The sequence below is a fragment of the Massilia sp. LC238 genome (assembly GCF_000735635.1).
GTDB lineage: Bacteria > Pseudomonadota > Gammaproteobacteria > Burkholderiales > Burkholderiaceae_D > Telluria > Telluria varians.
Genome location: NZ_JNNN01000021.1, coordinates 1 through 56,714, shown reverse-complemented (window position 1 = coordinate 56,714; position 56,714 = coordinate 1). Strand labels below are relative to the sequence as shown.

Here is a 56,714-nt window from a genome sequence, read left to right as displayed (position 1 = left end):
GACCGCGGCCTGACCAACCCGGCGGCCCAGCATGCCTATGTCGCCGGCGACAACACGGCCTTCGGCAGGCTGCCGGCCGAGTACCTGGCTAAGCGCATGAACGGCAAGGGCAATATCGTGGTCCTGCGCGGCATGCCGAGCACCATCGACAACGAGCGCGTCAAGGCCTTCCAGGCCGAGATCGGGAAGCACCCGGGCATCAAGGTACTCGATGCCAAGTACGGCAACTGGAACCGCGACGACGCCTTCAAGGTCATGCAGGACTACCTGACCCGCTTCAAGCAGATCGACGCCGTGTGGGCGTCCGACGACGACATGGCGATCGGCGTCATCAAGGCCATCGAGCAGGCCAAGCGCAGCGACATCAAGGAAGTGTTCGGCGGCGCCGGCGCCAAGTTCGCGGTCAAGAAGGTAATGGACGGCGACAAGCTGGTGCAGGCCGACGTGTCCTATTCGCCCAAGTTCATCTACGACGCCATCAAGATGACCGCCAACGCGCGCCTGAAGGGCCAGGCCCTGCCAGGCAGGACGATCATTCCGTCGGTCCTGATCACGCGCGAGAACGCCAAGCAGTTCTATTTCCCCGATTCGCCTTATTGATACGACAGGCCACCAGCATGAAAACCATCAAGGGACCGGCGATCTTCCTCGCCCAATTCATGGGCGAGCAGGCGCCCTTCGACACCCTGGCCAACCTGGCCGCCTGGGCCAGCGGCCTGGGCTACGAGGGCATCCAGCTGCCGACCGACAAGCGCCTGTTCGACCTCGACATCGCCGCCGAGAGCCAGGACTACTGCGACGAGATCCAGGGCGTGCTCAGCGCCCACGGCCTGGCGATCACCGAGCTGTCGACCCACCTGCAGGGCCAGCTGGTGGCCGTGCACCCGGCCTACGACGCCCTGTTCGACGGCTTCGCCGCGCCGCAGGTGCGCGGCAACCCGCGGGCGCGCCAGGAATGGGCGGTCGGCCAGATGAAGAACGCGGCGCGCGCCTCGCGCCGCCTCGGCTTGAACACGCACGCGAGCTTCTCGGGGGCGCTGGCCTGGCCCTACCTGTATCCGTGGCCGCAGCGGCCCGCCGGCCTGGTCGAGGAAGCCTTCGGCGAACTGGCGCGGCGCTGGCTGCCGATCCTGGACGCTTTTGAAGATGCCGGCGTGGACGTGTGCTACGAACTGCATCCGGGCGAAGACCTGCACGACGGCGTGACTTTCGAGCGCTTCCTGGAGGGCGTTGGCGGCCACCGCCGCGCCAACATCCTGTACGACCCGAGCCACTTCGTGCTGCAGCAGCTCGATCATCTGTCCTTCATCGACATCTACCACGAGCGCATCAAGGCCTTCCACGTCAAGGACGCCGAATTCCGCCCGAACGGGCGCCAGGGCGTCTATGGCGGCTACAGCGGATGGCAGGAACGCGCCGGGCGCTTCCGCTCGCTGGGCGACGGCCAGATCGACTTTTCCGCCATCTTCTCGAAACTGGCGCAGTACGACTACGCCGGCTGGGCGGTGCTCGAGTGGGAGTGCTGCCTCAAGCATCCGGAAGACGGCGCGCGCGAAGGCGCCGATTTCATCCGCCGCCATATCATCCGGGTGGCGGAAAGGGCTTTCGACGATTTCGCAGGCGGCGGCGCCGACCGCTCTGCCGTCCGCCAGCTGATGGGGATCGAAGCATGAGTGCGATCGGACGCAATGAAACGGACAAGCAGGACGGCCTGCCCCCGCGCCGGCTGCGCCTGGGGATGGTGGGCGGCGGCGATGGCGCCTTCATCGGCGCCGTGCACCGCATCGCGGCGCGCCTGGACGACTGCTACGAGATCGTGGCCGGCGCCCTCTCCAGCGACGCCGAGCGCGCCTTGCGCAGCGGCGCGGCGATCCGGCTCGACCCGGCGCGCAGCTACAGCGACTACCGCAAGATGGCGCGGCTGGAAAGCCAACGTCCGGACGGTATCGACGTGGTGGCGATCGTCACGCCGAATCACCTGCACGCCCCGGTGGCGAGAAGCTTCCTGGAAGCCGGCATCCACGTCATCTGCGACAAGCCGCTCGGCATTTCGCTGGGCGAAGGAGAAGAACTCGCCGCCCTGGCGCGCGCCAAGGGGCGGGTGTTCGCCCTCACCCACACCTACAGCGGTTACCCGATGGTGCGCCACGCGCGCGAACTGGTCGCCTCGGGCGCGATCGGCGACCTGCGCCTGGTGCACGTGGAGTACGCCCAGGACTGGATGGCCGAAGCCGCCAACCAGTCCCCGGAATTCCAGGCCACCAACTGGCACAACGATCCGCGCCGCGCCGGCCCGACCGGCTGCACCGGCGACATCGGCACCCATGCCTTCCACCTCGCGGCTTTTGTGACCGGCATCCAGCCGAGCGAGCTGCTGGCCGAGCTGCACTCGTTCACGCCGGAGCGCATCCTGGACGACCACGTGCAGGTGATGCTGCGCTACCCGAACGGCGCGCGCGGCATGCTGTGGTCGAGCCAGATGGCGACCGGCTGCGAGAACGCGCTCAAGCTGCGGGTGTTCGGCAGCAAGGCCAGCCTCGCTTTCGACCAGGAGAACCCGAACGAGCTCGTCCTGACGCCCCAGGGCGGCTGTGCGCAGCGGCTCACGCGCGGCCGCGTGGGCGGCGTCGCGGCCGGGCATGCCACCCGCGTGCCCTGCGGTCATCCGGAAGGCTACCTGGAGGCGTTTGCCCAGCTGTACCGGGATGCGGCGGCGCAGATCCATGCGATCGAGGCCGGCCAGCCAGTGCCGGCGGCGAGCGCCAGCCTGCCCACGGTCGAGGACGGCGTGGCCGGCCTGCGCTTCATCGACGCCGTGCTGGCCAGCCACGATGCGGGTTCGCGCTGGGTGGAGCTCGGCAAAAAATAATTGGCGGCGCATGTCGAATCCGGACCTCCCCGTTCGTCGTAGTGGCAGTAGCACCCCACAACCAGAACAGGAGGTCCACATCATGTCACAAGCAACACGTCCGATTCCCGAAGGTTTCCACAGCATCACCCCGCACCTGATCTGCAAGGGCGCGGTCGACGCGATCGCGTTCTACCAGCAAGCCTTCGGCGCCGTCGAACTCGATCGCATGCCGGGGCCGGGCGGCAGGCTGCTGCACGCCAGCATCCGCATCGGCGATTCGATCCTCATGCTGTGCGATGAATTCCCCGAATTCTGCAGCAGCGGACAGATGCCCGCGCCGGGGTCGGCGGTCTCCATCCACCTCTACGTTCCCGACGCCGATGCGGTGTGGGAACGGGCGCTGGCCGCCGGCGGCCAGCCCATCATGCCGCTGGGCGATGCGTTCTGGGGCGACCGCTACGGCCAGCTGGTCGATCCCTTCGGCCACCGCTGGGCGATCGCCACCCATCTGCGCGACATGACGCCGCAGGAAATCGCGGCCGAGATGTCCAGGCAGGTGCCCGGCGCCTGAGTCTCAGCCAGTCAACGCACGTTCGAGGAAGCGGAAGGTCGCCGGGTCCTGCAGCGCGGCGACGTTCAGGCGCATGCGGGTCGAGGGCAGCTGGCTTGGTGAGAACAGGCTGCCCGGCGCCAGCAGCAGGTCTTCCCGCATGGCGCGCGCGGCCAGTTCGTTGGTATCGCAGCCGGCATCGACCCACACGAACATGCCGCTTGCCGGGGCCGGTTCGGGGCGCAGGCCGAGCGCCTCGATCTGGCGCAATGCCTTCGGGCGCACCGCGTCCAGGCGGCTGCGCACCCGGTCCAGGTGCTTGCGGTAGAGTCCATCGGACAGGATCTTGTAGACCACGCGCTCGCCGATGTCGCTGGTGGTGAGCGTGGCCAGCATCTTGCGGTCGGCCAGGCGCTGCGCCCGCTCGCTGGATGCCGCGATGAAGCCGACCCGCAGGTTGGGCGCCATCGATTTCGAGAAGCCGCCCAGGTAGATCACTTGGCGCAGGCCGTCGAGCGCCGCCAGGCGCGTCGCATTCCCGGGATGCAGATCGGCGTAGATGTCGTCCTCCACCACCGTAAAACCATGCTGCTCGGCCAGGCGCAGGACCTGGAAGGCTTTCGCGGCCGACAGCGAGGTCGAGGTCGGGTTGTGCAGCACCGAGTTGATCACGTACAAGCTAGGCCGGTAGCGGGCCGCCAGCTCGGCCAGCTGCTCCAGGTCGGGACCGTCGCCAAGGCGGCGCACGCCGACCACGTTCAGTCCCATGGCGGCAAACGATCCGAACATCAGGAACCAGGCCGGATCGTCGACAAAAACGGTGTCGCCCGGCCGGCAGAACTCGCGCGCCACCAGGTCGAGCGCCTGGCTCACGCCCAGGGTCATGACGATCTGTTCCGGCGGCGCACCGATCTCGAACTCGGCCAGCTTGCGCTGCAGCTGCTGGCGCAGCAGCAGGAAGCCCTGCGGCGCGCCATAGCCGAGGAAGGCGGCGCTGTTCTGCCGGCTCAAGCTTGCCAGGGCCCTGGCCACGGCCGGACCGTCGAGCCAGTCGGCCGGCAGCACGCCCGCGCCGGGCGAGTGCTGCAGCGGGGACTGCCGGAACATGTTGCGGATCAGCCAGGCGACGTCGAGGCTGGCGCCGGCGCTCCCTGCCGGCGCCAGCGCCCTGTCGGCCGGGCCCGCGGGTGCCGGCGCCCGCCCGCGCACGAAGAACCCGGCGCCGCGGCGTGAGTCCAGGTAGCCCTGGGCCACCAGCCGGTCGTAGCTGGTTACCACGGTGAAGGGCGACACGCCGTGGCTTGCGGCGAACTGGCGGATCGAGGGCATGCGCGCGCCGGGGCGCAGCAGGCGCTCGTCGATGCGGGCGGCAACGAGGCGCACGATCTGGTCGGCCAGCGGCTCGCCGGAATCGCGCGCCAGGCTCAAGACGGGCGTATTGGTCATTTCACCATCACAGTGAAGAAATTAAGTAGCAAAGTGTACTGGGACTGTATTGGTCCACCGCGCTAGCATAGACCTGTGCCCACCTCGCCGCAAGCATCTTCCGAAGGAGTCCCATGCCTACCGCCGCCTGCCCCGCCGCCGCTGCCATCCGCAGCACGGATACCCCTGACCAGAACCGGGGCATGCTGCTCGGCCTGCTCGGCGTGGCGATGTTCAGCCTGACCATGCCCTTTACCCGCATGGCGGTCGCGCAGCTCGATCCGGTGTTCGTCGCGCTCGGCCGCGCCCTGGGCGCCGCCCTGCTGGCGGCCGGATGTCTGCTGTGGCGCCGCGCCCCGCTGCCGCCGCGCGCCGCCCTGCTGCCCCTGGCGCTGGTGGCGGGCGGCTGCATCGTCGGCTTCCCGCTCCTGACCTCGATCGCCCTGCGCAGCCTACCTGCCTCGCACGGCGCCCTGCTGGTGGGCGTGCTGCCCCTGGTGACGGCGCTGTACGCCGCCCTGCGCGGCCATGAGCGGCCATCACGCGGCTTCTGGGGCATGGCCCTGCTCGGCTCCAGCCTGGTGGTGGGCTTCGCCCTGGCCCAGGGCGGCGGCAGCCTGCATCCGGCCGACCTGCTGGTATTCGGCGCCGTGGCCGCAGCGGCGGTCGGCTATGCCGAAGGCGGCCGCCTGGCGCGCAGCCTGGGCGGGCCGGAAACCATTTGCTGGGCGCTGGTGCTGGCGGCGCCGGTCCTGCTCCCGGTGCTGCTGTGGCATGGGATTCCCGCGCTGGGCGGCGTGGGAACCGCGTCCTGGCTCGGCTTTGCCTACGTCACCGCGATCTCGATGTTCATCGGTTTCTTCTTCTGGTACCGCGGCCTGGCGCTGGGCGGGGTGGCGCGGGTCGGCCAGGTGCAGCTGCTGCAGCCCTTCATGAGCCTGGTGGGCGCCGCCCTGCTGCTGGGCGAGGCGCTGACCCTGGCCAACTGCGCGTTCGCGCTGGCGGTTGCCGCCGTCGTGTTCGCGGGACGCCGGATGGCGGTGCGTCAGCAGTAAAACATGCTCCCCGGCGCCGGGTGGACGTACAATATCGGCTTCTTTCACTGCAACGTCACAAAAACCATGTCCGTCTACGATAAACTCAAAGAACTGAACATCACCCTGGCCGCGCCGGCCACCCCGGCCGCCGCCTACGTCATGTACGTGCAGACCGGCAACCTCGTGTTCATCTCGGGCCACATCGCCAAGAACGCCGACGGCTCGCCGAACGCGGGCATTTTGGGCCGCGACAAGACCACCGCCGACGGCCAGGCCGCCGCGCGCTCGGTCGCCATCGACCTGATCGGCACCCTGCAGGAAGCCGTCGGCGGCGACCTGAACCGCGTCAAGCGCATCGTCAAGGTGATGAGCCTGGTTGCCTCGACCCCGGAATACAATGAGCAGCACCTGGTCACCAACGGCTGCTCGGAACTGATCGGCGAAGTCTTCGGCGAAGCCGGCAAGCACGCCCGTTCGGCCTTCGGCGTCGCCTCGCTGCCGCGCGGCACCTGCGTCGAGATCGAGATGATCGCTGAAGTTGCGTAAAGCTTGTCGCTTAAACATTTGTTTAAGCGATGTTGCATTTGTTTAAAGTACCGATCGCGGGCTGGGCCTACCCGGCCCGGTCCATCCCGAGGCCGCCTACCCGCGTGCCTTATAATGGTCCGGCACTACCCGTGCGGTCCCTTCCTGAGAGTCCTGTGAGAACAGCATGAAAATCGAGAATCCAAACCCCATCCAGTGGCAGTTTTCGGAACGCGCGCAGCAGCTGCAAAGCTCGTTCATCCGCGAAATCCTGAAGATCACCCAGCGTCCGGAGATCATCTCCTTCGCGGGCGGCCTGCCTTCGCCAGCCACCTTCCCGGTCGAGCGCATGAAAGAAGCGTACGACAAGGTACTGTCCGAGACCGGCAAGGTCGCGCTGCAGTACGGTCCGACCGATGGCTACGGCCCGCTGCGGGAATGGATCGCCAATTCGCTCTCCACGGAAGGCAGCCGCATCCTGCCTGAACAGATCCTGATGACCTCGGGCTCGCAGCAGGCGCTCGACCTGCTGGGCAAGGTCCTGATCGACGAAGGCAGCCGCGTGCTGGTCGAGACCCCGAGCTACCTGGGTGCCCTGCAGGCCTTCTCGGTCTACCGTCCCGAATTCAAATCCGTCGAGACCGACGAACACGGCCTGGTGCCGTCGTCGATCGACGCGATCGCACAAGGCGCGCGCCTGCTGTACGCACTGCCGAACTTCCAGAACCCGACCGGTCGATCATTGTCGATCGAACGTCGTCAGTCGTTGGTGGAAACCTGCGCCCGCCTCGGCCTGCCGCTGATCGAGGATGATCCCTACGGCACCCTGAGCTACAAAGGCGAGCCGTCGCCGAAGATGGTCGCGATAAACCCGGACGGCGTCATCTACATGGGTTCCTTCTCAAAGGTGCTGACCCCGGGCATCCGCCTGGGCTACGTCTGCGCCCCGCTGCCGCTGGTGCGCCGCCTCGAGCTGGCCAAGCAGGCGGCCGACCTGCACACCGCCCAGCTGACCCAGATGGTGGTGCACGAAGTGGTCAAGGACGGCTTCCTGGACCAGCACATCCCGACCATCCGCAAGCTGTACGGCGACCAGTGCCAGGTGATGCTGGACGCGATGGCCGAGCACTTCCCGGCAAGCGTGACCTGGACCAAGCCCGAAGGCGGCATGTTCATCTGGGTGACCCTGCCGCAGAGCATCGACGCCATGAAACTGCTCGACCAGTCGCTGGCCGCCCGCGTGGCCTTCGTGCCGGGCGCGCCGTTCTACGCGAACGAGCCGGCTACCAACACACTGCGCCTGTCCTTCGTGACCGTGCCGCCGGAGCGCATCCGCGAAGGCATTGCCATCCTCGGCAAGCTGATAAAGGACATGCTGTAAACACCATTAAGCATGCACCAGGCGCAACCGCCAGTATGTATTGGCGGTTGCATAACTGGTCGTAGCGGTACAACACCGGGACAAATTTCAGCCCTGTTTGTGTTTTTGTGGCAACGAATGTTGCCGCAAGCGATGACGAACGGGGTATGATTTCTCCGTATGAACCACCCTGCTTTCGAGTCCGCAGTGCCCGCGCGCCAGGCCGCGATCCTGATCGTCGACGACGCGCCCGCCAGCCTGAGCCTGCTGCAGGACATGCTGCGCAGCCAGGGTTACCGCACCTTCGTTGCCATTTCCGGTGAACGCGCCCTCGATCTCGCCCAGCGGGTCCAGCCCGACCTGATCCTGCTCGACGTCATGCTGCCCGGCCTGGACGGCCTGGAAACCTGCCGCCGCCTGAAGGCCAACCCGGCCACCAGCGACATCCCGGTCATTTTTGTCAGCGCCTGCTCCGAGACCGAGGACATCGTGGCCGGTTTCGACCAGGGCGCCGCCGACTACATCGCCAAGCCGCTGCGCCTGCCCGAAGTCATCGCCCGCGTGCGTGCCCAGCTCAACTTCCGCTCCGCCAGCCTGTCCAGCACCCAGCAGGCCAGGCACCTGCGCATGATCGTCGAGGGCATGGACGAAGGCCTGATGCTGCTCGGCCAGGATGGCCGTATCCAGTACGCCAACCCGGCCAGCGAGCGCTGCCTGGGCTACAGCGGCGCCGAGCTGGCCGGCCGGCACCTGGCCGCCCTGCTGGCCGAACCGGCCGCGAACGACTATGCCGCCTATTTCGACCGCCACGGGCGCAATGAGCCGGGCATCCTCGAGCGCTGCCGCGGGACCCGCGAAGTGCTGTTGGTACAGGCCGACGGGAGCCTGCGGCCGATGGACCTGAACCTGTCGCCGATGGCGCAAGGCGAGCAGCTCTACGTCGCCCTGCTGCACGACATCGCCCACCACAAGCAGTCCGAGACCGCGCTGCAGCGCGCCGCCATGGCCGACCCGCTCACCGGCATCGCCAACCGGCGCCAGTTCGATGCCTGCCTCGAACGCGAATGGCAGCGCGCGATCCGCAATGCCAAGCCGCTGTCGCTGCTGGTGCTCGACGTCGACCACTTCAAGCTGTACAACGACCTGCTCGGCCACGCCGCCGGCGACCAGTGCCTGCAGGCCGTGGCCAGCACGGTGCAGGCGCATGCGCTGCGCGCCACCGACCTGGCGGCGCGCTACGGCGGCGAGGAATTCGTCCTGCTCTTGCCCGACACGCCGTATGCCGGCGCGGCCAAGCTGGCCGATTCGATCCGCGCCGACGTCGAGCGCCTGCGCGTGCCCAACCCGCGCTCGAGCACCTCCGACTTCGTCACCGTCAGCGTGGGCGCCGCCACCTTCGTGCCGACCAAGTTCGACGACATGCGCTCGCTGTTCCTGGCCGCCGACCACGCCATGTACGACGCCAAGGCGGCCGGGCGCAACCGGGTGGTCGCCGTCGGCGGCGGCTATGCCTGGGAAGCGATGCAGACGGCGCTGCCGCGCTAGCCCGCCCGGCTCACACCTGGCGCGGATAACCCGTGATGCGCGCGATGTCGCGGTACATCGGCTGCAGCCGGCGGTACATCCCCAGGTAAACCTCGCGGTACAGCCGGTCGTAGACCGCCCGGTTGGCCGCGATCGGCTCGAACACCCTGCCCACCCGGGTCATGCCCCCGATCGCCGCTGCGAAGTCCGGGTACAGACCCAGCCCAACGGCGGCGTCGATCGCCGCACCCAGCCCCGAGGTCTCGTACACGTGCGGACGCGAGACCGGCAGGCCGAAGATGTCGGCGGTAAGCTGCATCGCGGCGTCGCTCTGCGAGCCCCCGCCCGACACGCGCAGTTCGGTGATGCGGGTGCCCGAGCGCCGCTCGATGCGCTCCTTCCCTTCGCGCAGCGCGTACGCCAGCCCTTCCAGGATGGCGCGGTAGACGTGGGCGCGGGTATGCACGTCGCCGAAGCCGATGATGGCGCCCTTGGCCTCGCGCCCCGGCACCCGGATGCCGGGAGTCCAGTAGGGCTGCAGCATCAGGCCCATGGAGCCGGGCGGCACCGCATTGGCCAGCTCGTCGAACAGGCGCTCGGGCGCCACGTCTTCCAGCAGGGCGCGCATCTGTTCGTGGTGGCCGAACTGCTCCTTGAACCAGTTGACCATCCAGTAGCCTCGGAATACCTGCACCTCCGTGCTGTAGGCGCCGGGAATCGCCGCCGGATACGGCGGCACGAAAGGCGTCACCTCCACGTAGCGGGTGGTGGTGGTGTTGATGGTGGCGGTGGTGCCGTAGCTCAGGCAACCGACGTGGGGCGCGCTGCAGCCGGCCCCGATCACTTCGCAGGCCTTGTCGGCGGCCGCGGCCAGCAGCGGCAGGCCTGCAGGGATGCCGGTGTCGATCGCTGCCTGCGCGCTGATGCTGCCCAGTTGCGTGCCCGGCTCCTGCAGCTCGGGCAGCATGCGCGGCTCCACCGCCAGCGCCTGCCATTTCCAGTCGCGCCGCCCGGCCCACCTGCGGCGCCGGTAGTCGAACGGCAGGTAGGCCACCTGCGAACCGGAGGAATCGGCAAAGCGCCCGCACAGGCGCCAGTTCAGGTAGCCCGACAGCAGCAGGAACTTGTGGGTCGCCCGCCAGAGCTCGGGCTGGTGCGCGTGGATCCAGTTGATCTCGGCCTCGCCGCGCAGGTAGTCGATGGTCTCGCGGACCCGCGCCAGCCGAAAGGCGGTGCGCCACAAGGGCCCGATCGGCGGCACCACATCGGTACGGCGCTGGTCGAGCCAGGTGATGGCGGGCCGCAGCGCTGCTCCCTCGCGGTCGACGTTGATGACGGTGCCGCGCTGCGTCGTCACCGCCACGCCGGCGATGCGGGCGCGGTCGGCGCCCGGCTGGGTCCAGAGCTGCCGGCAGGCCTGGCACAGCGCCTGCCAGAACCCCTCCGGGTCGTGCTCGGCCCAGCCGGGATGCTCGCTGCGGTAGTCCAGCAAGGGGACCTGCGACCTGGCGACGATATTCCCCTTCAGGTCGAACAGCAGCGCGCGCACGCTCTGGGTGCCATTGTCGATGGCGAGGATCAGCGGATCATGCATCGGAAGGGTATGGTGTCATGCCGCGCAGGTGCGGAAGCCGGCGAAGATATCGTCGCGTTCCGGCTGGTAGAAATTACGGAAATGCGGGGAGCGCAGGCGCGCAGGCGTCGCGAACGACGCGCCGCGCAAGGCCTGGCGGCTGCCGAAATACGGCGCCGAATACTCGCGGTAGCGATCCGCACCGAAGCCGGCATAAGGCAGGAAGGGCGAAGCCGTCCATTCCCACAAGCCTCCCCACTGAAAGGCCGGGTAGCTTGATGCCGCCGCGAACTCCCATTCCTGTTCCAGCGGCAGGCGCCGTCCGGCCCAGCGGCAGTAGGCCTGCGCTTCGTGCAGGCTCACATGACGCACCGGCGCACGGGGATCGAGGGCAACCGGGGCCCCGAAGCGCTGCTCCAGCCAGCCTCCCGCGCCATCCGGCATCCAGTAGCGCGGCGCCGTGCGCCGGTTCGCCGTCAGCCAATTCCATCCGGCCTGGCTCCAGCAGGCGGCACGCCGGTAGCCGCCGTCGTGCACGAAGGCGAGGTAATCCGCGTTGGAGACCAGCCCGGCATCGATCGCGAACGGCGCGACCTGGCACACGAAGGCCTGCTTTTCATTGTCGAACACGAAGCCGCGCCGCTGCTCCCCGCCGAGCAGCAGCACGCCGCCGGCAAAGGCGATCTCGCCTTGCGCGCGCGCCGGGCCGACCTCGTCCTCCAGGCAGGCGGCGTCGCGCGGCGCGGCCGCGCCGAGCGTCTGCAGCGTATAGGCAAGCGCTTCGCCATGCATGTCCTCATGCGCCAGCACCAGGCGGTAAGGATAGAGGGCGGCATCGTCGCCGGACTCGCGCGCCAGGCGCGCGCGAACCCGCTCCAGCACTTCATGGCAATAGTCCTTGAGCCGGGCCGGCGCGGGCAGCGCGAGCGACCAGCGCGCGTCGTGCGGCACGGTGTTCGAATCGAAGCAGGCATCGCCCTGCGCCAGCAGCGAATCGCCGCCCGCCTCGCCCGGCGCGCTGCCGCGCGCTTCGCGCAGTACGAACCATTCGGCGAACCAGGCGACATGGCCCAGTTCCCACAGCGGCGGATTGAGGATGGGAAGACGCGGCACGCGGGCACTCTCGTGATAGCCGGCGCCGGCCAGCGCATCGAACAAGGCAAGTGTGCGCTGCCGCGCATCCTGCAGGGCCTGGTCCAGGCCGCGCGGCTCCATGCTACGGAAGGATGCGTGCTGTTCGTTCATGCACGCATTGTACGGCCTTGTCACTGCAAGATCATCACCCGGTCTCCGCAGCGGCCGGCATGCGCCAGGCCTTGGCTTCGCCGGCGTCGACGCCGCGCTCGCGGGTGAACGCCGCGCCCATCGCGCAGCTGTCCGCTTCATGCAATTCCCAGGCGCCCTCCCCCTTCAGGCACAGCACATGGGTATGGTGGCGCATCACCGCGGCGCGGTGGGCGATGCTGATCAGGGTCGCGCCGTCCCTGCGCAGGCGCGCGTACAACGAGGCCTCGTTGGCGGCATCGAGGGCGCTGGTCGCCTCGTCCAGGATGACGATCGTCGGCCGGTGCACCAGCACCCGGGCGAAGGCCAGGCGCTGCTGTTCGCCGACCGACAGCAGCTTTTCCCAGTCGTGCACGGCATCCAGGCCGCCCACCCGCTCGGCCAGGCGCGGCAGCTGGACCTCGCGCAGGATGTCCAGCAGCTGCGCGTCGCTCAGGTCGGCATGCGCGCTGGGGTAGAGCAGCTGGCTGCGCAGCGTGCCCGACTGCAGGTAGGGCTGCTGGGGCAGGAAGAAGAACTGGTCCAGGGCCGGACGGTGGATGACCCCGCTACCCTCGTGCCACAGGCCGGCGATCGCGCGCAGCAGCGAGCTCTTGCCGCAGCCGCTCTCGCCGGTGATGAGCAGCGCGTCGCCGGGTTGCAAGGCGAGCGACAGCTCCTTGATCAGCACCCGTTCCGATTGCGGCGGGTGCAGGGTCAGCGATTCCAGCACCAGCTGCTGGCCCTGGCGCGTCTGGATGCGCGCTTGCCCGCTAGCGCCCCCGGATCCTGCTTCGGGCAGCACCAGCCTGGACAGGGCCTGCAGGCGCCCGATGCCCGCCACGAAGCGGCTCAGGCTCTCGAAGTTGTCGACGATGACGCCCACCGCCGCCAGCACCGCCGTGAACGCGCCGGCCGCCTGCACCGCCCGCCCCACTTCCAGCTCGCCCGACAGCACGCCATTGGCCAGGATCATGAAGGGCAGCACCAGGGTCAGTTGGCTGAAGGTGCGCTGGAACAGGTTGAGCGAACACTGCTTGCGGATCAGGCGCGCGAAATTGTCGATCACCTGCTGGAACTTGCCGTCGATATGGGCCCGTTCCTGCGCTTCGCCACGGTAGAAGGCGATCGACTCGGCGTTCTCGCGCAGGCGCATCAGGCTGAAGCGGAAATCCGCCTCGCGCCGCAGCTGCCAGAAATTCAGGTGGATCAGCGGGGTGCCGAACACGTACAGGGCGACCACGGTGCCGGTCAGCGCATACACCGCCAGCACCCCGACCAGCAGATGCGAGATCGACCACAGCACGGTGCTGAAGGCCACCAGCTGCATGATCGAGCCCAGGAAGATGAGCAGGAAATGGATCGAGCGGCCCGTGAAGCTGTTGATGTCTTCGCTGATGCGCTGGTCGGGGTTGTCGATGTCGCCCTCGGCGCCCAGCCGGTAGTAGGTGCGCCCCTTCAGGTAGCCGTCCAGGAAGCGCCCGGTGAGCCAGCGCCGCCACTGGTTGGCGAAGCGGTCGCGCATGTAGTAGTAGAAGGCATAGACCGGCACCGCGAACGCCAGCGTCATCAGGCAGGCCCGCACCGCGGTCCAGAAGCGGCCGTCTTCCCTGCCCGCCAGCGCCGAGGTCATCTCGCCGGCCTGCTCGTTGAGCATCACCGCCAGCTTGGTCTCGACCAGCATCAGCACGATCAACAGGGCCAGCAGGGTCCAGGCCTGCCTGCGCTTCTCGCCCAGCCAGTAGGGCTTGGCCACGCTGACGAATTCCTTCCATGCTGCGAGCGACAGGGGCGCGGCGCGGCGCCCATCGTCGGCGCCTGCCGGCGCATCCTGCGCTGCTGGGCCCTGGGCTGCTATGGTCGGCGTCTTCATGCTCGGTGAAATGCTGTTGATGTCTTGACACCAGCATAGCGCCGCCCGGTCGCCGCTTCCGTGCGAAAACGGACATAGTCCGTCCTGTTCCGTCAGGTCTTCGACGCCCCCGGGACAGGGTCAGGACAAGGCTCGTCCACGGCCTCAGGCTGCAGCAACGCCAGCTGCTCCGGCGCGAACACCACCGTCTGGGCCTGGAATCCCAGCGCGATCCCGGCCGCCTCGAGCCGCTCGGCGATCGCCAGCAGCAGCGCTTCGCGCGTACGCACGCTGGCCTCGAAATCCGGCACCTCCATGTAGGCGAACACTTCGATATTGAAGGAGCGCTCGCCGATCCGGCCCAGGTGCGCGCGCGATCCTTCGCCGACCTCGTCGTGATCAAGCAGGATCTGGCGGACGATGCCGGCGGCTTCCGCCAGCCTGGCGGCGGGGGTGCGGTGGTCGAGCGCGATCACCGGGTTGAACAGGAAGCGGTCGCGCGCGGCGTAGTTTTCGATCTGGCGCGCCGAAAAGTCGCCGTTCGGGATGGTCACCAGTGTACGGTCCAGGGTGCGCAGGCGGGTCGAACGGATCCCGATGTCTTCCACCGTGCCGATCACGTCGCCGACCTTGACGAAGTCGCCCACCTGGGCCGGCCGGTCGGCGATCACGGTGACGCTGCCGACCAGGTTCTCCACGGTCTTCTGCGCGCCCAGGGCAAGCGCGATACCGCCGATGCCGAGCGCCGCGATGCCGGTGGTGACGTCGATGCCGAAGGTATCGAGCAGGCCGATGGCGAAGAACAGCAGCAGCACCACCTTGGCGGTGCGCCGCGCCAGCACGATGACCGAGACCACCTGGCGCCGTCCGCGCCGCTGCATCCGCGTGATGGCGAGCTGGGCGACGGCGTCGAGCAGGCGCAGGCCGAACCAGACGAACGCGATCAAGAGCAGGATGCCGGTGTAGCGCAGCAGGGTCTGGCGCGCCACGATGGCGACCGGCAGCCGCTCGGCCCATTCGAAGAACACGAACACGGCGACCAGGAGGCTGAGCGGCGGCAGCGCCGCCTCGAAGAAGCGGTAGGCGCCGTTGGCGGCGGGGTCCGCTACCAGGCGGCGGATCAGGGCGACCAGGATGGTGGCGACGATCCACAGCCCGCCGAAGACCAGCGCGCCCAGGCCCACCAGCATGCCCCAGTCCTCCAGCGGCGCGCCGGCCACGGTGAATTGCGGGCGCTGGGCATCGGTGACGGCGGTCGATTTCTCGGCCACGGCGGCGATCGCGGTCGCGGTCTCGCGCGAGATACGCCAGATCTGCAGGCCCTCTTCTTCTCCGCGGCTGAGCAGGACCGGGATCGTCCTGCCCTTGGTCCTGATCTCGCCGATGCGCTCCTGGTCCACCGGCAGCTCGTCGCCGATGCGGCCGGGACCGTCGTTCGACAGTGCCGCATACGGCTCCAGCGAGCCGCCGCTGTCGAGCAGGGCCTGGAACTCGCGCGCCCTGGCGGCGGCGGCCGCGCGCTGCCGGCTGCTGTTCGCCGGGAGGTCGAAATACTGGGCGGCGCGGTCGTGGTCTCCCTCGGCGAGGGCCCGGATCAGCCCGGAGACCGTCGAACGCGGCGTTTCGCGGCCGAGCAGGTCGGCCTGGGTGGGCGCGGCCGCGGCCGCGGCCTCGGGCTCGGCCGCAAACAGGGGACCGGCTGCCGTGGCTGGCAGTATGAATGCGAGCAACAGCCAGGCGAACGATAAGGGAATCAAAAATTTCGGGAAAGAAATCAGGACAGAAAGACGCATTCTCAAGAACAACTCCTTCGCTCAAGGACAAGGCGCAGTCTAGCATCCGCCCCGTCCCTCACGAACTGCTGTCCTCGCCAACGCATCCGCAGGCAAGGGCTATAATTGTCCGAATAGCCAACGCACCCAGACCGCTTATTGACGGTAATCGACGTGAATCCACATCTCGACCAGCTCCTCCCCTACCCCTTCGAACAGCTGCGCCAGTTATTCAGCGGCGTGACCCCGAACCCCGCCTACAGCCCGATCAGCCTCGGCATCGGCGAGCCGAAGCACCCGACGCCCGCCTTCATCGAGAAGGCCCTGATGCATGCGATGGCCGGCCTGTCGGTCTATCCGACGACCCACGGCAGCGAGCCGCTGCGGGTGGCGATCGCAGGCTGGCTCGAGCGCCGCTACGGCATCCCGGCGGTCGACCCGGGCACGATGGTGCTGCCGGTGAACGGTTCGCGCGAAGCGCTGTTCGCCTTTGCCCAGTGCGTCGTGGACGGCGCCCGCGGCAATGCGCTGGTGATGAGCCCGAACCCGTTCTACCAGATCTACGAGGGCGCGGCCTACCTGAGCGGCGCCACGCCCTATTACGTCAACTCGGAACCCGGCCGCAACTTCGCGCCCGACTACGCCAGCGTGCCGGATGAGGTCTGGTCGCGCGTGCAGCTGCTGTTCGTCTGCTCGCCGGGCAACCCGACCGGCGCCGTGCTCACGCTCGAGGACTGGCGCCAGCTGTTCGAGCTGTCCGAGCGCCACGGTTTCGTGATCGCCTCGGACGAGTGCTACTCCGAGATCTACTTCGGCACGACGCCGCCGCTGGGCGCCCTCGAAGCGGCGCACCAGCTGGGCCGCAGCAGCGGCGAACGCCCGTATGCGAACCTGGTGGTGTTCTCCAGCCTCTCGAAGCGCTCGAACGTGCCGGGCATGCGCTCGGGCTTCGTGGCGGGCGACCCGCATCTCCTGAAGAAATTCCTGCTCTACCGCACCTACAGCGGCGGCGCCATGTCGCCGCCGATCCAGGCGGCCTCGATCGCGGCCTGGAACGACGAGCACCACGTGCAGGACAACCGCGCGCTGTACCGCGAGAAGTTCAACCTGATCACCCCGCTCCTGAAGGGCGTGATGGACGTCGAGCTGCCCGATGCCGGCTTCTACCTGTGGGCCGACGTGCGCCGCACCGGCCTGTCGGACACCGAGTTCGCACACCGCCTGTACGCCGAATATAATGTCACGGTTTTGCCAGGCAGTTATCTTGCACGCGAAGCGCACGGCCTCAACCCGGGCCGCAACCGCATCCGCATGGCGCTGGTAGCCAGCGTCGACGAAGGACTCGAAGCCGCCAACCGCATCGTCGAGTTCTGCAAGGGCCTGTGAGGCCGGCACCAAACCATACCTAACTAGAGAATCATCATGACCCAACAACTCCAGAACATCATCGACACCGCGTGGGAACAGCGCGCGGAGTTCAGCCCGTCCAACGCCCCAGCCGAACTGCGCGACGCGGTCGCCCACGTGCTCGCCGGCCTGGATGCCGGCACCCTGCGCGTGGCAGAGAAAAGCAGCGTCGACTGGGTCGTGAACCAGTGGATCAAGAAGGCCGTCCTGCTGTCCTTCCGCCTCGAGAATAACGTGCCGGTGGCAGGTGGCGGCGGCATGCAGTTCTACGACAAGGTGCCGACCAAGTTCGCCGACTACACTCCGGAAGATTTCGCCAAGGGCGGTTTCCGCGTGGTGCCGCCGGCGGTCGCGCGCCGCGGCAGCTTCATCGGCAAGAACGTGGTCCTGATGCCGTCCTACGTCAACATCGGCGCCTATGTCGATGAAGGCGCGATGGTCGACACCTGGGCCACCGTCGGCTCCTGCGCCCAGATCGGCAAGAACGTGCACCTGTCGGGCGGCGTCGGCATCGGCGGCGTGCTGGAACCGATGCAGGCCAACCCGACCATCATCGAAGACAACTGCTTCATCGGCGCCCGTTCGGAAATCGTCGAAGGCGTGATCGTCGAAGAGAACTCGGTGATCTCGATGGGCGTCTACATCGGCCAGTCGACCAAGATCTACAACCGCGAGACCGGCGAAGTCACCTACGGCCGCATCCCTTCGGGTTCCGTGGTGGTATCGGGCAGCCTGCCGTCCGCCGACGGCAAGTACAGCCTGTACTGCGCCGTGATCGTCAAGCGCGTGGACGCCAAGACCCGCGCCAAGACCGGCATCAACGAGCTGCTGCGCGGCGACTAAGCATTACCTACCGGCCCGCAAGGGCCGGCTTCGCATTCAAAGGAGACGATGCCATGGCCATGGACCGCCTGTTCCAGCTGATGAAGGAGAAGAACGCTTCCGACATGTTCTTCGCCGCGAACTCGCCGGTGCACATCAAGATCAACGGGAACCTCATCCCGATCAACCAGCATCGTCTCGAACCCGACAACATCATCTCGCTGCTGTCCGAGATCGCCTCGCCGGAACAGATGCAGGAGCTCGAGCGCGAGAACGAACTCAACATGGGCGTGTCGGTCGCCAATCTGGGGCGCTTCCGCCTGTCGGCTTTCCGCCAGCGCGGCTCGATCTCGGCGGTGCTGCGCTTCGTGCCGGCGAATATCCCGCCGATCGGCGAACTGGGCCTGCCGCCCGTGCTATCCGAGCTGATCATGGAAAAGCGCGGCCTGCTGCTCGTCGTGGGCGCCACCGGTTCCGGCAAGTCGACCACCATTGCCTCGATGCTGGACCACCGCAACGAACAGCGCACCGGCCACATCCTGACGCTGGAAGACCCGATCGAATACCTGTTCAAGAACAAGAAGTCGATCGTCAACCAGCGCGAGATCGGCAGCGACGCCACCAGCTTCGCCACCGCCCTGCGCAACTCGATGCGCCAGGCGCCCGACTGCATCCTGATCGGCGAGATCCGCGACAAGGAAACCATGGCGGCGGCCCTGGCCTATGCCCAGTCCGGCCACCTGGTGCTGGCCACCCTGCACGCCAACAACAGCTACAACGCGCTGAACCGCATCATCAGCTTCTACCCGATCGAGAACCGCGCGGCCCTGCTGCAGGATCTGGCCTCGAGCGTGAAGGCGATCGTCTCGCAGCGCCTCATCAAGTCGGCCGCCGGCGGCCAGCGCCAGGCCGCGGTCGAGGTAATGCTCAATACCCGCTACATCGCCGACCTGATCGAAAAGGGCGAAATCGGCCAGATCAAGGAAGCGATGGACAAGAGCCTGTCGCCGGGCTCGCAATCGTTTGAAAGCGCCCTGCTCAAGCTGGTCAAGGATGGGCTGGTGACGCAGGAAGAAGCGCTGGCCAATGCCGACTCGGCCACCAACCTGCTCTGGCTGCTCAACAATGGGCCGGATAGCCAAGTGCAGCCCGAGGAAGAGAAGAAGCCGGGCAACGAACCGCCGGGTGCGTCGTTTACCGAATTCACGCTCAACAACTGATCCGTTTCTTCCGTCCGCTGCGGAAAAACGCCCCTGTGTAGAATCCTCGCAGGGGGCGTGCTGTGCTATCCTTGCCGCCTTTCCAAAATACCATCTCCCTGCGCATTCGCGCGGGCGCAAGGATTGACGCACCATGACCACGACCCTCTACGGCATCCCCAACTGCGACACCGTCAAGAAAGCCCGCGCCTGGCTGGCGGACAACGGCCACGATTTCACGTTCCATGACTTCAAGAAACAAGGCCTGACGCGCGACCTGGTGGCTAGCTGGCTCGAACAACTGGATTGGGAAACCCTGGTCAACCGCAAGGGCACGACCTGGCGCAACCTACCGGATGAGCGCAAGGCGCAAATCGTCGACAAGGCCAGCGCGCTGGAACTGATGCTGGAGAACCCGTCCGTCATCAAGCGCCCGGTCCTGCAAGGTGTCGGCCCGGTCTCGGTCGGCTTCTCGCTTGATGCCTACGCGGCCAAGTTCAAGGACGCTGCATGAAACCCTCGCGCACCCTCCTGCTGACCGAAGAGCTGATCGCCCTCGATTCGGTCACGCCGCAGGACAAGGGCTGCCAGGAGCGCCTGAAGGAGCTGCTGGCGCCGCTAGGCTTTCACTGCGAGACCATCGAATCGAACGGCGTCACCAACCTGTGGGCGCGCAAGGGGACGACCGCACCCGTGTTCGTGTTCGCCGGCCACACCGACGTGGTGCCATCCGGTCCCGAACACCAGTGGCATTCCGCGCCATTCGTGCCGACCCGCCGCGACGGCAAGCTGTACGGCCGCGGCGCCTCCGACATGAAGACCTCGATCGCGGCCATGGTGGTCGCCTGCGAGGAGTTCATCGCCGCCCACCCTGACCACAAAGGCTCGATCGCGTTTCTCATCACCAGCGACGAGGAAGGCCCGGCCGTCGACGGAACTGTGGTCGTCTGCGAGCGCCTGGAAGAACGCGGCGAGACCCTGGACTACTGCCTGGTGGGCGAACCGACCTCGAACCACGTGCTGGGCGACACCATCAAGAACGGCCGCCGCGGCTCGCTCTCGGGCCACCTGGTGATCAAGGGCATCCAGGGCCACATCGCCTACCCGCACCTGGCGCGCAACCCGATCCACCAGGCCGCGCCGGCGCTGGCGGAACTCTCGCTTGAGGCCTGGGACGAAGGCAACGAGTACTACGCGCCGACCAGCTGGCAGATCTCGAACATCCAGTCCGGCACCGGCGCCACCAACGTGATCCCGGGCCACGTGACGATCGACTTCAACTTCCGCTTTTCCACCGCCAGCACCGCCGACGGCCTGGAAGCGCGCGTGCACGCCATCCTCGACCGCCACGGGCTCGACTACGAACTGCAGTGGACCTTATCCGGACAGCCGTTCCTGACGCCGAAAGGGACGCTCTCGGACACGCTGTGCGACGCCATCTTCGAGGAGCTGGGCGTGCAGACCGAGCTGTCGACCACCGGCGGGACCTCGGACGGCCGCTTCATCGCCCGCATCTGCCCGCAGGTGATAGAATTCGGGCCTCCGAACGCCAGCATCCACAAGATCGACGAACACATCGAGCTGCGCTACATCGATCCCCTCAAGAACATCTACCGCCGCACGCTGGAACAGCTGCTGGCCCAGTAACGAGCAATAAAAACCGGGAGAAGGCCATGACCAACACCACTTTCAGCACGCCGCGCGACCTGCTGCGCTATGCGATCACCCGCTTCAACGGCGCCAAGCTGTTCTTCGGCCACGGCAGCGCCGAGGCCTTCGACGAAGCCGCCTACCTGATCCTGCACACCCTCAAGCTGCCGCTGGACCGGCTCGATCCCTTCCTGGACGCGCGCCTGCTGCCGGACGAAGTGATCCAGGTGATGGAGGTGATCGAGCGCCGCGTGGTCGAGCGCGTGCCGGCCGCCTACATTACCAAGGAAGCCTGGCTGGGCGACTACCACTTCTACGTGGACGAACGCGTGCTGGTGCCGCGCTCCTTCATCGCCGAACTGATCCCGCAGACCTTCAGCCCCTGGGTGCAGGATCCGGAAAGCGTGGAGAACGTGCTGGAACTGTGCACCGGCAGCGGCTGCCTGGCGATCATGATGGCCGACGCCTTCCCGAACGCCGTGGTCGACGCGGTGGACATCTCGAAGGACGCGCTGGCCGTGGCCGAGCACAACATCCGCGAATACAAGCTGGAAGGCCGCGTCAATCCGATCGAATCGGACCTGTACGAGCACGTGCCCTTCAAGCGCTACGACCTGATCGTCACCAACCCGCCCTACGTGAACAGCATCTCGATGGGCAAGCTGCCGCCGGAATACCTGCGCGAGCCGCAGATCGCCCTGGCGGGCGGCGAGGACGGCATGGACCTGGTGCGCAAGATCGTCGAAGGCGCCGCGGAGCGCCTGACGCCGGAAGGCATCCTCGTGGTCGAGATCGGCAACGAGCGCGACTATGCCGAAGCGGCCTTCGGGCACCTGGGCCTGACCTGGCTGAGCACCAGCGCGGGTGACGATGCCGTGTTCCTGCTCACCGCCGAACAACTGCAATCGCAATAATTTACGTTCGCTTTAACGATGTTCGTAGGGTGGGCGGCTTTGCCGCCCACGCGTCCAACCAGCAGATGCGTCACCACAGCGCATACGAGAGTTGAACGCGTGGGCGGGAGACCCGCCCACCCTACGTAAAACCAGAAACTTGCAATGATCCGCTTCCAGAACGTCAGCCTGATGCGCGGCACCAAGCCGCTGCTCGAGGACGCCGACCTTACCCTCAACCCGGGCGACAAGATCGGCCTGATCGGCGCCAACGGCGCCGGCAAATCGAGCCTGTTCGCCATGCTGCGCGGCGAGCTGCACCCGGACCAGGGCGCCATCGACTTCCCCGCCAAGTGGCGCATGGCCTACGTGGCCCAGGAGACCCCGGCCCTCGACCGTCCGGCGCTGGAGTACGCGATCGACGGCGACGTCAACCTGCGCCGCCTGCAGGCCGAACTCATTGACCTGGAAGCGCATCCGGATGCGGACGACCACGGCATGCGCCTGGGCGAAATCCACAGTCTGCTCGCCGATGCCGACGCCTACACGGTGCAGTCGCGCGGCGAACAGCTGCTGCTGGGGCTGGGCTTCTCGCTGGAGCAGATGGCGCAGCCGGTGGCCAGCTTCTCGGGCGGCTGGCGCATGCGCCTGAACCTGGCGCAGGCCCTGATGTGCCCTTCCGACTTGCTGCTGCTGGACGAACCGACCAACCACCTGGACCTGGACGCGATCATCTGGCTGGAGGATTGGCTCAAGCGCTATCCGGGCACCCTGATCATCATTTCGCACGACCGCGATTTCCTCGACGAGATCGTCAACGTCGTCGTGCACATCGACGAGCGCAAGCTGAAGCGCTATTCGGGCAACTACAGCGCCTTCGAGCGCCAGCGCGCCGCCCACCTGGTGCTGGCCGCCGCCGCTTTCGAGAAACAGCAGCGCACCCGCGCCCACCTGCAATCCTTCGTGGACCGCTTCAAGGCCAAGGCCACCAAGGCGCGCCAGGCCCAGAGCCGCATGAAGGCGCTGGCCAAGATGGAAGAGCTGGCCCCGCTGCGCGCCGCCGCCGAATTCTCCTTCGAGTTCCGCGAGCCGCTCTCCGCGCCGAATCCGCTGCTGATACTGGACAACGTCGATGCCGGCTACCCCTTGCTGGATGAGCATGGCGACAAGGTCGGCGGCAAGGCGATCGTCAAGCGCGTCAACTTCTCGCTGCAGATCGGCCAGCGCATCGGCCTGCTGGGCGTGAACGGCGCCGGTAAGTCCACGCTCATCAAGACCGTCGCCGGCGAGCTGATGCCGCTGGAGGGCAAGGCCACCCTGGGCAAGGGCCTGTCGATCGGCTATTTTGCCCAGCACCAGGTCGAGATGCTGCGCCACGACGAGTCGCCGCTGTGGCACCTGCTCAAGATCGCGCCGAACGTGCGCGAGCAGGAGCTGCGCAACTTCCTCGGCAGCTTCAACTTCCCGGGCGACATGGTGACTAGCCCGATCGCGCCCTTCTCCGGCGGCGAAAAGGCGCGCCTGGCCCTGGCCCTGATCGTGTGGCAGCGCCCGAACCTGCTGCTGCTGGACGAACCGACCAACCACCTCGACCTCGAGACCCGCGAGGCGCTGACCATGGCGCTGGCACAGTTCGAGGGCACCGTGGTGCTGGTGTCGCACGACCGCCACCTGCTGCGCGCCACGACCGACGAGTTCATCATCGTCGCCGACGGCAAGCTGCAGCCCTTCGACGGCGACCTGGACGACTACAAGGAATGGCTGTTCCAGACCAAGCTCGGCAAGGGCACCGACACCCTACCGGCGCCCGCCCCTGCGAAGGACGGCAAGCTGGATGCGCCAATGGCGGCCCCGGTCGACCGCAAGGAGCAAAAGAAGCTGGAAGCGGAAGCGCGCCAGCGCATGGCTGCGCTCAGGAAGCCCATCGAGAACCGCGTCAAGCGCCTCGAAGAGCAGATGGCCAAGCTGAACGCGAAGAAGGCCGAGATCGACGCCCAGCTGCTCGAGCCGAGCATCTACGAGGCCGAGAACAAGGAAAAGCTCAAGCTTCTCGTGGCCGACCAGGCCTTCGCCGCGCGCGACCTGGAACAGCTCGAATCCGAATGGCTGGAGCTGCAGGAGCAGCTCGAAGGCCTGGCGGCGTAAGCCTCACGCCACACCTCTCCGTTTGACCCATCCGCATCGCCCTGAGCAAGGGCGATGCGCGACCTGTTGCACCCTCCTTCCCCTTTCCTGTCTTCCCATCCGCGAGCCGCGGCGCTTCGTCGCGCGCTTGGCTTGTCAAAAAAAGTCGAGATATAAATAGGAATCATTCTTATTCTCATTTATAATGTTTCCATTCTGCATATATTTACGTTCTTTTCGACTTTTTACACGGATACCGTATGCCTGCGCCCCGCTTTGCCCTGCCGCTGTTCCGCCGCTCCCTCATCAGCACCGCCGTCGCCCTGCTGCCCCTCGCCGCCAACGCCGATCCGGCGCCGCACGACATGGCGACCGTCGTCGTCACCGCGTCCGGCTTCGAGCAGAGCATCCGCGAAGCGCCGGCATCGATCACCGTGCTCACCCGCGAACAGCTCGAGAAGGAACGCTTCGGCAACCTGGCGCAGGCGCTGGAGAGCGTGGAAGGCATCGACGTCGGCGCGGCCGGCGACAAGACCGGCGGCCTGAACATCAGCATCCGCGGCATGCCCAGCGACTACACCCTGGTCCTGATCGACGGCCGCCGCCAGAACGCCGCCGGCAGCGTCACTCCGAACGGCTTCGGCGGCACCTCGACCAGCTTCATGCCGCCGGTCGGCGCGATCGAGCGCATCGAGATCATCCGCGGCCCGATGTCGACCCTGTACGGTTCGGACGCGATGGGCGGCGTGATCAACATCATCACGCGCAAGGTCGGCAAGCGCTGGCATGGCAACGTGGCGGCCAACTACACGGTGCAGGAGGAATCGAGCTTCGGCGACGTCAAGGGCGCCAAGTTCTACCTGAGCGGACCGCTCGCCGCCGACGTGCTGGGCCTGTCGCTGCGCGGCAGCACCCAGCGCCGCGCCGCCGCCGATATCCGCTACCAGAACCAGAATGGCATCGTTGCGCCGACCATGGGCGCCAATCCGGTCGAGTCAAGCATTCACAACCTCGGCGCGCGCCTGGCCTGGGCGCCCAGCCGCATGCACGAATTCACGCTGGACGCGGACAGCACCCGCCAGAGCTACGACAACACGCGCGGCCAGCTCGGGACCCTGGGCATCCAGGGCGGCTACGGTCCGAAGCAGAAGTACAACCGCGACCAGGGCAGCCTGTCCTACCGCGCACGCCTGGGCTTCGCTACCCTGGACAGCAGCTACATGGTCAACCGCACCGAAACCATCGGCCGCACCATCCCGCCGGGCACCCCTGGCGCAGTGGCCGGCAGCGCGCGCACCCTGGAAGTGGAGAGCCGCGTGTTCGACACCAAGCTGGTGGCGCCCTGGGGCAATCACCTGACCACCATCGGCGCCCAGCACTGGGACGCCGAGATGGTCGACGGCGTGGCGCCGCAGGCCTTCGCCTTCACCCAGAAGGCCCTGTTCCTGGAAGACGAGTGGCGCATCGCCCAGCCGCTGCTCCTGACGCTCGGCGCGCGCTACGACGACCACAGCATCTTCGGCGGCCAGGTCAGCCCGCGCGCCTACCTGGTGTGGAACGCGTCGCCGCGCTGGACCGTCAAGGGCGGCGCCAGCCGCGGCTACAAGACCCCGCGCGTCGAGCAGCTGGCGCCCGGCATCAACGGCTTCGGCGGCCAGGGCACGATTCCCCTGGTGGGCAGCCCCGGCCTGAAACCCGAGACCAGCGTGACGACCGAACTGGGCGTCCACTTCGACAACGGCGCCGGCTGGACCGCCAATGCCGCCCTGTTCAACAACGAGTTCAAGGACAAGATCACCACCGGCACCGGCCTGCTGAACTGCTCCTACCGGCCGGCGCCCAATCGTCCGGGCTGCGTCAGCTTCGGCAACTGGCCGAACGTCGACGCCTTCGGCCAGTCCACCAACGTCGACGAAGCGGTGACCCGCGGCGTGGAGCTCGCGACCCGCTTCCCGCTCGCCCCCGGCTGGGCCCTGAGCGCCAACTACACTTATACCGACAGCGAGCAGAAAAGCGGCCCGAATGCCGGCAAGCCACTCGGCGACACGCCGGAACATGCGCTCAACGCGCGCCTCGCCTGGGACATCTCGGCGCAATGGAATGCCTGGCTGCGCCTCGAGGCCCGCAGCGAGCGCTTCCGCGATCCGGGCAGCTCGGCAGCAACCCGCGCGGCCAAGGCGGCGCTGGGCGACTACAAGGGGTATGGGATGCTGCACCTGGGCGGCAGCTACCAGCTGAACAAGCGCGTCACGGTGAACGCGGCGATCTACAACCTGGCCAACAAGGACTTCATCGATTACCGTCCTTACCAGGCGCCGGGGTCTGCTGCGCCGACCTGGAGCAGCGTCTACGTCAACAACATGGACGGGCGCCGCTTGTGGCTGTCCGTGAGCGCGGATTTCTGACGCCCCCCTGCTCTAGGCGACCTGGCGCGGTTCGGCCGGCGCCACCGACATCAGGCGCGCGATATCGATCAGGATCATGCGCCGCCCCTTGGCCAGGCCGAGGCCGATCAGGTAGTCGGCGTCGCGCTGGGCGCCCGGCAGCGCGACCACCTGCTCCGGGCGCAGGCGCACCACGCCGGTGACGCGCTCCACCACCACGCCAACCACGCCTGCGGCCACCCGCACGATCACCACGTCGGTATCCGGCTCGGGCAGCGCAAAGACGGGGGCGAAGGCGGCCCGCAGGTCCATCACCGGCATGATCACCCCGCGCGAGAGCGCCACGCCGCCGATGATCTCGCCGTCGCTGCAGAAACGCTCGAGCGACCGGTATGCCTTGAGCTCCTGCACCGCGGAATAGTCGAGCCCGTAATCGAGCCCGCCCAGGGTGAAACCAAGGAACTGCTGGGGTGCGGCGAGAATGTGGTTCGACATGGTGGTTCCTTTCATCGGCACCACCAATGCTAAAGGCGAGCTCCCCTTAAATTGTTGACTGCAGTCAACTATCGCACTGTGCCGGGGCACACTGCACTGCTGTTGTCCAGGCTATTGCCGGATTCGCCGACAGAGCGCAAAGCGCGTTTGGCCCGGCGCAGGGTCTGGACATTGCGGAAGCTCATATAACCCAGCCCGGCGATGAACAGCGCCGCGAAAGCGAGCGCCAGGCGGATGCCGCCGAACAGGAAGCCGCCCGCGAAAAAGAACAGGCCGTACCAATAGATGTCGTAGACCGTGGAGAGCACCAGCCCGGCGGCCGAATGCTTGAGGATGACCGCTTGCGAAGCAAGGTCGCGCCAGCCCAGCACCGAGTTCCAGTCTTCCGCCCGCCCGAATGCGATGGCGTAGGTGGCGCCTGCCTGCGGAATCGTCCCGTGCCCCAGGCTGACGCCGTAATGGGTGCGGCCTTCGCTGCGAAAGCTGAAGTCGCCGGCGGCGACATCGAATACCTCTTCAAAATGGATGCGTTCTATCTGCATGGTTCTCCGTTCGCGATCAGGTTCGGGGGGCAAGGTAGCGCTTCCCCAGCGCCGCCCTGGCGGCGCGCTGTTCGATGTGCTTGAAATAGGCCCTGCCCCTGCCCTCCGATACAAAGAAAAAATACTCACCGTGGGCATTACGCGCATAGCGCGTCACACTGATGGCGCGGATGCGGTACTCGTCCTGGTAGGCCACGCTCTCGACCACGATCTCGGCGCTGCGCCCGTCGAAGCACAGCTCCGGCGGCGCTTCCGTGATACGTATCTGCCGGAACTCCTCGTTCGCCATGCCGACGATGTCGCGCGCGCCGCGTATGTACCGGTAGTTGCTGTACGCGACGACCGCAAGGAACACGATCCCGAGGACCAGCGCAATGGGTTCCATGGCGTCTCTCGTTCAGGCCTGCAGCCAGGCCACCAATGGCGCATCGTTCGGATTGACCAGCACCTTGTCCAGGTGCGCGCGCGGCAGCAGCGACACCGCCTGGCTCTCCCAGCCCATGTCGGACGGGCAGCCGCCGACGCGCCGACCGAGGTAGTAGCGGGTGCGGCTGCGGCTGCGCGTCAGGTCCATCAGGTGTCCGGTCAACAGCACGTGCAGGCCGCTTTCCTCGTACGCTTCGCGGATCGCCGCGGCGCGCAGCAGCATGCCCGGGTCCAGCGTCCCTTTCGGGAAGGTGGCCGGGTAGCCGCCGAAGCCGTTCGACGGGTGCACCACCCAGACCCGCCCGTCGTCCTCGAGGATGACGACGCCGGCCGCCACGCGCTTGCCCGGCGCGGGTTGGAAGGGCGGCTCGTCGAAGGCGTCCTCCTGCCCCGCAAGCGCGATCCAGCCGGCATCGACGCGCGGGGCCTCGCGCCACACGGCGAATGCGAGGCCGTTCAATGCCGGCGGCACCGGGCCGCCCGGGATCACGGTGGCGGGGAGCAGCGGGTCGAGCCAGTTGTCCAGCGGCGTCGGCGCGCTGGGCGCGGCGATGGCGACCGGCTTGCCCCATTCATCGGGTTTCGGATGGATCGACGTCTGCATGTCTCCATTCTAATACCGCAACAGCCGCGCAGCGAAGCATTGATTCGCCACCCCTTCTGTGACAACATCGGTCGACCCCATCCGCCTCCGACCGCGACCGACAACAATGAACAAGACGCCCGGCTCCGCTCCCATCACCCTTGCGCTCGACAACGTCCTGCTCGACACCCGCCCGCGCCAGCTCGGCGGCTGGCGCCGCGCTGGCGCCGAGTTCCTGTACTTCGGCTTCAAGAACGCGCGCGCCTGCCTGTTCGTGGGCCTGTTCTTTGCCGCCATGATGCTCACGCCGCGCACCGGCATCCTCGGCATCCCGCGCTACGACCTGCTGCTGCTGGTGGCGCTGGCGATCCAGCTGTGGATGGTGAGGTCAGGCCTGGAGACGATGGACGAGCTGAAGGCGATCTGCCTGTTCCACGCGATCGGCTTCGCGCTCGAGGCCTTCAAGGTGTCCGGCGCCATCCAGTCCTGGGCCTACCCCGACTTCGCCTACACCAAAGTGCTGGAGGTGCCGCTGTTCTCGGGCTTCATGTACGCGGCCATCGGCAGCTACATCGTGCAGGCCTGGCGCCTGTTCGACCTGCGCATCCGCCACCATCCGCCGCACTGGATGGCCTGGGCCATCGCGATCCTGATCTACCTGAACTTCTTCACCCACCACTATATCGGCGACTACCGCTGGTACCTGGCGGCCTGCGCGCTCGGCCTGTACTCGCGCACCATGGTGGTGTTCCGGCCGCTCGACCGCGACCGCAGGATGCCGCTGCTGCTGGCCTTCGTGCTGATCGGCTTCTTCATCTGGCTGGCCGAGAACATCGGCACCTTCTGGGGCGTGTGGCGCTACCCGAACCAGCTGGGCGCCTGGTCGGTGGTCCACGTGAGCAAGTGGAGCTCGTGGTCGCTGCTGGTGATCATGACCTTCACCATCGTAGCCAACCTCAAGCATATCAAGGAGAAGATCCACGTCGCGCGGGCATAGCTGCGCGCGGCGCGGGTATCATGGGTGGGTAGCGCCCGTGTCCGCTTTTCCAAAGGAGCCGCCATGAAACCGCCGACCAGCCTGGTCATGCTTGCCCTGCTCGCGATACTGCCCGCCGTCCTGGCGACGCCCGGAGCCGTCCAGGCGGCCGGCTTCCAGAGCCAGCGCGCCATCGCCGCCGGCGAAGTCGACCTTCCGGCCATGCTGGCCGGGATGGAACGGCAGCGCGCCAAGGCCATCGTGCAGCGCGATATCGCCACCCTGCGCCACCTGATGGACCGCGAGTACTACCACGTCGACAGCCGCGGGCGGGTGCGCAGCAAGACCGAGCTGCTCACCGCGCTCGAACGCAACGAATTTCGCTTCCGGCTCTACAATATCGACAGCACCGAGGTGCACCCGCTGGAAGGCGGCAACGCGGCCCTGGTCACCGGCACCTACCGCGCGCTGATGGCGGGCGACACCGCCAAACCGCCGCGCTTTCGCTACGCGCATCTGTGGATACGCCAGCCGGACGGCTGGAAGAACAGCTTCCACCAAAGTACTGCCATCCGTCCCGTGCAGGACGATTGAAGATCAGGCGACGGCGGCTTCCGCCGTGCTCCAGCTGACGCTGCCGCTGCCGCCGGCGAACAGCAGTTCGGCGCCGCTGGCCTCGCGCAGGCGCGCCTTGATCTCGCGTGGCGCCAGGTTGTAGTGATTGCCGCGCTCCGCATCCGCGCTGTCCGGTTCCACGTCGAGCGCACGCACCGTGAGCTCGCCGGCCACCTGCCCGATGGCGACGCTGACCGTGCCGCTGTGCTGCGCGCGCTGGGCTTGCAACCTTTCCAACAGCGCCATCCCGGACTGCTGCTCGGTCTCGACGTCCTTGATCTCCTGCGACAGCGTGGCCATCTGCTTGAGCGCCGGCGCGGCGGCGGCGGCGAGCTTCCTGAAGGCCGGCTGCTGTTCCGGCGTGAGCACCAGTTCGCCCTTGCGCACCCGCCCCGCCAGGCGGACGTAGCTGGCCACCTCGGGCTGGGCCGCCAGCGTACCCATCGCGGCGCGGCGCCGGCCGGCCAGCTCGCCGAACTGGCCCACTCGCTCGCGGATCATGCCGATCGCCGCATCGATGCGCGTGCAGTCCGGGCGCAGCACGAAGACCCGCATCTCGCTGTGCCCGCGCGGCGCGGCGCGCTCGATGGCGATGCGCCTGGCGACGATGGCGCAGCCTTCGGCCTGGCTAATTTCCACCACGTCCGCCACGATCTCGCAATTGAGCGCCTCGACGATCGAGACCCTGCTGCCGGAGATGATGCAGTTCTCGGCGCGCTGCAGCGTGACCTCCCCATTGGCGCTCTGGATGGTGGCGTTCGATGCCACGCCCGCCACGACGATCGGACCATCGCTGTTGCGCGCGCTGCCGCCCATCAGGTTGCGCTTCAGGCGCACCACGCCGCCGCGCGAGACCACGTTGCCGAAGACGTCGGCATGCACCGTGATGCTCTCGCCTTCGACCACGCGGTTTTCCTGCACCTCGCCGAATTCCTCGTAGTCGCCCTCCAGCTGCAGGTTGCCGGTCGTCCTGGCGCTGACCCCGTCGTGGCTGACGATCTTGTCGCCCACCGAGATCCGGTTGCCTTCCACGTTCAGGAAGCCGTCCTGCAGGGCGAGCACGAACTCGCCTTCGGCGATGCGGTCGACCGTGGTGCCGGGACCGCTCCAGTCGCTCAGTTCGAGATCGAGCGGCAGTTCGGGCGCGAGGGCGATGCCGGACAGGTCGAAGCCCGGCTCACCCTGCACGCGCGGAAGCTTGCGCAGCAGGCGCGTGCCGCGCTGGACCTGGGGGAAGCGGTTCTGGAAGCTCATCAGGTCGAGCTTGCCGTTGGCAAGCTGGCGCGGGGCGTCGCTGCGGTGCAGTTCGTTCGAGACCTCGACCACGCGCGCATCCTCGCCCGGCCGCGGAGGCAGGCGGCGCGCCACCACGATGCGGCCGGCCGCGCCGGTGGCGATGGCGTCCCTGACTCCCGCGACGTCGATGCCGAAGCGGATGCCCTTCATCCACATGTCGGCGATGAACTCGTCGATGTCGAGCCGGGACGGCTGCTCGACGCCCTCGGGGTCCGGCAGGAACACGGGTTCGAAGTAGTATTCGGCCTGGCCGTCGGCGATCCTGACGGCGCGGTAGAGCTCGCGGCGCGCCGGATCGAAGGGCTGGATGTCGTCCGCCAGGCGCACCACGGTCTCGCCGCGGGCATTGCGCGGCAGTTCGGGACCGTGACCGAACAAGGCCTTGATCAGGACCGGATAGTCGAGCCCCGAAAAATACTGGTTCCCGAGCAGGATGTCGTCGACCGCCGCCAGCAGAGCCGGGCCCAGGGCGGCCACGTCGCAATAGATGCCGTCGGCCTGGCGGGCGATGCAGGCTTCTGCGGCTGCTGGGTTGGACACGGCGTGTTCTCCTGATCTGCTAAGGTCTCTTCAAGATAGCACGTTGCAATACGAAAATAAACATATAGCAACTAGATTTCCATAAAGAAACCCCAGCGATGGGGGAAGCGCGCCGTAAAACGAGAACGGCGCCCGCAGGCGCCGTCAGGGATGGATTGCAAGCCGGCTCAGCGGCGCCGCGCGTTCGGATACAGGTCGCGGTTGGCTTCGTTGATCTGGCGCTTCAGTTCGCTGCGCTCGTCCGGCGTCATGCGGCCGCGGCGGCCGCCCTCTTCACGCATGGAGTCGCGCATCGCCTGCTCCTGGCGCATGCGGGCCTCGTCGCGCATTTCCTGGGCGCGCGGGTCGTAGCGCGGATCCTGGGTGCGCATCTCGTAACGGTCGCGCATGGCCTGCTGCTGCATCTCTTCGCGGCGCGGGCCACGGTCCTGGCCTTGCGCCATGGCGCCAGCGGCGCTGCAAGCCAGGGCGACAGCGATCACACCGTGCCTGACGAAACGCGCCAGCCGCCCTTCGTTTGCTGCCTGGATTTTGGTGTGCACGTTGTTCATGGTGTTCCTCTTCCGCGATGCCATATAAACAGATAAGCTGTGATTTCCACTTGCAGCCAGTGTATGTGCATAGCGTCCGAGGTGTAAGACCGATTGGGTAAAGTTTGTAACACAATGTAATGGCTGAGCCATCCGAACAAGATGTTCAAGCGATAACACGTTACCATAGCGACATGCTTCTGACAATTCTGGATTCCATATGAACGCATCGACGAACAATACGGGCAGCAGCCCGACCAGCAACAACGCCACGGGCAACCAGGGCGGCCACTCCGCCAAGATCATGGTGGTGGACGACGACGTGCGCCTGCGCGACCTGCTGCGCCGCTATCTCACCGAGCAGGGCTTCCAGGTGGTGACCGCGGAGAGCGCGCCGGCCATGAACAAGCTGTGGCTGCGCGAGCGCTACGACCTCCTGGTGCTGGACCTGATGCTGCCGGGCGAAGACGGGCTGTCGATCTGCCGCCGCCTGCGCGGCGCCGGCGACCAGACCCCGATCATCATGCTGACCGCCAAGGGCGAGGACGTCGACCGCATCGTCGGCCTCGAGATGGGCGCCGACGACTACCTGCCCAAGCCCTTCAACCCGCGCGAGCTGGTGGCCCGCATCGGCGCGGTCCTGCGCCGCAAGGGCCCGGACGAAATCCCGGGCGCACCGAGCGAAACCCCGCAGACCTTCGAGTTCGGCGATTTCGTGCTCGACCTGGGCACGCGCACGCTGAAGAAAAATGGCGAGACGGTGCCCCTGACCACCGGCGAATTCTCGGTGCTCAAGGTGTTCGCACGCCACGCGCGCCAGCCGCTCTCGCGCGAGAAGCTGATGGAACTTGCCCGGGGCCGCGAATACGAAGTCTTCGACCGCTCGCTGGACGTGCAGATCTCGCGCCTGCGCAAGCTGATCGAGCCGGATCCTTCCAGCCCACTGTACATCCAGACCGTCTGGGGCCTGGGCTATGTGTTCATCCCTGAAGGACAGCCGCGCTAGTGTTCGCCCCACTCTCGGCGGCGCGCCGCGCCGCCCGCTTTGCCTGGTACCGGAGCGGCCTGTTCTGGCGGACCTTCCTCCTGATGTCGGCGCTCACCGCCGCCTCGATGGGCTCGTGGATCGGCATGATCAGCGTGTTCCAGCGCGGCCCGCAGATCCAGCAGACCGCCGAGCTGGTGGTGTCGGCGGTCACCATCACCAGGGCTGCCCTGATCCACTCGGCGCCTGCGCAGCGGCTCGAGCTGCTGCTCGAACTGGTGTCGAACGAAGGCATCCGCGTCCTGACGCTCAACGAAGACGACATCGTCGAGCCGCCGCCCAACAATCCCCTGATGCCCGAGATCGCCGCCATCGTGCGCGAACGGCTGGGCAAGCAGACACGCTTTTCCGCCGGCGTGAACGGGGTGCCGGGCTTCTACATCAGTTTCAACATCGACGGCGACGAATACTGGCTGATGCTCGAGCGCGAGCGCCTGGCCGGGCTGACCCGCGTGCAGTGGCTCGGCTGGGCCACGCTGGTGGGCTTGCTGTCGCTGATCGGCGCCGCCTTCATCTCCTCGCTGGTCAACCGGCCGCTGGCGCGCCTGACGGCGGCCGCGCGCGCCATCGCCAAGGGCGAAAAGCCGGCGCCGCTGCCCGAGAAAGGCTCGCAGGAGATCATCGAGGCCAACCGCAGCTTCAACCAGATGGTCGACGACCTGGCGCAGGTGGAGAAGGACCGCGCCGTGATCCTGGCCGGCATCTCGCACGACCTGCGCACGCCGCTGGCGCGCATGCAGCTCGAGGTCGAGATGGCCAACCTGCCGCAGGAGGCGCGCGAAGGCATGCAGTCGGACATCGACCAGATGGATGCGATCATCGGCCAGTTCCTCGACTACGCCAAGCCGACCGATGCCGCCACCTTCATCGCGGTGAACCTGTCCGAGATGCTGGCCGAGGTCGGCCGCGAGGCGGGCCGCATCCGCGACCTGCGCGTGCAGGTCGACCTGATGCCGGGCGTGCACGTGATGGGCAATGCGACCGACCTGCGGCGCGTGGTCAACAACATCATCGAGAACGCACGCAAGTACGGCAAGACCCCGGGCCAGGATTACACCGAGATCGCGATCGTCCTGCGGGTCAAGGCCACCGGCCACGGTCGGCGCGCCGTGATCGAGATATGCGATCACGGGGTGGGCGTGCCGGAAGACCAGATCAACCAGTTGCTCAAGCCCTTCACGCGCCTGGACAGCGCACGCGGCCAGGCCAACGGCGCCGGCCTGGGCCTGGCCATCGTGGAACGCGTCTTGAGCCGCCACAATGCCGAGCTCACGGTGAGCAACCGCGAAGGCGGCGGGCTGCTGCTGCAGCTGGCCTTGCCCCTGGCCGGGTAAGCGCGCGTGGGTCAGCTGCTGGCCGCCCTCCTCCGTGGCCTCGGCCGCAACCTGCTACTGTTCGCGGCCATCGTGCTGGTCCTCGCCTCAGGCCACTGGCTGCGGGGCGAATGGGCGAACATCCAGCACATCGTCGCCGAGCTACCGGCGCTGCGCCAGGCGCAGGCCGACTTCGACGCGCGCCGCGCCGCGCTGGCGCGCAATACCGAAGAAGAACTGCGGCAGCTGGCCGGCGCCGGCATCGTCCGGCTCGACGGCCGCATCGCCGCCATCGACGCCGAGATCGCGCGGCTGCGCCGCGAGCGGGAAGCGGCGCCGGGCCTGGGCGCCGCCCTCGCCGGCCGCGAGGCATTGGCGCAGCAGCTCGCCCGTTCGGCCATGCGCGACATGGAAATCGAACTGCGGCGCCAGGAAAAGACCCACCTGCAGGCCCTGCGCGCACGCGCCGATGCGCTCGCAAACCGGCAGGCCGCGCTGGCCACCCTGGAGCGGCTGCGGCGCGAACACGTGGCGGTCTACACGGCGCTGCAGGACGCCATGAAAAAGCGCGCCCAGGCGGAACAGGCCGCAGGAACCTGGGGCAAACTGTTCTTCACCGACGACTACCGGCAGCTGCGGGCACTGGACGCACAGCAAACACAGCTGCGCGCCAGGAACAGCGCCGCACACCGCGCCTTCGTGGCGCAGCGGGCGCTGGTGAACACGCTGCCGGCGGTCGGCGCACCGGCCGCGTTCCGGCTCAACGAAGAAGCCCTGGCGGCAGCGTCCGCACCGCTGCGCGAACGGCTGCGCGAGGTCGAGGAGCTGGCGGGCACCAGCGGCGCCTGGCGCGCCTACGGGCTGGTGCAGCCGCTGTTGCTGCCGGCATTGCTGGTGCTGGCCGCGTGGTGGCTGGTGCCGGCCGCCATCCGCGCCCTGTTCTATTTCGTGCTGGCGCCGCTGGCGGCGAAGAGGCCGGCGATCGTCTTCGAGGACGCGCCGGCGTCCTCCGGCACGCCCACCCGCACTTCCTCGCGCATCTCCGCCGTCTCGCAGCAACTGGCGCTGGCGCCGGGCGAGGAACTGCTGATCTGCCCCGACTACTGCCAGAGCCAGCCTGCGGGCGTGCTTGTTGCGACCCGGCTGCTGTTCGACTGGCGGCGGCCGCTGAGCAGCCTGGCCGCGCGCCTGTGGATGCTCAAGCGCCTGCGCGCCTGCGCGGCGGCCGAGGTGGTCGTGTCGGCCACCGGCGACCCGCTCGACGAAGTCGCGCTCCTGGTACTCGGGCCCGGGGAATCCTTCGTGCTGCAGCCGCGCGGCCTGGCCGGGATGGTCTACCAGACCGGCCAGCGGCCCGCCATCCGCAGCCACTGGCGCGTGGGAACCCTGCACGCCTGGCTCACCCTGCAACTGCGCTACCTCGCCTTCGAGGGTCCGGCGACCCTGGTACTGAAAGGCTGCCGCGGCGTGCGCCTGGAACAGGCCGGGGCCGGCCGCACGATCAGCCAGGATGCAACCCTGGGCTTCAGCGCGCATGCGCGCTATGCTACCGTTCGCGCCGAACCCTTCCTGCCCTACCTGGCGGGCAGGCAGCCCCTGTTCCACGACAGTTTCGCCGGGCAGGATGCCTGCTTCCTGTACGAGGAAGTGCCGCGCTCGGCCCAGGCGGGCGGGCGCCGCAGCAATCCCTTCGAGGTGCTGCTCGACGCCGGCTTGAAGGCCTTCGGTATTTAAGCCTCAGGCTTCCTTGCGGAACACCGGCGGCAGCACCGGCGTGGCCAGCGCCGCCCGGCCGCCGAAGGTGGCCGCCATGTCATAGCGCAGGCCGGCAGCTTCCCAGCGTCGCAGGAACTCCTCGATCACGTCCGGATGGCTGCCCAGGTGCAGGCGCACGTAGGGCACCGGCGCGGTCTGGTTGAACAGCGAAGCCGACACCAGGGTGCCGGTGGCGAAGAACAGGTCGTCGCGGAAGCGATCGATGCCGCCGTCCGTCGTCTGGTAAACCTTCGGGATCTCGATCAGCATGTACGAGGTCGACGGTCCGATGCACAAGGCGGCATCAATCCATCCCATGCGCTCCTTCAGGCGCGCGCGCACCAGTTCTTTCTGGCGGGTGTAGAACAGGCCGGTCTCGATGGTCCAGTCGGCCGCTTCCGGCGTGGCCAGCCAGGCGCACATCAGTTCCGCGTTGTGGGTATTGGTGTGGTAGCGGTTGATCCAGGATTCGCGGCTCAGCTGGCGCAGCATCTTCGGCGAGGTGGTGATGGCCGCCACGCCCATGGTATTGCAGGAGAACTGCTTGCCGAAGGGACGGGTCGCGACCCAGCGCTCGAACATGCCCGAGCGCACCAGCGCATTGTCGCCGCCGTCGTGGTCGAACGCGTCGAGCAGCGCTTTCAGGTGGTTGACGACCGGCGCACGCGGATCGTGGACGCAGTAATAGGCGTCGTCGAGCAGCAGGAAGCCGCCCTGGTCGGCGCACAGGTCCAGCAGATAACGGGTCACGTCGACCGGCCACTGCATGCCGGTCGGGTTGTGCTGGGGATTGCTCACCGCCATGGCGATGTGGCGGCTGCCGTCGGCCAGCGTCTCGCGCACGATCGCATCCCATGCCTGCAGGTCCGGCAGCCAGCCGTTCTGCGGCCCCAGCGGCAGGAACACGATCTCGAAGCCGACGTCCTTGAAGATGCCGCGGTAGTCCCAGCTCGGTGTCGGCACCAGCGCCACCGGCGTCTTGCCCGGATGGGTTTGCGTCGCTCGGCGCATGGCGACCTTTGCCATGTCGTACATGGCCATCCGGGTCGTCATCGCCAGGCAGCCGACGTCGATGTCGAGGCCAGCCGCGGGCCGGCGCGCCTCCAGGTGGTGCTCGCTGACGATCAGGCGGCGCATGAAGTTGCGGTGGCGCTGGATGCCGTAGCCGGATTCGGCATAACCCATGTCGCCGCGTGCGAACTGAAAGGCGTTGATGAACTCCAGGAATTTCGGGCTGACGCCGTTCCAGTGTTCGCCCTTGACGGCATACAGGGCCGGTCCGTGCGGGGCTCCGGCCTGCATGTACTCGTGGTAGAGCACCTGCTCCGGCGAGCACTGGCGCATCTCTTCCGAGTCGTTCTGAAGGTGTTCGGCGGCGGCCTGGATGTGGCTGCGCAGGTGCGGCGTCCAGGTCGGGACCGTGGGACGTTCGAGGGCTTGGTTCAGCTGGGTCATCGGGAGGTCTCTCACTATTAACTTGGCGGAAAGTTTGCAGTTTTGCCATGCGGCAACACTGCAAACTCCGCGCAGTCTAATGAGTTGGCATGGACCCGGTCGCACGATTGCGTGAGGCGATCGCGCCCCATGCAGGCCGCATGAAACACGCTCTGTCAGGCGCCTTTCAGGCTCGCCAAGGCCTGCGCAATGCCGGGATAGCGGAATGCGAAACCCTCCCGCTGCAGCCGGCGCGGCGCGACGCGCTGCCCTTCCAGCAGCAGGTCGGACTGCTCGCCCAGCACCAGGCGCAGCGGCCAGCCGGGCGTCGGCATGAAGCTGGGGCGGCGCCAGATGCGCGCCGCCGCCTCGCTGAATTGCGCCTGCGTGACGCATTCGGGGGCGGTGAAGTTGCTGGCCCCGATCGCCCCCGGACGCGGGTGCGCGAGCGCATGGCGCCAGCGGTGCGCCATGCCGCCCACGACATCGTCCACATGGATCCACGACAGCCACTGGCGCCCGCTTCCCAGCCTGCCGCCCAGGCCGAGCAGGATCGGCAGCAGCATCATGGGCAGCGCCCCGCCCACGCCCACGACCAGGCCGAAGCGCATGCACTCCACCTGCACGCCATACTGCGCCGCCCCGCCGGCCGCCTCTTCCCATTCGCGGCACAGGTCCGACATGAAGACCGGCTGCGGCGGCGACGATTCGTCCAGCTCGGATTCGTCGCCGATGCGCTGGATGCCGTAGTAGCCGATGGCCGAGGCATTGAGCAGCAGGAAAGGCTTGTGGTCGGCCCGCGCGATCCAGTCCACCACCTGCCGCGTCAGGCCGATGCGGCTCCGGCGCAGCGCTTCCTTGCGCGCCGCGGACCAGCGCGGACCCAGGATGCGGGCGCCGGCCAGGTTGACCACGACCTCGATGCGGGTCTGCGGCGGCAGCGCCTCCATCGATCCGACGCACTCTACCCTGCCGTCGAACAGGCGCGCCGCCGCTTCCGGCTGCCGGCTCAGGGCGAACACCCTGTGGCCGTCCTGCAGCAAGGCCCGCACCAGGTGCTGGCCGACGAAGCCGGTGGCGCCAGTGACAAGGACGCTGCGTCGATGCGCGTCGAAGGATATGACGGGCGTAGCACCGCCGCCCTGCCCGCGCGCCGCCGCGATCACCTCGCGCAGTCCCGATAGCTTGCTCACGGTGGATGTCATGGCTGTTCCTTGCTGTTGGGTCCGAGGAAGCGGGCGACCTTGCCGCCCATCTTGAGGAAGCGCTGCAGCGTCTGCGGCGGCAGGTGCCGGTAATCCTCGAAGCTGGCGCTGAGCATCTCGAGGAACTCGAGCACGACCTGCATGCGCGCCAGCGTGGCGGCATCCAGGCCCGCGTCTTCTTCGCCTTCGATGGCGCATTCGCGCAGCACGGTCAGGGTCGGGTCGATCTCGCGGCGCTTGCGCTCTTCCAGGATGACCCGGAAGATTTCCCACACGTCCTGCAAGGCCTGGAAGTGGTCGCGCCGGTCGCCCAGCACGTGCGACACGCGCACCAGCTTCCAGCTCTGCAATTCCTTGAGGCTGTTGCTGACGTTGGAGCGGGCCACGCCCAGGGTCTCGACGATGTCGTCGGCGGTCAGCGGGCGCTCGGACAGGTAGAGCAGCGCGTGGATCTGGGCAACGGTCCGGTTGACGCCCCAGCGGGTGCCCATCTCTCCCCAGTGCAGGACGAATTTCTGTACGGTCGGGCTCAGGCTCATGGATTTCCTTTATTTCTGTTATTACAGAAATTAAAGAACATAATGAACGAAAGGTCAAGCGGCTTCTGCAGGAGCGCTACAATGCGCTTTGCCGACATCGACTGAGCCCACCATGAAAAATCCTTTCCGGCATGCCCTGTTGTATGCAACGCTGTCCGCTTCGCTCATGACGCCCGCATCGCCTGCCGTCGCGCAGCAGGATGCGCCTGCGCACGTCGATCTGGCCACCGGGTTGCGTTTTCCGCCCTACCTCGCACGCCTGCGCTTCCAGGAGATCCGGACATTCCCGGACAAGAAGCTCGGCTACTGCGCGCTGTACTCGTCCGCAGTGGCGACCGGGCAGGTATGCGTGTACGACCTCGGCTACGACAAGCTGCCGACGGGGATCGACAGCCCCGGCTTCAAGGAAGCGCTGCGCATTGCCATGGAAGGCTTCGTGTACAGCCTGAACAATCCTCCCTATGCAAAAGGACAGGTCATTGGCGAGGGGACACCGTCCGTCAAGGCCGACGGCAAGATTGCCAGGGCCGAAATGCGTCTGTTGAGTTCGGAACTCACGCAGTCGGACCAAAGCTTGGCCCAGGGCACCCACCTGCTCTTGATGACAGGGGGCCTGGGAAAGATTCTGAAGCTGAATTATTCCCAGCGTAATGTCACGCAGGAGGTCTTTTCCGCGGACGCAGAGCGGCTCATCGAAGACTTCGTGCGCTACAACGAGGCTGCCATGAAAACGCTGCTGCTCGAGCCCGACAAGTCCGGCGATTAAAGGCGGCAGCATTCGCTATACTGTCGGCTTTCGACTTTCGCGAGCCCGCCATGACCGCTACCTCCGCCGCTGCCACTCTTACCTACCGTGAGGTCGAACTGGCCGCCGAGCGCCTGGCTGGGGCCGCGCACCGCACGCCGGTCCTGACCTCGAGCACGGCCAATAAGCTCTCCGGCGGCACCCTGTTCTTCAAGTGCGAGAACTACCAGCGCATGGGCGCCTTCAAGTTCCGCGGCGCCTACAACGCGATCGCGAAGTTCGACGATGCCCAGCGCGCCGCCGGCGTGCTGACCTTTTCGTCGGGCAACCACGCCCAGGCGATTGCCCTGTCGGCGAAGCTGGCCGGCATCAAGTCGACCATCATCATGCCGCAGGACGCGCCGGCGCTGAAAGTCCAAGCCACCAAGGAATACGGCGGCGAAGTCATCACCTACGACCGCTACACCGAGAATCGCGAAGAGATCGGCCGGCGCCTGTCGGAAGAGCGCGGCATGACCCTGATTCCGCCCTACGACCATCCGGACGTGATCGCCGGCCAGGGCACGGCGGCCAAGGAATTGTTCGAGGAAGTCGGCGAGCTCGACATCCTGCTGGTGTGCCTGGGCGGCGGCGGCCTGCTAGCCGGCTGCGCGCTGGCGGCGCGCGCGCTCTCGCCGAACTGCAAGGTGATCGGCGTCGAGCCGGAAGCCGGCAACGACGGCCAGCAGTCGCTGCGCAAGGGAGAAATCGTGCACATCGCGGTGCCCAAGACCATCGCCGACGGCGCCATGGTGACCCATATCGGCGAGCACAACTTCGAGGTGATCCGCCGTAGCGTGGACGACATCGTCACGGTCAGCGACGCCCAGCTGGTGCAGACCATGGCCTTCTTTGCCGAGCGCATGAAGATGGTGGTCGAGCCGACCGGCTGCCTGGCGGCCGCCGCGGCCCTGCACGGCGTGGTCGACGTCAAGGACAAGCGTGTGGGCATCCTGATCAGCGGCGGCAACGTCGACCTGTCGCGCTTCGCCGAACTGATGCAGACATTGGACGCCTGATGGAATGCATCCAGGCGCCCGAACTGCCGGCACCGGCTGGCGTGTTCGGCGCGCACCGGCCGGCGCGTGCCGTGGTGCCGGTGCCGGCGCTGCACTATGGTTTCCTGGTGGAAGTGCAATTGGTCGCGGAACGCCCTAACGGCTGAGAGATTCTTGTGCGCAGGCCGCGCACACGTGAGGCAGCGAACAGAGCATTGTAAGATCGACATCGACAATGGAGGCTCGAACAAAGGAGCCGACCATGAAGCGTCATCTCTGCCTCAGTATCCTTGTCGCGGCACTGGCCGCGCCCGGCGCCCACGCTGGCGCGAACATCGTCAAGTGCGTGGACGGCGCCGGCCGCGTCACCCTGACCGACCAGCCCTGCGAGCACGGCGCCACCATGGTGCGCCTGGCGAATATGCCGGCCGACGAAGGCGTCACGCGCGCCGAACCCTATCCCTTGATCACCGAGCGCGGCGTACTGCCGCCGACACCGGTCGTGCAGCGCCGCCAGGCGACGCAGCGCGTGAAGGCCAAGCCGATGCTGCGCGACGTGGTCACGCTCAAGGCGGCGCGGGCGCAGTTCCTGTTGATGGATGCGGCGGGAACGCCGAAGCATACGCTGGCGACGCTGGACTGAATTCCGGCCTGCCCGGCCGGGCAGCTCAATGCAGGTCGTGCAAGCGCGTCACGCTCGCCAGGTGCGACGGCGACGGCGACTCGAGCATGCGCAGTACCTCCAGCACTTCCGGGTGGGTGATGAAATCCGCGGCCGACCTGGCCTGCAGCAGGCGCTCCGGCGGCTGCGAGCGCGCCACCGCCCAGCCCTGCACGTAATCCACGCCGATCTCCGCCAGCGTCTGCACGGTGGCCGCGTCTTCCGCCCATTCCGCGATCGTCTTCATGCCCAGGTTGCCCGCCAGGCTGACGATCGCTTCGACGATCGCCACGTTGGCCGGGTGGGCGTTGATGTTGACGATGAAGTTGCCGTCGATTTTCAGCACGTCGGCCGGCAGTTCCTTCAGGTAGGAGAAGGAGGTGTAGCCGGCGCCGAAATCGTCGAGCGCCACCTTCACCCCGAAGCTGCGCACCTGGTCGATGAAACGGCGCGTATTGTCGAGGTCATGCAGGGCGACACTCTCCGTGATCTCGAGGCACAGGCGGCTGGCGACGTGCACGTAGCGTCCCAGGATGTCGAAGGTGTCCTGCACGAAGCGCTCGTCGTTGAGCGAAGCGCCCGACAGGTTCATGCAGACGAAACGGGTATTGCCCAGCTCCTCGGCATGCTCGGCGATCCAGGCCAGGGTGGTGTTCAGCACCCAGCGGTCGATCACGCTGGCGCGGCCGCTCTTCTCGGCCGCCGAGATCACGGCGCCGGCCGGCACCACGCGGCCGTCCGGCTCGCGCATGCGCAACAAGACCTCGAAGTTCAGCGATTCGCGCGGGCTGCGCAGGGACATGATCGGCTGCATCTCGAGCAGCAGGCCTTCGGTGGCCTGCGGCCCGGACAGGCGCGCCACCATGTCCAGCTCGGCCGCGCGCTGGCGGAAGGCTTCGGCGCCGCGTTCGTACACCACCAGGCCCTCGCCCTGCCCCGTCTTGGCTTCGCGGCAGGCGCGGTCGGCGGTCGACACGGCGTCCTTCATGGCGATGCCCGGCGTCACCTCGATCAGGCCGACCGAGCCGCGCACGTGAAAGGCCTTGTCGCCCACCCGGTAAGGCGTGTTGCCGAGGCGGTCGACGATGCCGCGGCAGATGATCGAGGCCAGCGGGATGGCGGTCTCCGGCATCAGGATCACGAACTCGTCGCCGCCCACGCGGCCGATCTGCTGGCCGCCGGCCAGCATGGTGGCCATGCGTTCGCACACCTGCTTGAGCACTTCGTCGCCGGCGGCGTGGCCGAACAGGTCGTTGATGAGCTTGAAGCGGTCGAGGTCGACGTAGGCCAGGGCCATCGGCTTGCCGGCGGCCAGGCCATTCGCCGCCAGCGCGAATTCGCGCTCGATGCCGCGGCGGTTGAAGACCTTGGTCAGCGGATCGTTGTTGGCCATGAAGTGCAGCTGCTCGGTGGCCTTGTGCTTTTCGGTGGTGTCCTGCAGCACGCCCTCGATGCGCGAGCGCGCCAGCGTGGCGCTCACCAGGAAGCGCTGGGTGCCGTCGCGGCTGGTCAGTTCCATCTCGGCCTCGGCCTTGGCGTGCACCCCCTCGTGCAGTTCGGTCCAGGTGCTTTCGGTGAAGAACTGGCGCCATGCGGTGCGGCCCGGCACGAAGCTGGCGATGCCCAGCATCTTCTGCAGCGCCGGGTTGACGCTCAGGAAGTGGCCGTACATGTCGAGCGTGAACAGGCCTACCGGCATGGCCTGGTAGGCGTGCTCCAGTTCCTGCTGGGCCGCTTCGCGCTGCTCGGTCTCGACCCGCATCTGCTCGGCCACGGCCAGCGCGGCCAGCAGGCTCGACGCCAGCGCGGCGGTGACGCTGTTGATGATGCCCAGCAATTCGCGCATGCCGAGCGCGGCCGAGGCGACTTCGGCGATGGTGGCCAGGAAGCTGACGGCGAAGGAGGCGGCAAACCAGGAGGCGACCCGGTTGCGCGATTCCGCGATGATCTTGAACAGGCCCACCGTCATCACCGAGAAGCAGCATACGGTGATGCCCCACAGCAGCGGCAGGTACATGCCGTAAGGCAGGAACATGGCGGCGGCCAGCATCGGCATGCACAGCCACTGCATGATGCGGAACGGCAGCACGTAGCGCAGCGCGGCGATGTTCTCGCGCAGCAGCGACTGGTACAGGGTGAGCGTGGCGATGCCGTACAGGGTGATGGTCACCGAACGGCTGCGCAGCAGCCAGTCCGAGGGGATGGTCTGGCCGAGCCACTGGATGTCCCAGCCGGCCGACAGCGCGGCCACCCGCAGGTTCAGCACCAGCCAGCCGGCGAACAGCACGTACAGCGGCTGGCGGTTGATCAGGGCGGTGATCAGGATGAACAGGGCCAGCACGATCATGCCGCCGTCGAGCAGGCCCGATTTGCGGTGGTACTGCTCGACCGAGAGCTGGTGCTGTTCGGCCGGCCACTGCAGGACCGACAGGCGCGCCGGGCCGGAGAAATCGGCGCGGCACAGCAGTTCCGGCGGCAGCGGGTTCAGCGTGAGGGCGAAGCCGGCTTTCGAGGCTTCGATGGCCCCTTGCCCGGCGCTGCGGGTGGCGCTGCCGAGCGGCGCCAGGCTGGCGGCGTCCCAGCAGGCCACGTCGAGCGCGTGACGCGAGGGAAATTCGACCACCTGGGCGCCGGCGCGCGGCATCGGCTCGAAGGCGAACCAGACCGGGGCTTCGGACAAATGGGTGTCATGGCCGGTCACCAGGCTGGAGGCGCGCGCGCGCGCCAGCGCGGCGCCCGGCGACAGGCTGGCTTCCTGCTGGACCGTCACGTGCATCGACAGCGGCACGTCGCCGGAGGTGCGGTACTGGTCGTGCCAGAAGATCAGGGCGACGAGGGAAACGAGGCCGATCCCGAACGGGATCAGGTAATACGAGAACAACTTCAACACCCGCTCTACCACCGCATGCGCGGCGGCCAGGAGCGAAGAACGACGTTGGGGTGTTGGGATGGACATAAGCTGGACCGGTGCGAATCAATGCTGCGCCGGAGCCGGCGCAGCGTCAAGTCGCAAGGATACAGCTTTAGGTAGATGCCGTCATGCAATATATGCTTAGCAAATAGCGAATTGGCGTGTCTGCAACGTCAAATCCGTCAATTTTGTCACCTTGGTGGTGGCCAGCGCCGGCGGCGCGGCGGGGCCGACGTCGATGTCCGGATGCTGCGTATCGAAGAAGAATTTGGCCAGCGGATGGCGCGCATCGCGGTAGCGCTGTTCGAAGCTGGCAATCTCGAAGGCCATGACGCGGTGCGGGATATTGCCGACGTGGCGCAGCGGCACGGCGCCCTGCTCCGGGAACACGTCGGAAAACAACAGCTGCTCGTACTGGCGGTCCACCGGCGGACGGCCGGTAGCGACCGAATAGTCGATGGCGTTGTCTTCGCAATACATGAAACAGGCCTTGATCAGTGCCATCTTGACCACACGGCCGATGCGGCCTTCGTCGATGCCGAGGCGGGTCGCTTCGACCAGGCGGCGGCCCTGCAGCCAGGACGGCAGCTCGACCGATTCCTCGACGCCGAGCGGGCGGTACAGGTTGGTGCGGATGCGGGTACTGCCGATCGGCGAGCCGTCCAGCCGGGATTCGGCCAGCAGCACGATGGTGTCGTCCTCGTAGTCGGCGGCTTCGGGCTGGGCCAGCGAGCGTGCGAAGTCCGGCACATGGCGGGCATAGGCCGCATGGCGGATCTTCACGGCCTTGAGCAGGTCGGCCTCGGTTTCGACCCGGCGAATGGTGAACGGCAGGCGCTCGATGGGGCGATCGGCGGCGCGAGCGGCGCGGGCCACAACGGCGGGGTTGGAAACGACTGGGTCGAACAGCGACATGGCTACTCCGGATTGAAATTATGAAACGAAACTTGCTTGAATCAAATTATCAATCCGATCAGCAAAAATCTAATTGCTGAGCTGAAGCACTTTTTGCCCTCTGTTTGTCCTACACAACTGCAAGATTATTCCGACAATTTTGCAAGATTTCTCCTACAAGAAAGCACGAGCGTACTTAACAATGTCGTCACACTTACCAATAGGTATTTGACAATCAGCGCCGCCCGGTCAGCGCCGCAGCGTGCCTACATCATGCGCGCCGTGCCGGACACCCGGATCGATCCACCCGCGTCAAGGCCGATGTCGGCGGACAGGCGCGAGCGCATGCCCATGTCTTCGCCCTGCACCACCTCGATGCGTCCGCCGTGCGGCCAGCCGATGTCGCGCAGGTAGCCGGCCAAGGCCGCGGTGCCGGCCCCGGTCGCCGGGTCCTCGAGCACGCCGCCGGAGGCGAAGGGATTACGCGTATGGAACAGCTGCGGCGTTTCCGCCCAGGCGAAGACCACCGTCACCAGGCCGTGTTCGTTCATCAGGCGGCGGCCGGCGTCGAGCTCATAGGCCATGCGGGCCAGCGCGGCGCGGCTGTTCAGCGCCAGCACCAGGTGGTCGGCGCCGCCGTGGGCCAGGGCCGGCGGGATGCGCTCGTCGAGGTCGGCGCGGGTGTAGCCGAACAGGGCCAGCGCGGCGTCGACCAGCGCGGCGGGCGCCGGGCGGCTCCTGGTCGGCGGGGCCTGCAGGCTGGCCGCCACCCGGCTACCCTCCACCCGTCCCTCGACCGAGATGGTGGCCGCGTTCAGCGCCAGCTCATAGCGGCCGTCGCCGAAGCGGCGCGCCAGCGCGGCGCCCAGCGCAATGGTGGCATGGCCGCAGAACGGCACTTCGGACTCGGGCGAGAAATAACGCACGCGCCAGGCCCCGGTCGAGCCGGCAAGCTGCGGCGCGGCGAAGGCGGTTTCGGAAAAGCCGATGGCGTGCGCCAGCGCCCCCATTTCGGACGGGGACGGCAGCGCCTCGCCGATCCAGACGCCGGCCGGGTTGCCGCCCTGGTCGCCGTCGGAGAAGGCGGCAATGCGGAGGATGTCGGTGTCGTTCATGGCAGTCTCTTTCTTGTGCTTGGGCGACCGCCATGATAATGCCTCAGGGGCAGCCCTGCTGCATGGCCGCGGCCATCTCCTCGGGCGAGACGTCGCGGATACGGGTGGCCATCGACCAGCGGTGCCCGAACGGGTCTTCGACCACGCCGTAGCGGTCGCCCCAGAACATGAGGCGCTCTACTTGCGCGCGATCGCGCCCGCTTCCACCGCGCGCTCGAAGGCGTGGTCGACGTCCGGCACCGACAGGTGGATGGTGACAGGCGTGCCGCCCAGCGCCGTGGGGCCGCTGGCGTCCCAGTCGGGGAATTCGTCCATCAGCATGAGCATCGAATCGCCGATGCGCACGCTGGCGTGGGCCAGCTTGCCGCCGGGCCCGGGCAGGCGCATGACTTCCTCGGCGCCGAAGGCGCGCGTGTAGAAGGCGATGGCGTCGGCGGCGCCGGCGCAGACCAGGTGGGGCGTGATGGTGTGCATGCCGTCTTCGACGGGCTTGACGGTGTTTTCTAGCGTGCTCATGGCGGTCTCCTCGGTTGGGAACAAGCGTACAGACACTAGCGCCGGGCGAAGGTTCTGGCCATCCCTAAAAAGCTGGCGCTGTCAACTTTAACTATGGATGAGCGCGGAACTGCTGAGCTGTTTCATGGTCGAACGCCTGTCATCACAGACGGGAACGACCATGCGCGCACCGCATTTCAAGAAGTGGTTTGCCAGACTCCCCGCACTGAACCTGCCCCAGCGCCTGCAAACGCTGGCGGCCCTGCATCCCGCTGCCGGGCTCGACCAAGTCATTGCCCTCATCGGCCAGATCGGCGCCACGCAGCGCCGCTGCCCCAGCTGCGCCTGCGAACGCTACTACCGGCACGGTCAAGCGAACAGCCTGCAGCGCTACCGCTGCCGCGCCTGCGGCCGCACCTATAACGACCTGAGCGGAACGCCGCTGGCGCGGCTGCGGCTACGTGAAAAATGGCTCGATTACCTCGGCACCGTGCTCGACTCGAAGTCGGTACGCGCAGCCGCCAGTGACCTCGGCGTGCACCGCAACACCGCCTTCCGCTGGCGCCACCGCTTCCTGGAGCGCCCCAGGCATGTCCAGCCGAAGTGCCTGGCCGGCATTGCCGAGGAGGACGAGATGTTCATCTTGGAATCGCAGAAAGGCGCGCGCAAGCTGGATCGACCGGCGCGCCGGCGAGGCGGCCGCGCCCGCAGGCGCGGCATTTCACGCGAACTCGACTGCATTCTTGTCGCGCGCGACCGCAGTGGCCAGACCGCCGATGCCGTAGTCGGCCGTGGCGCCTTGACGGTTGCGCAGCTGGAGCAGCACCTGCTGCCCCGGCTCGATCGGCAGGTGCTCTTGGTCAGCGACGGCCATGGGGCGTATCGCCGTTTCGCCCGCAAGCATCGCATTGCGCACGAGGCGGTGAACCTTCGTGCGGGCGTACGGGTACGCCGCGGCCTTACCGGTGTCATCCATGTGCAAAATGTGAATGCCTACCACCAGCGCTTCCGGCAGTGGTTGAGCCGCTTCCGAGGAGTAGCTTCGCGCTACCTGCCGAATTACCTGGGCTGGCGTCGGGGGCTCGATGGTGGACGGATTAGGACGGTGGAGCAATTGCTGCGACTCGTGTTCGGAGTCATCCATAGCTAACGCTGACAGCGCCAAAAAGCTTGACCTGGGACCGTGCCGGCCCTAGTATTTAGACAATCATCTAATTAGAAAGCGATCGAACATGGCAGGACCGCTGAACGAGGTGTTCAAGGCGATCGCCGATCCGACGCGGCGCGAGATCCTGCGCCTGCTGCGTCACGAAGAGATGAGCGCGGGCGAGGTGGCGGCACGCTTCGACATGAGCAAGCCGACCATGTCGCATCATTTCGCAGTGCTCAAGGCGGCCGGCTTGATCACCAGCCGGCGCGAGGGGCAGACCATCTGGTATGCGCTCGACACCACGGTGCTCGAGGACGTGCTGGCCTGGTCGATGGACATGGCGCGCGGCGCCAGGGGAGAAAAATGATGAAGAAGCGTTTTATCCTGGTGTGCCTGGCGGCGATGCTGATCGTGCTGGGCATGGTCGTGGCGATCTATCCGGAACTGCCGGCGCGGGTGCCGGTGCACTGGAATGCCGGCGGCGAGATCGACGGCTGGGACGAGCGCCACACTCTGCTGATCCACTCCGCCTTCCTGCTGGGACTGGCCGCGCTGTGGCTGGTGCTGCCCAGGATTTCGCCGCAGCGCTTCGCGGTCGACGGTTTCGAGAGCACCTGGTGGTTCAGCGGCATGCTCATGGTTTGCCTGATCGCCTACCTCCAGTGCGTCCACCTGTGGGCCGCATACCGGCCCGGCTTTCCGATGGACCGCGCGGTGCTGGGCGGGCTGGGGCTGCTGTTCGTCCTGCTCGGCAACGTGATGGGCAAGGTGCGCCGCAACTTCTGGCTCGGCATCCGCACGCCGTGGACCCTGGCGAACGAACGCGTGTGGTACGCCACGCACCGGCTGGCGGCCAGGAGCATGGTGGCAGGCGGCCTGCTGCCCCTGCTGGCGGCCTTCGGCGTGCTGCCGGGGGCGGTGGCGGTGGTGGCGATGGTGGTCTCGGCGCTGGTGCCGGTGGCGTTTTCGCTGATCTACTACAAGCGGCTGGAGCGCGCCGGGACGCTCGAGGCCTGATCCTTCAGCGCTCCAGCACCTCTTCCAGGCGCCGCGCCAGGAAGTCCACCAGGGCGGCCACGCGCGGCGCCAGCGATCCCTGTTTATAGAAGACGGCCCACACCGGCTGGGTCCACGGCAGGCTCGCCCCTTCCAGCACCGGCACCAGCCTGCCGGCCGCCACATCGGCGCGCGTCAGGAAATCCGACAGCGAGGCCACGCCCGCCCCGGCCAGCGCCAGGTGGCGCACCGTTTCGCCGCTCGATGCCGCCACGCTTGGTGCCACCGTCCACCCTTCCCCGCCGGCGTGGCGCAGCGGCCAGGTGTTGAGCAGGGCCGGCGCCGTGAAGCCCAGCGTGCGGTGCTCCTTCAGCGCGTCGACGCCGGCCGGCGTGCCATGCTTGTCGAGATAGGCGGGCGCCGCCAGCACGCGCAGGCGCGAGCTGCCCAGGCGGCGCGCGTTCAGGGTCGAATCGGGCAGCGCGCCGATGCGGATCGCCAGGTCGGCCCGTTCCTCGATCAGGTCGACGTAGGTCTCGCCGCTGACCAGCTCCAGCTGCACCAGCGGATACTGGTCCAGGAATTCCGGCAGCAGCGGCGCCAGCAAGTGGTCGAGCGCCGGCGTGGCCGCGTTCACCCGCACCAGGCCCGAAGGCTGCGAGCGCCGCGCGGCGGCCTCGAGCTCGGTATTCGCCAGGTCGGCCAGCAGGCTGCGCGCCCGCCCCAGCAGCCAGCCGCCCTCTTCCGTCAGCTGCAGGCGCCGCGTGGTGCGGTGCATCAGCGTCATGCCCAGGTGGTCCTCGAGCCGCGAGATGGTGCGCGACACCCCCGAAGGCGTCTGTCCGAGCCGCTCGGCGGCCTTCGAGAACGACCCTGTATCTATGACTGCAGCGAACGCAATCAAGGCTTCTACATCGATCATTCGTGACTCCACGTCAAAAGTAAATTGTACGACAAGGCATTTTTCTGCGCAGCCCGAAGCGGCACACTGCGAGGCCTGGATCAATCCCCCGGCATACAAAGGAGAACACCATGCCACTCGCCCTCTGGGCGCTCACGCTGAGCGCCTTCGCCATCGGCACGACCGAGTTCGTGATCGTCGGCCTCATTCCCACCATCGCCGCCAGCCTGAACGTGTCGGTGCCGTCCGCCGGCCTCCTGGTAAGCCTGTACGCGCTCGGCGTCGCCGTCGGCGCGCCGGTGCTGACCGCCCTCACCGGGCGGGTGCCGCGCAAGCAGCTGCTGCTCGGCCTCATGCTGCTTTTCACCATCGGCAACCTGGTGGCCTGGATGGCGCCCGGCTACGCGGCCCTGATGGCCGCCCGCGTGCTGACCGGCCTCGCGCACGGCGTGTTCTTCTCGATCGGCTCCACCATCGCCACCAGCCTGGTGCCGAAGGAAAAGGCCGCCAGCGCGATCGCGCTGATGTTCACCGGCCTGACCGTGGCCCTGGTCACCGGCGTGCCGCTCGGGACCTTCATCGGCCAGCACTTCGGCTGGCAGGCGACTTTTCTCGCCGTGTCGCTGCTGGGCCTGATCGCGATCGTCGGCAGCTGGATCCTGGTGCCGGCCGACATCGCCGGCAGCAAGCCCTCGAGCCTCCTGACCCAGCTCGCGGTGCTGAAGAAGCCGCGCCTGCTGCTGGTGTATGCCATGACCACGCTCGGCTACGGCGGCTCCTTCATCGCCTTTACCTACCTGGCGCCGATCCTGCAGGAAGTCTCGGGCTTTGCCGCCTCGAGCGTGAGCCTGGTGATGCTGGTCTACGGCGTCTCGGTCGCGGCCGGCAACATCTGGGGCGGCAAGCTGGCCGACCGCAAGGGCCCGCTGCCGGCGCTGCAGATCGTGTTCGCGCTGCTCGCGCTGGTGCTGCTGGTGCTCAGCTTCACCGCGCCGAACAAGTGGCTGGTCCTGGGAACCGTGCTGGCCTGGGGTGCGGTCGCCTTCGGCAACGTGCCCGGCCTGCAGGTCTACGTGGTGCAGCGCGCCGAACGCGATGCGCCGCATGCGGTGGACGTGGCCTCGGGCCTGAACATCGCCGCCTTCAACGTCGGCATCGCCTTCGGCGCCTGGGGCGGCGGCCTGATCGTCGCCAAGTTCGGCCTCATGGCCACGCCCCCAATCGGCGCCCTGATCGTCGTCGGCGCCTTCCTTCTTACCACGCTGGCGCGCTGGCTCGACCGCCGCGACGGCCTGCCAGCCAAGGCGGCTCGGCAACACGCCGTCGCCACCCACTGATTTTTCAATGAAAGGATTCACCATGCACATGCCACAACTCGGCCTCGGCACCTTCCGCCTGCAGGGCCAGCAGGCCATCGATTCGGTCCGCAACGGACTCGAACTGGGCTACCGCCACATCGACACCGCCCAGATCTACGGCAACGAAGCCGAAGTCGGCAGCGCGCTGTCCGCGTCGAAGCTCGCACGCAACGAGGTCTTCGTGACCACCAAGATCTGGACGGAGAACCTGGCCGGCGAGGTCCTGGTGCCCAGCCTGAAGGAGAGCCTGCGCAAGCTGCGCCTGGAGCAGGTCGACCTTACCCTGATCCACTGGCCTTCGCCGGGCGCCGCGGTGCCGGTGGCCGAATCGATGGGGGCCCTCCTCAGCGCACGCGAAAAGGGTTTCACGGGAGCCATCGGCATCTCGAATTTCCCGGTCGCCCTGATGCGGGAAGCGATCGATGCGGTCGGCGCCCACAACATCGCCACCAACCAGGTCGAGCTGCATCCCTACCTGCAGAACCGGACGGTCGCCGCCTTCGCACGCGAGATGGGCATCCACGTCACCGCCTACATGCCGCTCGCCTACGGCAAGGTCATCGATGATCCGGTCATCCAGGGAATCGCCGCGCGCCATGGCGCCACGGCCGCGCAGGTGACGCTGGCCTGGCTGATGTCCAAGGATTATGCCGTCATCCCCTCGTCGACCAAACGCGCCAACCTGGCCAGCAACCTAGCCGCCGGCAGCCTGGTGCTGACGCGGGACGAGCTGCTTGCGATCGAAGCGCTGGACCGCGGCGAACGCCTGGTCAGCCCCGAGTTCGCGCCTGGGTGGGACTGACTACTCGTCGAGTTCGGGATAGTGGCGGAAGATCCCGTTCTGGTTGAACGGGATGCGGCGCGGCGAGGCCAGGTAGGCCGCGATATTGGGCCGCGCCGCCACGCGGTCGCGCAGCGCGCCGAGGGCCGGATACTCGCCCTCCAGCCGCTTCATGGCGTTCGGGAAGGCATAGCGCAGGCCTTCGATCACCTGGAACAGCGACAAGTCGGCATAGCTCGGCTTGTCGCCCACCAGCCAGTCGCGCTGCTCGGGATTGGTGAGCAGGCGCGAGAAATAGCCGAAGAACTTGGGCAGGCGCGTCTCGATGAAGTCGGCGGCGCGCCGCTGCGCTTCCGGCTTCTGGTCTTCATAGTAGAGCGAGGTGGCGATCGGATGATGGGTATCGTGGATCTCGGTGACCAGGTCGGCGATGGTCAGCTGCAGCTGGTGGGTCCACAGCCGGCCCGGATCGGAGCGGGGCGCCAGCGCGTGCTGCTCGCCCAGGTACAGGAGGATGTTGGCCACCTGGCCGATGGTCAGCTCGCCGGCACGCAGGAAAGGCGGCGCGAACGAGGGACGGGTTTCGGTCTCGAGCGCCGACTGCAAGAGGTCCATGCCGCCCTCGCGGCGCGCCACGTCCACGTACTCGGCCCCCGCCTCTTCCAGGGCAAGCCGGACGAACTCGCCACGCCCTTGTATACCCGGCCAGTAAAAAAGTTCATACGCCATCTCGCACCTCCGGTCTGGTTCGGTCTGGCGCAATTATCGATGATGAATCGGAAGCGTGTCGCCGCACAAACATGGTAATCTTGTAGTGCCTGTCAGGCGAAAACAAAAAGTCGCAAAACCGGCGAAAAAAAACAAGCAAGAACAAGCAAGACGAACCACGAGAGAGAGACACGACATGAACGCAACCCGTCCCAGCGGTTTCATTCCCATCCCCCAGCGTTCTCCGTATTACCACAGCACGAGTTAGCATCCTGGCAAATTGCGTGGCAGAATGTGATTTCTGCGATGCAAGCCCATTTACACTTGCGGCCTCCTGAAACCCACTGCAGCGCGCAGCAGGTTTTCCGAGTACCCATGTAGCGGGCATCGAAGATAAAGCAGTGGCGCCGCCGTGGCGCCCGCAACTTTACGCCGACTGGAGCGCTCACATGATTTTCGCTCACCTGACCAAGGGTTGGATTGCACGCCGCAACCAGTACACGCCTGCCTCCTGGATGCTGAGCATCGTGCGCAGCCTGCGCGTGCTGCGCTACTGGCGCGAGCACCAGGCCCTGTGCCGCCTCGACCTGGTGCGCCGCTTCGTCGCGGCCACCCCCAACGACGACCTGTTCCATCACCTGAGCCACCGCAGCTACCTGGCGCGCGACCTGAGCGCGCGCGAGCGCGTGCAGTGCGTGCTGTCGCACTACCGCTTCGAGGACGCCGCCTTCAGCAATGCCTACCACCAGGCCGTCTACGGCGGCGGCGGGCTCACGCTGTGGCAGCACGACACCGGTGAGCACAGCTTCCTGCTGCGCCTCGAGATGGCGCCGCGCCACGATGCCGAGGGCGACCTCACCATCTCGCTGGTCGCCGACGGCAAGTACCTGCACCGCCTGTCCTATACCTGGATCGACGGCCAGCTGGCCGGCAGCGAGCTGCCCACCGTGCCCTTCGTCACCCGCAACCAGGGCCGCTGGCTTGACTCCGGCGCCGCCTTCGACGCTTTCGAAGAAGCCTTCCCCAACAACTCGCCGAGCTTCTTCTGCTTCGCCGCGATGCAGGGCGTGGCGCAGGCCCTGGGCATCGACCAGGTGGTGGCGATCAAGTGCACCTCGCACATCGCCTACGATCCGGCCGACCTGAAACACTTCGAGAATGCCTACGACGGTTTCTGGAAGATCCTCGGCGGGGTCGAGATGCCGGGCCGCAGCTACCTGATCCGCCTGCCCTTCTACCTCAAGCCGCTGGCCGACATGCCGTCCAAGCACCGCAAGCGCGCCGCCCAGCGCCGCGAATACTGGCGCGCCATCGGCGACTCCACCCGCACCACCATGCTGCGCCACATGGTGCCGGCCGCCGATACCCAGGCACGCGCAGTCGCGGCGCCGGCCACGGCCGAAGCCTGAGGCCGGGCGGCTCGTCGCGGGCCGCCCGCCATCCCGTCTGTCCCATCCGGAGCGTGCCGGCAAGGCCGGAATCCGGCGCGCCGGCCCGGGCATTCCGACTATGATGATGGGACATGCCTTCTCGAGCCCATTCGACATCCGACAGCCGCGCGTCGCCCGCCGTCCCCGTGCCCGCCTTGCCGCGCCTCGTCGCCTGCGCCTGCGCACTCATCGCCGCCATTTGCCTGCTGGGATGGGCGGCCGGCATCGATTCGCTCGTTTCCGTCTTCGCCGGTTTGCCGGCCATGGTCCCGCTGACCGCCACCCTGACCCTGCTCGCCAGCGGCGCACTCACTTTGCACGGGCGCGGCGCCGATACCCGCTTCGGCCCGGCACTGGCGCTGCTCGTGACCGCCATGGCGGCTGCGATCCTGCTGGCACATGGCAGCGCGCGGCTGGACTGGCCATTCGCATCGTCCTTCATTGCCGACCATGCCGGCTGGTGGCGTTTGTCGTCGCCGCTGACCGCGGCGATGTTCTTCAGCATGGGCATCAGCCTCCTGGCCCTGCCCCGTGCGCGCCATGTCCAGCTCGCGCAATGGCTGGCGCTCGGGGTGCTTTCTCTGGCCGCGCTCACGCTGGCAAGCTACATGTTCCGCGACACCTTCCTGTACCAGTCGCTGCCCGGCAGCGGCACCTCGATCCTCACGGCCCTGGTGCTGATCCTGCTGCCGCTGGGCGCCCTGGCCGCACGCCCTTCCGAAGGAATGATGGCGGCGGTCGCCGGCCACACCCCCGAGGCGCAGATGGCGCGCCGGCTGCTGCTGTCGGCCATCGCCATGCCGGTCCTGCTCGGCGCGCTGGTCTGGCTCGCCCTGCACTTCGATGCCACCGACACCGAAACCGGCATCGCGCTTCTGGTCTGGGGGATCGTGGCCCTGATCGTGGCGAGCACCTGGCACGCGGCGCTGCGCCTGAACCGCGCCGATGCCGCCCGCCGGCGCGCCGAGCAGGCGCTGGAACGGGCCCTGGACTCGTTGCGCGAAGCGGACGCGCACAAGGACCGGTTCATGGCGGTGCTGGCGCACGAACTGCGTAATCCGCTGGCCCCGATCCGGGCGGCGGCCGACTTGCTGCGCCTGCCAGGCGGCGCCGACGCCGCGCAGCAGCATCGCACCGCCGAGATCATCGCGCGCCAGGTGGAAACGATGACCCACCTGGTCGAGGACCTGCTCGACGTGTCGCGCGTGCGGCAAGGCCTGATCGCGGCGGAACGCGCGCCCGTGGACCTGTGCCTGGTCCTGAACGACGCCCTCGATCAGACCCGCCCGCTGTTCAGGCAGCGCCGCCACCGGCTGCATGCGGACCTCCCGCCGCAGGGGCCGGTCGTGCTGGGCGACCACAAGCGCCTGGTACAGATCGTCGCCAACCTGCTGGTCAACGCCGCCAAGTACACGCCCGAAGGCGGCGCGATCCGGCTGGCCCTGCAGGTCGGGCGCGAGCGCGCCGAGATCAGCGTGCACGACAACGGCGTCGGCATCGAGGCCGGAATGCTCGGCCGGGTGTTCGACTCCTTCAGCCAGGTCACGCGCACGCCGGGCCGCAACGAAGGTGGCCTGGGCATCGGCCTGGCGCTCGTCAACAGCCTGGTCGAACTGCATGGCGGCACCGTCAGCGCGCATAGTGCCGGCCTGGGCCTGGGCAGCACCTTCGTCGTGACGCTGCCTTGTGCGCCCGCGGCGGCGCAGCCGGACGCCGTGGCCTCCTAGGGCCAGCCCGACTTGCCAGCCTGTCCTGCCACTTTCGCATGGTTGCGGTGCCGGACACTGTTGAAACTGAAGGCGAGCTGCTGCAGGCCGCATCGCCCTGCTTCGCTCAGCGAGTCGAGTCCAGGTAACGTGAAGGATCGACTCCCCATTTGACTGGCGATTCATGGCGCAGTATCTTGTCGCCGCCGCCGAAGCCGAGCGGCTTGGACAGGTCGAGGGTCTGCGGCTTGATGTAGGTCTGGTTCTTGGTGCTGAAGAACACGTTGACCTTCGGCGTGAGCAGGCTGGTTTCGTGCGGCT

General features: G+C 67.3%; 50 protein-coding genes and 3 pseudogenes (1 of these 53 running past the window's edge). 32 read left to right on the top strand and 21 right to left on the bottom strand.

All coding sequences use genetic code 11. The features are described 5' to 3' along the window. The 4 genes from FG94_RS04895 to FG94_RS04880 form a co-directional block, all read left to right on the top strand. On the top strand, window positions 1–600 hold the 3' portion of the coding sequence (locus FG94_RS04895; protein ID WP_036207837.1) for a substrate-binding domain-containing protein. It extends 363 nt beyond the left edge of the window; only the last 600 of its 963 coding nucleotides appear in the window; its start codon lies beyond the left edge, outside the window; it ends in the stop codon at window positions 598–600. 17 nt (window positions 601–617) lie between these two features. Next, window positions 618–1,673, top strand: coding sequence for a sugar phosphate isomerase/epimerase (locus tag FG94_RS04890; RefSeq protein WP_036207835.1), 1,056 nt, complete (start codon window positions 618–620; stop codon window positions 1,671–1,673). Then, window positions 1,670–2,869: a Gfo/Idh/MocA family protein gene (locus tag FG94_RS04885; protein WP_373964694.1), complete on the top strand. Its 1,200-nt coding sequence runs from the start codon at window positions 1,670–1,672 to the stop codon at window positions 2,867–2,869. The genes FG94_RS04890 and FG94_RS04885 overlap by 4 nt, the downstream gene beginning before the upstream one ends. A gap of 82 nt (window positions 2,870–2,951) precedes the next feature. Next, window positions 2,952–3,422 carry a VOC family protein gene (locus FG94_RS04880; protein WP_036207832.1) on the top strand — a complete coding sequence of 157 codons (471 nt, stop codon included), beginning with the start codon at window positions 2,952–2,954 and terminating at the stop codon, window positions 3,420–3,422. A gap of 3 nt (window positions 3,423–3,425) precedes the next feature. Here the strand turns inward: FG94_RS04880 and FG94_RS04875 are convergent, their stop codons facing one another. Continuing rightward, a complete protein-coding gene (locus FG94_RS04875) occupies window positions 3,426–4,847 on the bottom strand; it encodes a PLP-dependent aminotransferase family protein (RefSeq protein WP_036207828.1) in 1,422 nt (473 codons plus the stop codon). Between the two features lie 113 nt (window positions 4,848–4,960). On the opposite strand from FG94_RS04875, the gene FG94_RS04870 reads away from it, so the two are divergent. From FG94_RS04870 to FG94_RS04855, 4 genes are all read left to right on the top strand, one after another. After that, entirely contained in the window at window positions 4,961–5,881 is a 921-nt protein-coding gene (locus FG94_RS04870) for a DMT family transporter (protein ID WP_036207825.1), read from the top strand. A 66-nt stretch (window positions 5,882–5,947) separates the two neighbouring features. Then, window positions 5,948–6,409 carry a RidA family protein gene (locus FG94_RS04865; protein WP_036207821.1) on the top strand — a complete coding sequence of 154 codons (462 nt, stop codon included), beginning with the start codon at window positions 5,948–5,950 and terminating at the stop codon, window positions 6,407–6,409. 166 nt (window positions 6,410–6,575) lie between these two features. Further along, window positions 6,576–7,769 carry a PLP-dependent aminotransferase family protein gene (locus FG94_RS04860; protein ID WP_036207820.1) on the top strand — a complete coding sequence of 398 codons (1,194 nt, stop codon included), beginning with the start codon at window positions 6,576–6,578 and terminating at the stop codon, window positions 7,767–7,769. 159 nt (window positions 7,770–7,928) lie between these two features. After that, entirely contained in the window at window positions 7,929–9,293 is a 1,365-nt protein-coding gene (locus tag FG94_RS04855) for a diguanylate cyclase (RefSeq protein WP_036207819.1), read from the top strand. A 10-nt stretch (window positions 9,294–9,303) separates the two neighbouring features. On the opposite strand, the gene FG94_RS04850 is transcribed toward FG94_RS04855, so the two are convergent. The 4 genes from FG94_RS04850 to FG94_RS04835 all read right to left on the bottom strand — a co-directional run bounded on the left by FG94_RS04850 (window position 9,304) and on the right by FG94_RS04835 (window position 15,690). Beyond that, on the bottom strand, window positions 9,304–10,866 hold the full coding sequence (locus FG94_RS04850) for an FGGY-family carbohydrate kinase (RefSeq protein ID WP_036207818.1): 1,563 nt from the start codon (window positions 10,864–10,866) through the stop codon (window positions 9,304–9,306). Between the two features lie 15 nt (window positions 10,867–10,881). Next, window positions 10,882–12,090, bottom strand: coding sequence for a selenoneine synthase SenA (gene senA / locus FG94_RS04845; protein ID WP_081925800.1), 1,209 nt, complete (start codon window positions 12,088–12,090; stop codon window positions 10,882–10,884). A gap of 34 nt (window positions 12,091–12,124) precedes the next feature. Continuing rightward, window positions 12,125–13,981: an ABC transporter ATP-binding protein/permease gene (locus tag FG94_RS04840; RefSeq protein WP_081925799.1), complete on the bottom strand. Its 1,857-nt coding sequence runs from the start codon at window positions 13,979–13,981 to the stop codon at window positions 12,125–12,127. 92 nt (window positions 13,982–14,073) lie between these two features. After that, complete coding sequence (locus FG94_RS04835) at window positions 14,074–15,690, bottom strand: mechanosensitive ion channel family protein (protein WP_051996201.1); 1,617 nt, start codon at window positions 15,688–15,690, stop codon at window positions 14,074–14,076. A 216-nt stretch (window positions 15,691–15,906) separates the two neighbouring features. Here FG94_RS04835 and dapC point away from each other — a divergent pair, with 216 nt between their 5' ends. From dapC to FG94_RS04795, 8 genes are all read left to right on the top strand, one after another. Continuing rightward, window positions 15,907–17,118 (top strand): succinyldiaminopimelate transaminase, encoded by a 1,212-nt coding sequence (dapC, locus tag FG94_RS04830; protein WP_036207871.1) that lies wholly within the window; start codon window positions 15,907–15,909, stop codon window positions 17,116–17,118. A 36-nt stretch (window positions 17,119–17,154) separates the two neighbouring features. Continuing rightward, complete coding sequence (dapD, locus tag FG94_RS04825) at window positions 17,155–17,982, top strand: 2,3,4,5-tetrahydropyridine-2,6-dicarboxylate N-succinyltransferase (protein WP_036207814.1); 828 nt, start codon at window positions 17,155–17,157, stop codon at window positions 17,980–17,982. Window positions 17,983–18,035: 53 nt separating this feature from the next. Beyond that, window positions 18,036–19,181, top strand: a complete 1,146-nt coding sequence (locus FG94_RS04820) for a PilT/PilU family type 4a pilus ATPase (RefSeq protein WP_036207813.1) — start codon at window positions 18,036–18,038, stop codon at window positions 19,179–19,181. Window positions 19,182–19,314: 133 nt separating this feature from the next. After that, window positions 19,315–19,674, top strand: coding sequence for an ArsC family reductase (locus FG94_RS04815; protein ID WP_036207810.1), 360 nt, complete (start codon window positions 19,315–19,317; stop codon window positions 19,672–19,674). Then, window positions 19,671–20,807: a succinyl-diaminopimelate desuccinylase gene (dapE, locus tag FG94_RS04810; RefSeq protein ID WP_036207807.1), complete on the top strand. Its 1,137-nt coding sequence runs from the start codon at window positions 19,671–19,673 to the stop codon at window positions 20,805–20,807. Before FG94_RS04815 ends, dapE begins: the two co-directional genes overlap by 4 nt. A gap of 26 nt (window positions 20,808–20,833) precedes the next feature. Then, window positions 20,834–21,724, top strand: coding sequence for a 50S ribosomal protein L3 N(5)-glutamine methyltransferase (gene prmB, locus FG94_RS04805; RefSeq protein ID WP_036207805.1), 891 nt, complete (start codon window positions 20,834–20,836; stop codon window positions 21,722–21,724). 144 nt (window positions 21,725–21,868) lie between these two features. Beyond that, complete coding sequence (locus tag FG94_RS04800; protein ID WP_036207803.1) at window positions 21,869–23,848, top strand: ATP-binding cassette domain-containing protein; 1,980 nt, start codon at window positions 21,869–21,871, stop codon at window positions 23,846–23,848. 239 nt (window positions 23,849–24,087) lie between these two features. After that, window positions 24,088–26,232 (top strand): TonB-dependent receptor domain-containing protein, encoded by a 2,145-nt coding sequence (locus FG94_RS04795; protein WP_036207801.1) that lies wholly within the window; start codon window positions 24,088–24,090, stop codon window positions 26,230–26,232. Window positions 26,233–26,244: 12 nt separating this feature from the next. On the opposite strand, the gene FG94_RS04790 is transcribed toward FG94_RS04795, so the two are convergent. From FG94_RS04790 to FG94_RS04775, 4 genes are all read right to left on the bottom strand, one after another. Continuing rightward, complete coding sequence (locus FG94_RS04790; protein WP_036207799.1) at window positions 26,245–26,706, bottom strand: chemotaxis protein CheW; 462 nt, start codon at window positions 26,704–26,706, stop codon at window positions 26,245–26,247. A gap of 68 nt (window positions 26,707–26,774) precedes the next feature. Beyond that, complete coding sequence (locus FG94_RS04785) at window positions 26,775–27,281, bottom strand: hypothetical protein (protein ID WP_152570844.1); 507 nt, start codon at window positions 27,279–27,281, stop codon at window positions 26,775–26,777. Continuing rightward, window positions 27,265–27,633: a hypothetical protein gene (locus tag FG94_RS04780; protein WP_036207794.1), complete on the bottom strand. Its 369-nt coding sequence runs from the start codon at window positions 27,631–27,633 to the stop codon at window positions 27,265–27,267. Before FG94_RS04780 ends, FG94_RS04785 begins: the two co-directional genes overlap by 17 nt. Before the next feature lie 12 nt (window positions 27,634–27,645). Then, window positions 27,646–28,278, bottom strand: coding sequence for an NUDIX hydrolase (locus FG94_RS04775; protein ID WP_036207793.1), 633 nt, complete (start codon window positions 28,276–28,278; stop codon window positions 27,646–27,648). A 106-nt stretch (window positions 28,279–28,384) separates the two neighbouring features. On the opposite strand from FG94_RS04775, the gene FG94_RS04770 reads away from it, so the two are divergent. Then, a complete protein-coding gene (locus FG94_RS04770; RefSeq protein ID WP_152570843.1) occupies window positions 28,385–29,254 on the top strand; it encodes a DUF817 domain-containing protein in 870 nt (289 codons plus the stop codon). A 63-nt stretch (window positions 29,255–29,317) separates the two neighbouring features. After that, window positions 29,318–29,827: a nuclear transport factor 2 family protein gene (locus FG94_RS04765; RefSeq protein WP_036207791.1), complete on the top strand. Its 510-nt coding sequence runs from the start codon at window positions 29,318–29,320 to the stop codon at window positions 29,825–29,827. 3 nt (window positions 29,828–29,830) lie between these two features. Here FG94_RS04765 and FG94_RS04760 read toward each other — a convergent pair whose 3' ends face one another. Next, a complete protein-coding gene (locus FG94_RS04760) occupies window positions 29,831–31,684 on the bottom strand; it encodes a flagellar assembly protein A (RefSeq protein WP_036207789.1) in 1,854 nt (617 codons plus the stop codon). A 167-nt stretch (window positions 31,685–31,851) separates the two neighbouring features. Then, window positions 31,852–32,235 (bottom strand): hypothetical protein, encoded by a 384-nt coding sequence (locus FG94_RS04755; RefSeq protein ID WP_152570842.1) that lies wholly within the window; start codon window positions 32,233–32,235, stop codon window positions 31,852–31,854. 283 nt (window positions 32,236–32,518) lie between these two features. Between FG94_RS04755 and ompR the strand changes: the two genes are divergently transcribed. Genes ompR through FG94_RS04740 form a run of 3 tightly spaced genes read left to right on the top strand, consistent with a single transcriptional unit; the run spans window position 32,519 to window position 36,306 of the window. After that, window positions 32,519–33,220, top strand: a complete 702-nt coding sequence (gene ompR / locus FG94_RS04750; RefSeq protein ID WP_051306146.1) for a two-component system response regulator OmpR — start codon at window positions 32,519–32,521, stop codon at window positions 33,218–33,220. Continuing rightward, entirely contained in the window at window positions 33,220–34,593 is a 1,374-nt protein-coding gene (locus FG94_RS04745) for a sensor histidine kinase (protein WP_027863810.1), read from the top strand. Before ompR ends, FG94_RS04745 begins: the two co-directional genes overlap by 1 nt. 6 nt (window positions 34,594–34,599) lie before the next feature. After that, entirely contained in the window at window positions 34,600–36,306 is a 1,707-nt protein-coding gene (locus tag FG94_RS04740; RefSeq protein WP_036207784.1) for a hypothetical protein, read from the top strand. A 3-nt stretch (window positions 36,307–36,309) separates the two neighbouring features. On the opposite strand, the gene FG94_RS04735 is transcribed toward FG94_RS04740, so the two are convergent. The 3 genes from FG94_RS04735 to FG94_RS04725 form a co-directional block, all read right to left on the bottom strand. Then, a complete protein-coding gene (locus FG94_RS04735; protein WP_051996190.1) occupies window positions 36,310–37,782 on the bottom strand; it encodes a pyridoxal phosphate-dependent aminotransferase in 1,473 nt (490 codons plus the stop codon). Between the two features lie 155 nt (window positions 37,783–37,937). Next, window positions 37,938–38,966, bottom strand: coding sequence for a TIGR01777 family oxidoreductase (locus tag FG94_RS04730; RefSeq protein ID WP_081925797.1), 1,029 nt, complete (start codon window positions 38,964–38,966; stop codon window positions 37,938–37,940). Further along, window positions 38,963–39,505, bottom strand: a complete 543-nt coding sequence (locus FG94_RS04725) for a GbsR/MarR family transcriptional regulator (protein WP_036207780.1) — start codon at window positions 39,503–39,505, stop codon at window positions 38,963–38,965. The genes FG94_RS04730 and FG94_RS04725 overlap by 4 nt, the downstream gene beginning before the upstream one ends. Window positions 39,506–39,617: 112 nt before the next feature. Here FG94_RS04725 and FG94_RS04720 point away from each other — a divergent pair, with 112 nt between their 5' ends. From FG94_RS04720 to FG94_RS04710, 4 genes and pseudogenes are all read left to right on the top strand, one after another. Beyond that, window positions 39,618–40,271, top strand: coding sequence for a hypothetical protein (locus FG94_RS04720; protein WP_036207778.1), 654 nt, complete (start codon window positions 39,618–39,620; stop codon window positions 40,269–40,271). 50 nt (window positions 40,272–40,321) lie between these two features. Then, window positions 40,322–41,308 carry a threo-3-hydroxy-L-aspartate ammonia-lyase gene (locus FG94_RS04715; RefSeq protein WP_036207775.1) on the top strand — a complete coding sequence of 329 codons (987 nt, stop codon included), beginning with the start codon at window positions 40,322–40,324 and terminating at the stop codon, window positions 41,306–41,308. A 35-nt stretch (window positions 41,309–41,343) separates the two neighbouring features. Then, window positions 41,344–41,454 (top strand): annotated as a pseudogene (locus FG94_RS26435) (RidA family protein); the annotation flags it as partial. A gap of 95 nt (window positions 41,455–41,549) precedes the next feature. Further along, window positions 41,550–41,930 carry a DUF4124 domain-containing protein gene (locus FG94_RS04710; protein ID WP_036207771.1) on the top strand — a complete coding sequence of 127 codons (381 nt, stop codon included), beginning with the start codon at window positions 41,550–41,552 and terminating at the stop codon, window positions 41,928–41,930. 25 nt (window positions 41,931–41,955) lie between these two features. Here the strand turns inward: FG94_RS04710 and FG94_RS04705 are convergent, their stop codons facing one another. The 4 genes and pseudogenes from FG94_RS04705 to FG94_RS04690 form a co-directional block, all read right to left on the bottom strand. Further along, window positions 41,956–44,838 (bottom strand): bifunctional diguanylate cyclase/phosphodiesterase, encoded by a 2,883-nt coding sequence (locus FG94_RS04705; RefSeq protein WP_229445857.1) that lies wholly within the window; start codon window positions 44,836–44,838, stop codon window positions 41,956–41,958. 162 nt (window positions 44,839–45,000) lie between these two features. Then, a complete protein-coding gene (locus FG94_RS04700; RefSeq protein WP_229445855.1) occupies window positions 45,001–45,774 on the bottom strand; it encodes a hypothetical protein in 774 nt (257 codons plus the stop codon). Window positions 45,775–46,019: 245 nt separating this feature from the next. Then, window positions 46,020–46,868: a PhzF family phenazine biosynthesis protein gene (locus FG94_RS04695; protein ID WP_036207768.1), complete on the bottom strand. Its 849-nt coding sequence runs from the start codon at window positions 46,866–46,868 to the stop codon at window positions 46,020–46,022. 43 nt (window positions 46,869–46,911) lie between these two features. Next, window positions 46,912–47,384: pseudogene (locus tag FG94_RS04690) on the bottom strand (VOC family protein). 160 nt (window positions 47,385–47,544) lie between these two features. Here FG94_RS04690 and FG94_RS04685 point away from each other — a divergent pair. The 3 genes from FG94_RS04685 to FG94_RS04675 all read left to right on the top strand — a co-directional run bounded on the left by FG94_RS04685 (window position 47,545) and on the right by FG94_RS04675 (window position 49,530). Then, complete coding sequence (locus FG94_RS04685) at window positions 47,545–48,513, top strand: IS1595 family transposase (protein WP_036207855.1); 969 nt, start codon at window positions 47,545–47,547, stop codon at window positions 48,511–48,513. 82 nt (window positions 48,514–48,595) lie between these two features. Beyond that, window positions 48,596–48,880: an autorepressor SdpR family transcription factor gene (locus tag FG94_RS04680; protein ID WP_229412980.1), complete on the top strand. Its 285-nt coding sequence runs from the start codon at window positions 48,596–48,598 to the stop codon at window positions 48,878–48,880. Further along, complete coding sequence (locus FG94_RS04675; RefSeq protein WP_036207767.1) at window positions 48,880–49,530, top strand: SdpI family protein; 651 nt, start codon at window positions 48,880–48,882, stop codon at window positions 49,528–49,530. Before FG94_RS04680 ends, FG94_RS04675 begins: the two co-directional genes overlap by 1 nt. 4 nt (window positions 49,531–49,534) lie before the next feature. Here the strand turns inward: FG94_RS04675 and FG94_RS04670 are convergent, their stop codons facing one another. Further along, entirely contained in the window at window positions 49,535–50,431 is an 897-nt protein-coding gene (locus tag FG94_RS04670; RefSeq protein WP_036207766.1) for a LysR family transcriptional regulator, read from the bottom strand. A gap of 110 nt (window positions 50,432–50,541) precedes the next feature. Between FG94_RS04670 and FG94_RS04665 the strand changes: the two genes are divergently transcribed. Both FG94_RS04665 and dkgB read left to right on the top strand, forming a co-directional pair. Further along, window positions 50,542–51,747: an MFS transporter gene (locus FG94_RS04665; RefSeq protein WP_036207762.1), complete on the top strand. Its 1,206-nt coding sequence runs from the start codon at window positions 50,542–50,544 to the stop codon at window positions 51,745–51,747. A gap of 22 nt (window positions 51,748–51,769) precedes the next feature. Next, entirely contained in the window at window positions 51,770–52,570 is an 801-nt protein-coding gene (gene dkgB / locus FG94_RS04660; RefSeq protein ID WP_036207759.1) for a 2,5-didehydrogluconate reductase DkgB, read from the top strand. Here the strand turns inward: dkgB and FG94_RS04655 are convergent, their stop codons facing one another. Beyond that, a complete protein-coding gene (locus tag FG94_RS04655) occupies window positions 52,571–53,278 on the bottom strand; it encodes a glutathione S-transferase (protein WP_036207756.1) in 708 nt (235 codons plus the stop codon). It abuts the gene before it with no gap. Window positions 53,279–53,706: 428 nt separating this feature from the next. On the opposite strand from FG94_RS04655, the gene FG94_RS04650 reads away from it, so the two are divergent. Both FG94_RS04650 and FG94_RS25795 read left to right on the top strand, forming a co-directional pair. Next, window positions 53,707–54,666 carry a DUF535 family protein gene (locus FG94_RS04650; RefSeq protein ID WP_081925795.1) on the top strand — a complete coding sequence of 320 codons (960 nt, stop codon included), beginning with the start codon at window positions 53,707–53,709 and terminating at the stop codon, window positions 54,664–54,666. 113 nt (window positions 54,667–54,779) lie between these two features. Then, complete coding sequence (locus FG94_RS25795; RefSeq protein WP_152570840.1) at window positions 54,780–56,414, top strand: HAMP domain-containing sensor histidine kinase; 1,635 nt, start codon at window positions 54,780–54,782, stop codon at window positions 56,412–56,414. 106 nt (window positions 56,415–56,520) lie between these two features. On the opposite strand, the pseudogene FG94_RS04640 reads toward FG94_RS25795, so the two are convergent. Then, window positions 56,521–56,714: pseudogene (locus tag FG94_RS04640) on the bottom strand (phosphodiesterase); the annotation flags it as partial.

Excerpts from the sequence above, each read along its gene's own strand:
- FG94_RS04890 (WP_036207835.1), top strand. The coding sequence starts at position 618 with ATGAAAACCATCAAGGGACCGGCGATCTTCCTCGCCCAATTCATGGGC.
- FG94_RS04885 (WP_373964694.1), top strand. The coding sequence starts at position 1,670 with ATGAGTGCGATCGGACGCAATGAAACGGACAAGCAGGACGGCCTGCCC.
- FG94_RS04880 (WP_036207832.1), top strand. The coding sequence starts at position 2,952 with ATGTCACAAGCAACACGTCCGATTCCCGAAGGTTTCCACAGCATCACC.
- FG94_RS04875 (WP_036207828.1), bottom strand. The coding sequence starts at position 4,847 with ATGACCAATACGCCCGTCTTGAGCCTGGCGCGCGATTCCGGCGAGCCG.
- FG94_RS04870 (WP_036207825.1), top strand. The coding sequence starts at position 4,961 with ATGCCTACCGCCGCCTGCCCCGCCGCCGCTGCCATCCGCAGCACGGAT.
- FG94_RS04865 (WP_036207821.1), top strand. The coding sequence starts at position 5,948 with ATGTCCGTCTACGATAAACTCAAAGAACTGAACATCACCCTGGCCGCG.
- FG94_RS04860 (WP_036207820.1), top strand. The coding sequence starts at position 6,576 with ATGAAAATCGAGAATCCAAACCCCATCCAGTGGCAGTTTTCGGAACGC.
- FG94_RS04855 (WP_036207819.1), top strand. The coding sequence starts at position 7,929 with ATGAACCACCCTGCTTTCGAGTCCGCAGTGCCCGCGCGCCAGGCCGCG.
- FG94_RS04850 (WP_036207818.1), bottom strand. The coding sequence starts at position 10,866 with ATGCATGATCCGCTGATCCTCGCCATCGACAATGGCACCCAGAGCGTG.
- senA (WP_081925800.1), bottom strand. The coding sequence starts at position 12,090 with ATGAACGAACAGCACGCATCCTTCCGTAGCATGGAGCCGCGCGGCCTG.
- FG94_RS04840 (WP_081925799.1), bottom strand. The coding sequence starts at position 13,981 with ATGAAGACGCCGACCATAGCAGCCCAGGGCCCAGCAGCGCAGGATGCG.
- dapD (WP_036207814.1), top strand. The coding sequence starts at position 17,155 with ATGACCCAACAACTCCAGAACATCATCGACACCGCGTGGGAACAGCGC.
- FG94_RS04820 (WP_036207813.1), top strand. The coding sequence starts at position 18,036 with ATGGCCATGGACCGCCTGTTCCAGCTGATGAAGGAGAAGAACGCTTCC.
- FG94_RS04815 (WP_036207810.1), top strand. The coding sequence starts at position 19,315 with ATGACCACGACCCTCTACGGCATCCCCAACTGCGACACCGTCAAGAAA.
- dapE (WP_036207807.1), top strand. The coding sequence starts at position 19,671 with ATGAAACCCTCGCGCACCCTCCTGCTGACCGAAGAGCTGATCGCCCTC.
- prmB (WP_036207805.1), top strand. The coding sequence starts at position 20,834 with ATGACCAACACCACTTTCAGCACGCCGCGCGACCTGCTGCGCTATGCG.
- FG94_RS04800 (WP_036207803.1), top strand. The coding sequence starts at position 21,869 with ATGATCCGCTTCCAGAACGTCAGCCTGATGCGCGGCACCAAGCCGCTG.
- FG94_RS04795 (WP_036207801.1), top strand. The coding sequence starts at position 24,088 with ATGCCTGCGCCCCGCTTTGCCCTGCCGCTGTTCCGCCGCTCCCTCATC.
- FG94_RS04790 (WP_036207799.1), bottom strand. The coding sequence starts at position 26,706 with ATGTCGAACCACATTCTCGCCGCACCCCAGCAGTTCCTTGGTTTCACC.
- FG94_RS04780 (WP_036207794.1), bottom strand. The coding sequence starts at position 27,633 with ATGGAACCCATTGCGCTGGTCCTCGGGATCGTGTTCCTTGCGGTCGTC.
- FG94_RS04775 (WP_036207793.1), bottom strand. The coding sequence starts at position 28,278 with ATGCAGACGTCGATCCATCCGAAACCCGATGAATGGGGCAAGCCGGTC.
- FG94_RS04770 (WP_152570843.1), top strand. The coding sequence starts at position 28,385 with ATGAACAAGACGCCCGGCTCCGCTCCCATCACCCTTGCGCTCGACAAC.
- FG94_RS04765 (WP_036207791.1), top strand. The coding sequence starts at position 29,318 with ATGAAACCGCCGACCAGCCTGGTCATGCTTGCCCTGCTCGCGATACTG.
- FG94_RS04755 (WP_152570842.1), bottom strand. The coding sequence starts at position 32,235 with ATGAACAACGTGCACACCAAAATCCAGGCAGCAAACGAAGGGCGGCTG.
- ompR (WP_051306146.1), top strand. The coding sequence starts at position 32,519 with ATGGTGGTGGACGACGACGTGCGCCTGCGCGACCTGCTGCGCCGCTAT.
- FG94_RS04735 (WP_051996190.1), bottom strand. The coding sequence starts at position 37,782 with ATGACCCAGCTGAACCAAGCCCTCGAACGTCCCACGGTCCCGACCTGG.
- FG94_RS04730 (WP_081925797.1), bottom strand. The coding sequence starts at position 38,966 with ATGACATCCACCGTGAGCAAGCTATCGGGACTGCGCGAGGTGATCGCG.
- FG94_RS04725 (WP_036207780.1), bottom strand. The coding sequence starts at position 39,505 with ATGAGCCTGAGCCCGACCGTACAGAAATTCGTCCTGCACTGGGGAGAG.
- FG94_RS04720 (WP_036207778.1), top strand. The coding sequence starts at position 39,618 with ATGAAAAATCCTTTCCGGCATGCCCTGTTGTATGCAACGCTGTCCGCT.
- FG94_RS04715 (WP_036207775.1), top strand. The coding sequence starts at position 40,322 with ATGACCGCTACCTCCGCCGCTGCCACTCTTACCTACCGTGAGGTCGAA.
- FG94_RS04710 (WP_036207771.1), top strand. The coding sequence starts at position 41,550 with ATGAAGCGTCATCTCTGCCTCAGTATCCTTGTCGCGGCACTGGCCGCG.
- FG94_RS04700 (WP_229445855.1), bottom strand. The coding sequence starts at position 45,774 with ATGTCGCTGTTCGACCCAGTCGTTTCCAACCCCGCCGTTGTGGCCCGC.
- FG94_RS04695 (WP_036207768.1), bottom strand. The coding sequence starts at position 46,868 with ATGAACGACACCGACATCCTCCGCATTGCCGCCTTCTCCGACGGCGAC.
- FG94_RS04685 (WP_036207855.1), top strand. The coding sequence starts at position 47,545 with ATGCGCGCACCGCATTTCAAGAAGTGGTTTGCCAGACTCCCCGCACTG.
- FG94_RS04680 (WP_229412980.1), top strand. The coding sequence starts at position 48,596 with ATGGCAGGACCGCTGAACGAGGTGTTCAAGGCGATCGCCGATCCGACG.
- FG94_RS04675 (WP_036207767.1), top strand. The coding sequence starts at position 48,880 with ATGAAGAAGCGTTTTATCCTGGTGTGCCTGGCGGCGATGCTGATCGTG.
- FG94_RS04670 (WP_036207766.1), bottom strand. The coding sequence starts at position 50,431 with ATGATCGATGTAGAAGCCTTGATTGCGTTCGCTGCAGTCATAGATACA.
- FG94_RS04665 (WP_036207762.1), top strand. The coding sequence starts at position 50,542 with ATGCCACTCGCCCTCTGGGCGCTCACGCTGAGCGCCTTCGCCATCGGC.
- dkgB (WP_036207759.1), top strand. The coding sequence starts at position 51,770 with ATGCACATGCCACAACTCGGCCTCGGCACCTTCCGCCTGCAGGGCCAG.
- FG94_RS04655 (WP_036207756.1), bottom strand. The coding sequence starts at position 53,278 with ATGGCGTATGAACTTTTTTACTGGCCGGGTATACAAGGGCGTGGCGAG.
- FG94_RS04650 (WP_081925795.1), top strand. The coding sequence starts at position 53,707 with ATGATTTTCGCTCACCTGACCAAGGGTTGGATTGCACGCCGCAACCAG.
- FG94_RS25795 (WP_152570840.1), top strand. The coding sequence starts at position 54,780 with ATGCCTTCTCGAGCCCATTCGACATCCGACAGCCGCGCGTCGCCCGCC.